This is a genomic window from Streptomyces sp. NPDC111520 (assembly GCF_055635295.1).
The window spans coordinates 1-56,771 of record NZ_JBVKBW010000033.1; the positions used below are offsets into that span (position 1 = coordinate 1).

Sequence of the window (56,771 nt, forward strand, 5' to 3'; positions counted from 1 at the left end):
CCTTGAGGCTTCGTAGCATGAGCGCCGCGGCACGCACGCTGCTGCGGACGAACTTGTAAAGCGAAGGTCGTCGGTTCGAACCCGACAGGCGGCTCCAGTTGGGAGCAGCGACAACGCCCCGGACCATGATCGGTCCGGGGCGTTCGGCGTCCACGGGTGACATCGAGCGGGGCGGTCACGGGCGGTCGAGGCGGCACCGGAACAGGCGGTCCATGGCCCGGTGGACTCACGCTGTGTGTCCGATGTCACGTGCCCGTGGGCGTCCATCGTGATGCTGATCTGGTTGTGACCCAGGATCTCCATCACCGCACGGGGAGCCACGCCGGCCGCCGTCAGCAGCGTCGTGCGGCCGTGCCGGGCGTCGTGCAGACGGACCCCGCCGTCCAGGGAGAGCTCCGGCCGACGAGCTCGGGCGGCTCCACGAGGGAAGCCACGTTCCGGGTGACCGGTTCCTCCCGGCAGGTATGGCGGGACCCCTCGGTGACAGCACGAGGCCGCCACGCTGGCCTCCGATATCGTGCGGCCACGGGCGTCCGGCGGACTGAGCCGTCTGAGGCTCCGGCCGGCGACGCCGGATGACTCGGCTGAACCTGGGCAAGAGAGCCACTTGGAGCCTTCGGTGACCGACTTTTTGGAACGATTGGCCCAGTTGCTGCCTCCGCCCGAGGCTTCGGTCGCCCAGCCTCCCTGGGAGCGGTCGCGTGCAGAGGTGGGGTTCGCCTTTCCCTCGGACTATCAGGCCTTCGTGGATCGTTATGGCGGTGGGTACTTCAGCACCCCGTACTCGTTGAACTTCGAGGTCCACGCGCCGTCCTCGGTAGCGCTCACACCTGGCAGTCCCGCCGGATTCGAGGGTCTGGTGGACCTCCACGTCTCAGGAATCGCCGCAACCTTCGACAGGGCGGGCGGCAACGACTGGGGCGGCGCCGACTACTCCGTGTATCCCGAGCCGGGCGGCCTACTGACGTGGGGTGAAAACGCACACGGGGACCTCTTTTGTTGGCTGACCGAGGGCGACGACCCTGACGCATGGCCGGTGGTCATGTGGGCACGGGGTCCTGCGACGACCTACCGATTCGACGCCGGCATGGTTGAGTTCCTCCACTCCATGGTCAACGGTGACGTCCCCGGCCCCAGCTGGATGCGATCCGCCCGGAACCGCTGGACCATGACGCATGACTGGCTGCACCGCACGGGTGACAGGGTGGTGCTCTCACCCGTCCCGGTTGTAGAGATTCACGTTCCCTTGTCGCCGGTGCCCCACCTGCCGACCGGCGCCTCTCCGTATCCCTGGATCGAAGAGGTCGAGGACTTCTTGACCGGTCTCGAAGAGCAAGGCGACGTAGAGGTCTTCATGGATGGTGAGGAAGGGGCGGAGACGTACGTCTTCTCCATCACCGGAGCAGGTGAAGAGGAACTCCTGGCCGTCGCCTCCCGCGTCGCAACGCTGCCCGGTGTCCCCACGGGGAGCCTTGCCGTCGTCGGTGACGATGCGACCGAGGACTTCGGGCAGGGGCGACGGGTTTCGCTTCCGGTGCCGACGACCTGAGGCGCCGACGACCTGAGGCGAGAGCAGCCCTTCTGCCGAGCACCTTTGCCTGCCTGTCGCGGAGGGTGTGGGATCCGAACCCACCCGCGGCGGCGGCCGTGCTGCTCGCCGCGCTCCTGGCCGTCTGAGGCCGGGCCCCGCGCCTATCCGGCCAGCAGCCGGTCGAGTTCGTGCCCAGCCTCCTCGTATCCCGCGTCGGCGATGCGCTGCAGCTCGCGCAGGTCGCCCGCGGCGCAGGCGCGGCGGGTCAGCAGGAGGCCCGCGCGCGTGGAGCCCTCGTCGAGGAGCTCGCTCAGCTCCTCGGTGTCCCCGGCGGCGTCGGCGAGCTCGGCCAGCCGGTCGAGGGCGGTCTCGTTCCCGGCGTCGGCCAGTTCGCGCAGGGTCCCGCGGTCGAAGTTCGTGTTCACCATGGCGCCATGGTGCGGCCCTGCCCCAGGGGCAGGGTCAAGTGCCACGATGGCCGGGTGATCACCATCGGACAGCTCGCCGGGTACGTGGGGGTGTCGGTCAAGACCGTCCGCGTCTACCACGCCAAGGGGCTGCTCCCCGAGCCCGGCCGCGATGCCTCCGGCTACCGGCGCTACGGCGCGGACGACGTCGTCGCCCTCATCGGGATCCGTACGCTCGCCGAAGCCGGCGTCCCCCTGGCCCGCGTCCGGGAACTGAGGGCGGCCGGCGAGGAGGAGTTCCGCAGGGCCCTGGACGACATCGACGGACGGCTGACCGAGCGGATCCGCGGACTGCAGGCCACGCAGTCACGGCTGCGCGCGCTCGCCTCCGGGGAGCCGGCACTGCTGCCCGCCGGGGTCCACGGGCGTCTGGAGGCCCTGAAGCGGTGGGGTTTCACGGCCCGGTGGGTCGAGCTCCAGAGGGACCTGTGGATCCTGGTCTTCGCCACCCACCCGGACGGGGCGGCCGAACTCTTCCGGGACCAGGGCGAGATGCTGTCCGATCCCGCGCTGCGGCGGCTCTTCCTCCGCTACGACCAGGCGTACGGCCTCGACCCGGAGGATCCGCGCGTCGAGGACCTCGCCCGGCGGATCGTCGAGGAGACCCTGCGCCGCTACGGCTCGGGCCCGCCGCCCCAGGGGGACGCGGCCTCCGGGATCCCCGCCCTGGTCCAGGACAGGGTCAACGCCGCCTCCCCGGCCTGGCGGCGGCTGGACTCGCTGATCCGCGCGGGACTGGGGGTGGGGCGGTGAGCGGTTCTGAGGGCCCCGACGGCGTGCCGCCGTTCACGCGCGGGCCCGCGCAGGAGTGGCCGGAGGGCCGGGCCGCGGATCCGGAGGCGGCGCGGGAGCGGTACGCGGCCGATCTGCGCGGTGACCGGGGCGCGGTACGCGAGGTGCTGCGCGCGGATCGCGGGGACGCCCACGTGGGGCTGGGTGCGGTTGCGGTCACCAGTGGCGTCGTGGGGGCGTGCGCCGGTCCGGCCGTCGGCGCGCTGATCGCGGGTGCCTTCGCCGGGCTGTTCCTGCTGGCCCTGGGGATCCTGCTACTGGGGGGATGCCGGGGAACGGAGGCGGCGGACGGCGCCTACCGTTTCGCGTTCGGATGGGGGCAGTGGCTGTAGGCCCGCGACAGGGGTGCCCGCGCGGGCGGGCACCCCTGCGGGGTCAGCGGACGGTGACCTGGGCCGTGCCCGTCACGCCGCCGCTGGTCACCGTGATGGTCGCGATGCCGGAGCGGTGGGCGGTCAGGGCGCCGGTGGACGGGTCCACCGAGGCGACCTTGGTGTCGCTCGAGGTCCAGACGTGGGACGCGGGGTCCGCGATCGGGATGGTGAGCGGTGCGATGTTGTCACCGGCGATCTGGTCGCCGGTCGCGGTCAGGGTGACGCGGTCGCCGCGGGCGATCGGGTCCTTGGGTCCCGTGACGTCGATCGAGGCCAGCGCGGGCTCGACGGTGTACTGCAGGTCGCCGTCGTCGCCGATCCGGACGAGACCGAAGTGGTAGATGCCACCCTGGTCCGCCGGGGCGTAGGCCGGCATGCCGAGGTCGGCGAAGGTGAACTGCGGGATGCCGCCGTCCTCGGTGCTGACGCTCCGGCCCTCGGGGTCGAGGATCTGCTCGGCGAAGCCGCGCGCGTGGCCGTACATCATGACCACGTGCTGCTTCGGGTGCGTCTCCTGGTAGCGCTGCACCAGCCGCAGGTACATCCGCGCCTCCCAGCGGTCCGTGAACTGGCTGTTCGCGGCCGGGTGCGGGTCGTAGGCCGGCATGTGGGTGATGACCAGCACGTCCTTGGCGGTGGCCTCGGTCAGCTGCTGGACCAGCCACGGGTACTGCACGCCCTCGGGGTTCTGGAACGGGTCCGAGGACTGCAGGCTGCCGTGCGAGTTGTCGGTGACGATCAGCCGCGCCGCGCCCTGGCCGTACGCGTAGTGCGTCTCGCCGAACGTGTCGTTGTAGTTGCCGTTCTCCGCGTCGGCGCCCTGGGTGATCTCGTGGTTGCCGACGATGTCGCGGCCGGGGATGCCGAGGGCGTCGATCTTGGACTTGGCGTACTGCAGGTCCGCCGGCTTGCCGTCGTCGGGCATGTCGCCGAGGAACTGCGCGGAGTCCGGGCGTGCCTGCGGGGTCAGGGTGGGCAGCCGCCGGGCGATGGAGTCCATCACGTTGCTGCTGACCGAACCCGGGTCGCTCGCGAGCAGGTGCGCGTCGTCACCGGTGAGGATCGTGGTGCCGCGCTTGGCGAAGTCGGCGGAGTCCTCCTCGAAGGACAGCCACTTCGGGTTGTCGGGGATCGCGTGGTACTCGGGCACCGTGACCGGACGCGGCGAGTACAGGGCCTGCAGGCCCGCGACGTTCAGCGAACCGCTGTAGGCGGTGCTGGGGCTGATCGCCAGGAAGTCGATGAAGCTGATGGTCAGCGGGAACTGCATGCCCGCCGGCAGCTGCGCGACCGCCAGGTGCCAGTCCTTCCACGTCACGAACGTCGGGTACAGCGTGGTCGACGAGCCGTTGACGCCGATGTACTTCTCGGCGAGCTCGATGCCGTTGCCGTCACCCTTGATCCAGACCCCGATGCCGGTGGGGACCTGGCCGCCCACGGTGTCGGTCTTCAGCGTCGTGCGCGGCGAGAGCACCAGCTGCTTGACGCCGGAGCCGGCCGGCATCGAGTAGTCCAGGCGCAGCGAGCCGGACTCGGTGGAGCCGGGCGGGAGGACGCCGGGGTCGGCGGCGAGGGTGGCCGGCAGGCCGGTGGTGTTGTTGCTGAGCCGCCAGACGTCGAGGCTGGTCATCGGGTCGATGACCTTGCTGACGCTGCCGACGGCGACCGAGGTGGTCGTGGTGGTGCCGGCGACCTCGGCGCTGACCTCGGCCAGACCGCCGACGTCTGCGCTCGCGGTGAACAGGCCGTGCGCGTCGACGGTGCCCAGGTTCTCCGGGGTGACCTTCCACGTCGCGGCCTCGGCGGGGATCTGCACCGCGCCGCCGTCCTTGACGGTGCCGGAGAGGGTCAGCTGCTGGGTGGCGCCGTTGCCGAGGTCGGCCTTGTCGGGCGAGACCGTGAGGGTCTTCAGCTTGCTGACGACCTCGAGCTTCTCCGAGGTGGAGACGCGGCCGTTCGACGCGATGATCCGGCCCGAGCCCGTACGGTGCGGCGTGAGCCTGCCGTTCTCGTACGAGGCCAGCGACGAGGGCTCGACGCGGACGTGGACCTGGCCGGCCGCCGGGTTCGCGAGCCGGTCGACGGAGTGCACCGCGAGCGGGACGGTGCCGCCCGCGACGGTGGTGACCTGCTCGCCGCCGTTCACCACGACCTCGGCGGCCGGGCCGGCCTCCTTGGCGGTGGAGTAGAAGAAGATGCCGTTGGCGACCGGACGCTCGGTGTTGCCGGGCTGGTCGGAGGGCGTGTTGACGATCTCGGCCCGGTCGGCGCCGGGGGCGCGGCTGACCATGCCGGTGGAGCCGCCGCCGTCGAAGAGCATGGCGTCGTACGCGCCGTGGGCGACCATGTAGCCCGCGACCTGGTCACGGGTCACGCCGAAGGCCCTGGTGGCGCCGCCCTGGCCGTCGACGGCCACGACGATGGCGTGCTTGCCGTCCTTGGTGACGCCGACCGCGGTCTCCGGGTTGGCGCCGCTCGGCGGGGTGCCGGTCGGGTCCTTGTAGACCGCGCCGTCCTTCACCAGCGTGTCGACGCCGCTGATCAGCTGCGTGACATCGTTGTCGGGCGAGAGCGCGGTGGCGATGCCCACCGTGTCGCCGCCGTGCAGGGTGTCGGTCAGCCACTGTCCGCCGTCGCCGGCGCCGAGCAGACCCAGCTGGTCCGTGGAGAGCCGCGGCACGGTGGTGACGCCGGTCCGCACCTCGTCGACGACGAACCCGCCGTCGGTGACGTGGCCGAGCACCAGCGTGGAGGGCTTGGGCAGGCCGGGGGTCTCGCCGAGGTCGGGGGTGACCTCGGTGATGCCGCCCGCCGTCAGGTCGTTCACCGTGTTCACGGAGGTGAGCGCGCGGGTCGCGGAGCCGGCGGTGATCGTCCCGGAGAAGGTCTGCGGGCCCATGACCATCGTGCCGTCGGGCTTGACGCCCAGCTGGGAGGCGAAGCCCGGCTTGGGGCTCTTCAGCAGCCGGCCGTCGGTCATGATGCCGCCGAGCGGGCGTCCGCTGGCGTGGATCTCGAAGTAGTCGCCGTTCACGCCGGCCACGGCGCCGGTGCGGTGGGCCATCGAGGACGGCGTCTCGTCCGCCGGGTCGGTGATCGTGTCGCCGGCCTCGACCATGCCGACCCGGAGGTTCGGGTCGCCGAGGTCGGCGCTGAGCACCTGGACGCGCTGGCGGCCGCCGACGGTGTCGTACGTCTCGCTGAAGTGCTGCAGACCGCGCGTGACCGTCTCGGCGGGGGTGCGGGTGTAGTCCACCACGAGCGGCCAGTTCTGCGGCGTCTGCGGCAGCCAGTCACGGTCGGGCGTGTGGCCCTGGACGGCCTCGTCGCCCGCCGGCGCCGAGGCGGTGGCCACGGCCCCGCCCACGGCGCCGGTCAGCGCCAGCGCCAGCGCGGTGACCACGGCGGTCCGGCGTGCGCCGGTCCCCGCGGTTCTGTTCCCGCGAAGTGTCATTGCGTGTTCCTTACCAGTGATGGGCCGGCTGGGCGCCGGCCCGTGTCCACCCGACACCCGTTCGGCGAAGCGCGGGTTTCCGGTGGTGGATGTGCAGGTGACCCGGAGGGGGTGCGACGTTATGGATTCGGTCAAGTCGCCCCCGCGGCGCCGCCGTACCCGGTCGGACGTACGGAACGCCCCGGCCGTCGAACGGCCGGGGCGTTGCGCGGCGGGACCCGCGGGTCAGGCGCGGACGCCGGTCACCAGGGGGCGGGTCCCGGAGGCGCCACGACCGGGGGACGGTCGTCGCAGGTGATGGTGTTGGGCAGCTCCCACGCGCCCAGCCAGGGGCCCGTCGTGCCGCCGCCGTCGTTGCCGCCGAGGTCGGTCAGGGAGAACTCGGAGCCGGTGGCGGGGAAGTTGAAGGAGCCGCAGTTGTTGACGCCGACCGCGCCGACGTTGCGGGCGTCGACGTTCTCGAAGGTGGCGGAGCCGGCGACCCGGGCGCTGACGACCGAGGTGCCGGTGCCGTCCACCCGGATGTCCTTGAAGTGCACGTTCGTGATCGAGTAGGTGTCCTTCACCGGCCAGTCGGCGACCAGCATGACCGCGTTGTAGGTGCTGTCGAGGAAGTGGTCGCCGGTCACGCGGATGTCGGCGTCGATGTTCCGTTCCAGGGCGTAGAACCAGATCGCGCCGAGGCCGATGTTCCAGTTCAGCTCGTAGGTGCCGGCCCGCACCGTCGTGTTGCCGGTGATCCACAGGTGCCCGGTGAACGGCTCGGCGCCGAAGCGGGAGCCGACCTGGAGGGCGCTGCCCTCGCGGATCGGGTCGGCGATCAGGTTGCCGGAGACGGTGTTGTCGGTGCCGCCGTAGATCGCGATGCCGTTGGCGAGCACCGGCGTCTGCACGGTGTTGCGGTCGAAGGTGTTGCGGGCGTTGCCGGTCTTCTCCGACCACATCGCCAGCCCGTCGTCGCCCGAGTTGCGGACGAAGTTGTGGCGGACGACGGAATCGGTCACGCCGGTGTGGAAGTTGAGGCCGTCGGCGATCTGGTCGGTGATGACGTTGCCCGTGATCCGCAGGTTCGACATCGGGCCGTCGAACCACATGCCCACCTTGGTGTGGTGGATGTACAGGCCCTGGATCGTCGAGTCGCTCATGGCACCGCCGATCCCGTTCACCTGGTCGGTGTCGATGCGTTCGCGGACGTCGCCCTCGATCGCGAAGCCCGACAGGTGGACGTCCCGGCTGCCGCCGGCCGACGCGTCCTTGCCGTAGAAGCCGACGCCGGTGTGGACGGAGTTGTCGGGGGCGGGGGAGTCGAGCGCTACCTCCTTGCCCTTGAAGACCGTGTACCAGCTGCCTGCGCCCTCGATCGTCACGTCGTCCACGATGACGTGCCGGTTGACCTGGTAGGTGCCCGGCGGCACGTAGACCTTCAGGTGCGCGCGGCGGGCGAAGGCGATCGCCTGGTCCAGGGCCTTGGCGGAGTCGCGGCGCCCGGTCGGGTCGGCGCCGAAGGCGAGGACGTTCGCGGCGAGCAGGGACACGCGGGGCGGCGCGACGAGTTGTGAGTCGAGGAGGTCCACGGTCGTCGGCACGGCCCCCGCCCGCTCGGGCACCGTCAGCCGGACGCGGTCGCCCGCCTTGTACGTCCGCCCGAGCAGCAGGCGCTGCTCGTCGTAGAAGTGGTTCGGGCGGAAGGGCTTGGCGATGACCGGTGCCGGGGTGGTCGCGTTGGGGACGCAGCCGCACTCGGTGATCCACCAGTCGTCGTGGAGCAGCCCGGCACGGGGGTCGTTGGAGAACGGGTACTGGTTGTAGAGCCAGGCGTACTGCGAGGTCAGCGTCATCGTCCTGCGGGCGCGGCCGTCCACCGTCACGTCGAGCGGCGCGGTGATGCCGCCCCCGGCGGGCGCGTCCGGGATGCTGTAGCGGACGGTGATCGCGTTGGCGGCGCTCGGCAGCGTGAACTCCACGTACTGGCCCGGCCGCAGGGTCACCGCCTTGCGGCCCGACGCCTCCGCGGGGAGGGTGTAGGCGGTCCGGTCGGGGCCGATGACCTCGCCGTTCGTGGCGGCGTTCTCGGCCTCCTGCTCCACGAACCCGAGGTCCGCGCCGCGGCCCTCCACCAGCGCGGGGTCCAGTGCCGCCCGCGTCACGACCGGCCCGGCCGCACCCTTCGCCGACGCGGTGACGGCCTGGGCCGTCGCGCCGGCCGGGCCGATGCCGGCACCGAGGCCGGCCGCCACCGCGACCACCGCCACGGCTCTTCGCCACGCACTCCTGCTGCTCCGTGTCATCCCAGCTCTTCTCTCGTAAGGCGCGACCGCCCGGGACGTTCGAGGCGGAGCGGACGTCGTGAGGTGAGGTGACAGTAAGGACCCGTCAGGCCGGTCCACAAGGCTCCTGCGCGAGGTTTTCGGCAGGATGATGAACAAGTGCGGCTGCCTGTTTATTTTTTGCGCGGCTTACGTGACTCGTTGCACAGGCGGCTCACCAGCTCCGCCACGGCTGGGGCCGGGGAGCCCACTCGGGTCCGCGATGGCGCAGCCACCACTCGCCGATCGCGGCGAGTTTCTCCTCGAAGGCGGCGTCCTGGCTCAGGAAACCGGTGACGGGCGCCCGCAGGCGGGTGAGACGCCCGTCCGCCTCGCGGATCACCACCCGCCGCACCCCCAAGCTCGACTCCACCCAGATGCCCTGGACGTCCGCCCAGCGGATCGTCCTGCGCCGGAGGTTGTGCACCACCGCCTCCGAGGGGGTGAGCGTGACGCCGAAGCGCGCGGAGGAGAACAGCACCACCGGCAGCGCCAGCCACACGCCCACCGGGAAGGTGAGTCCGGGGCCGGACGAGGCGGGGGAGAGCAGTGGGAGCACGCCCGTCATCAGGGTGACGGCGACTGCTGCGGGCAGCAGCGGCATCATCCGCTGGTACCAGGTCAGCCGGAATCGGACGTGTTCCATCGAACTCCCCACCCCTCGGTCGCACATGATCGCCGACGCAGCCTGGCCGACCCCGGCGCCGCTGTCCATTCCGGCGGCAGGGCGGTCGAGCAGTCGCACCAAGGCGCCGAGGAGAGCGGCCGGCCGGAGGCGCCCGGCGCCTGGAGATGGTGGCCGCGCATGGAAAGTTGCTTACTAAAAATAAGTTACTTACCCTTGTCTTTGCCGAGCGCGCCGGGCCCTCGACGCTGAAGCCATGGACACCACCGACCGTGCACAGCGGCTCCGCTTCGGGCTGAGCCTCGACCCCGACGCCGCCCGGCTGCCGGAGACGCTGGAGCTGGCCGCCGCCGCGGACGCCGCGGGGCTGGACCTGCTCGCCGTGCAGGACCACCCGTACCAGCCCGGGCACCTCGACGCCCTGACGTTGTCCACCCTCGTCACGGCCCGCACCTCGCGCGTCTCCGTCTTCACCGACGTCGCCGACCTCCGGCTGCGGCCGCCCGTCATGCTGGCCAAGACCGCCGCCAGTCTGGCCGCGGCCTCCGGCGGCCGGTTCCGGCTCGGCGTAGGCGGCGGCGGGATACCGGAGGCGATCGGCTCGATGGGGGCGCAGCCGATGCCGCCCCGCGAGGTCGTGACCTACACCGAGGAGTCGCTGCGGATCATGCGGACCGCCCTGGACGGCGGGCCCGTGCGGCACCACGGCGAGGTCCTCACCGTGCCCGGCTACCAGGCCGGGCCGGTGCCACCGCGCCGGGTCGAGCTGTGGCTCGGCGGCCAGCGGCCGCGGATGCTGGCGGTCGCGGGCCGGGCCGCGGACGGCTGGATCTCCCCGCTGAACATCTACGTGCCGCCCCGGGAGGTGCCCGAGCGCCAGCGGATCGTCGACGAGGCCGCCCGCGCCGCCGGGCGCGATCCGGCGCGCGTCCGCCGCATCTACAACGTCATCGGCGTGATCGGCGGCTCCGGCGCCCCCGGTCTGAACGGCGACGTCGGCCACTGGGCCGACACGCTCGCCGAGTGGGCGACGGGGCTGCGCTTCGACACCTTCGTGTTCTGGCCCGTCACCGCCCACCGGCGGCAGTTGGAGGTCTTCGCCGGCGAGGTCGTGCCCGCCGTCCGCGAGCGGGTGGCCCGATGACGGCCGGTCACGGCGCCGCCCCGGCCGCGGCCTTCGCCGTGCCCGCCGCCCTGGCCGGGCGGACCGTGCTCCCCGGCGACTCCCGCTACCCGCTGCTGCGTTCCACTTACACCACCGTCGCCAGTCCCGCCGCCGTGGTCCTCGTCCGCGGGCCCGGCGACATCGCGGCCGCCCTCGCGGCGGCCCGGGCGCAGGGACTGCCGGTGTCCGTGCGTTCCGGCGGCCACGGGCTGTCCGGCCGGTCGTCCAACGACGGCGGTGTCGTCGTCGACCTCTCCGGGCTCGACGAGGTACGGGTCCTGGACCGGGCGACCCGGCTGGTGCGGATCGGGGCGGGCGCCCGCTGGGGCCGGGCGGCCGCCACGCTCGCGGCCCACCGGCTGGCCGTCAGCTCCGGCGACCACGGCAACGTCGCGGCCGGCGGCCTGGCCACCGCGGGCGGCATCGGCTGGCTCGCCCGCACGTACGGCCTCACCGTCGACCGGGTCCGCGCCGTCGAACTCGTCCTGGCCGACGGGACCGCGCTGCGCGCCGACGCCACGCACCACCCGGACCTGTTCTGGGCGGTACGCGGGGCGGGCGCGGGCGTGGGGATCGTGACCGCGTTCGAGGTCGAGGCGATGGAGCTCGGGGACATCGCGGTGGCCCAGCTGGTCTTCGAGGCCGACCCGGCGGGCGGCGCCCTCGCCCAGTGGGCGTCCGCGATGGCCGCGGCGCCCCGCGTGCTCACCTCCGCCGCCCACATCCTGTCCGACGGTGCCGGGCTGGCGCTCTCCGTCACCGTCGCCGCGGCCGACGACGACCCGGGCCGCGTCCGCGAGGCGCTCGGCCCGCTGCTCGCCGGGCGGCACCGCCCGCTGCAGGCGACCGCCCAGCCGGCCCCGTACACCGCGCTCGTCTCCACCGCCCACCAGCACGCGAACACCGGACAGCAGCCGGTGGTGAGCACCAACTCGCTGCTGCCCGCGATGACCCGGGACGCCGCCCGCGCCGTCATGGCGACCGCCGGCGACCGGCGCCGGCCGGCCTTCGTCCAGCTGCGCTCGCTCGGCGGCGCGATCGACGACGTCCCGGCCGGCGCCACCGCCTACGCCCACCGCGGCGCGCGGGTCCTGGCGCAGGGCAACCTCTTCCCGCCGCACGGGCAGGACGATCTGCACCGGCTGTGGAAGCCGGTCCGGGAGCACGGCGGCGGCAGTTACGTGAACTTCGAGAGCGGCACCGGCCCCGAGGTCTTCGACCGCGCCTACCCGGGAGCGACCGGCACCCGGGTGCGTGAGCTGTGGCGGCGCCACGACCCGGACGGCGTCCTGCGGCCCCTCGCCCTCGACTGACCCTGTCAGGCCCGGGCCCCGGGGGCCAAGGTCACTGTCCCGGGCCGGGCCGCCGGGGGTCCGCGAACGGCCCGCCCGGCCCGAAGGCCAGCGCCGCGAAGCGCCGGCCCATCCGCCGGTAGCCCGCGGCGTTGGGGTGCAGGTCGTCCGGCAGGTCGGCGACGTCGCCGGGGCCGAAGAGCCGGCGGCCGTCCAGGTAGTGCAGGTTCCGGTCGCCCGCGGCGGCCCGGGCGGCGACGATCCGGGCCAGCTCGGCCCGGATGACGGTGAGCGTCAGCGCGCCGCCGGGCACGTCCGCGGGGGAGCCCATGGCCACCACCCGGGGGACGGCCGCCGACAGGTCGGGCGCGGTCGGGCCGGGGGTGGTCTCCACGACCGGGCAGCTGATGGGCGAGACGACCAGCAGCGGGACGTCCGGGTGCCCGTCGCGGACGGTGTCGAGGAAGCCGTGCACGGCGGGGCCGAAGGAGCGCAGCCGGAAGGCGTCCCGGTTCACGATGTTGATGCCGAGCTTGAGGCTGATCAGTTCGGCCGGCAGGTTCCGGATGGTCCGGGCGACGTACGGGTCGAGCATCGCGTTGCCGCCGAGCCCCAGGTTGAGCAGCTCGGCCCCGGCCAGCGCCGCGGCGAGGGCGGGCCAGGTCGCGGTCGGGGAATCCGCCGCCGCGCAGTGGCTGATGGAGCTGCCGTGGTGGATCCAGCGCCGCCGGCCGCTCGGGCGAGGCGGCAGCACCTCGGCGTCCGCCCACAGCCCGACCAGCTCGGTGCGGGTCTGCTGGGGCAGCCACAGCTCGACGTCCTTCTCGCCGCCCGCCAGGCCGTGGAACCGGACCCGGCCCGGCGCCCCCGGCACACGCCGGGAGGGCTCGGCGAAGAGGTCCGGCTTGTGGAGCACGTTCCCGGGCGGCGCGGGGGCGCTGCCGGCGGGCCTGCCGTCGACGACCAGGTCGACGACGCCTGCGGGCAGCGGCTCCGAGGTCCCCGCCAGCTGCCAGACCGAGGTCAGCAGCTCCAGCTCGACCACCCGGGCCGCGGTGCGGAACGCCAGCCGTACGCCGGAGGGCAGGGCGGCCGTCTCGTCCATGAAGACGTCCGGGTACTGCGACCGCGTCCACGCCGGGAGACGGCGCGGCAGCAGCCCGGCCCTCGTCCGCTCCAGGTCGAGCGCGCCGCGGATCTCCACCGGGCCCCCGGTCAGCGGGACCGCGCGCAGGGCGTGCGTCGCTGTTGTCACGTTTTCTCCCTGCCCGGGACCGGCACCGGGCACACGGCCGCGCCATCGGATCCGGCGACGGACGCCGTGTCCGCGCCGATGGGCGCGGGGAGCGGGCGCCCGCTACGGGACCAGGACGACCTTGCCCATCGTGCCGCGGCCCTCCAGGGCCGCGTGCGCGGCGGCGGCCTCGGCGAGCGGGAAACGCTGTACGGCGGGCGTCAGCCGCCCGGTCGTCCACGCGGCCAGGGCCTCCTCCTCCAGCGTCCGCAGCCCGATCCGCAGCATGGCAGGACCGAGCACGACCTCGGAGGTGATGCCGCGCGCGGACAGCTCCCCGGGCGGGAACTCCAGCGGCCCGCCGGACGCCCAGCCGTAGACGACGTGCCGCCCGCCGGGGCCCAGCAGGCCGACCGCCCCGCGGCCGGCGCCGCCGCCGACCGCGTCCAGGACGACCGTGCCCGGCCGTCCGGCCAGGGCATCGCGGGCCGCGTCCGTCCAGCCCTCGGCGCGGTAGTCGACGGCGGCGTCCGCGCCCAGTTCCAGGACGCGGGCGGTCTTGGCGGGCCCGCCCGCCAGCCCGAGGACGACCGCGCCCGCGGCGCGCGCCGCCTGGACGAGCAGGCTGCCCAGCCCGCCGGCCGCCGCGGTGACCACGACCGTGTCGGCGGGGCCGAGCGGTGCCTGGCGCAGGATGCCCATCGCCGTGCGGCCGGTGCCGATCATGGCGACGGCCTCGGCGGGGTCACGGCCGTCCGGAAGCACGTGGAGCTTCTCGACGGCGGTGACGGCGAGTTCGGCGTAACCGCCGGGCACCATGCCCAGGTGGGCGACGACCGGCCGGCCGAGCCACTCAGGGCCGACGCCCTCCCCGGTGGCCTCCACGGTGCCGGCCACCTCGCGGCCCGGGACCGTGGGCAGTTCCGGCAGCGGGTAGGGGCCGTGGTCGCCGGACCGGATGGCGGTGTCGAGCACGTGGACACCGGCGGCGGCGACGGCGACGCGCACCTGCCCGGGGCCGGGTTCCGGGTCACCGGTCCTCTCGTAGCTGAGGTTGCCGGCCGGGCCGAACGCGTGGAGACGGATGGCGTGCACGGTACTTCCCCCTGGACACGACGACAGTGGGCGGTCGGATGATCCGCACCGCCCACTGTCCGACCTCAAGCGTGGTTGAGGTCAAGCGCCGGTCAGGCGAGGAGCTTCGTCTTCGCCTTGGTGTACTCGTCCTCGGTGATGTGGCCCTGGCTCTTGAGCTCGGCGAGCTTGGACAGCCGTTCGACGTTGTTGCCCGCCGTTCCCCCGTCGCCAGCGGCGGCCTCCCGCACGTACTGCTTGAACGCCGCGTCCATGTCCCTGGCCTGCTTCTGGTCGCGTTCCGCCATCCCCTTGCCCCGGGCCACGACGTAGATCAGCACGCCGAGGAAGGGCAGGAAGATCAGCACGATGATCCAGCCGGCCTTGGCCCAACCGCCGACCGTGTGGTCGCGGAAGAGGTCCCCGATGATCCTGAAGAGCAGGAAGAACCACAGCACCCAGCAGAAGATCAGGAGCATCGTCCAGAAGAGGTTCAGCAGAGGGTAGTCGTCCATGCCCCAAGTGGACGGCGGCCGAACGGGTCCCGCACCCGGGGCTGCGCCGTTCGGGCTACAGACGGGGGAAACGCGCCGTCAGGTCCCAGATCGCGGGGTTGGCGTCCAGGCCGTCGTGCATGTCGGTGAGGTCGGCGAGCAGGTCGTGCAGGAAGTCGCGGGCCTCGCGGCGCAGTTCGGCGTGGGCGAAGGAGAGCGGCCGTTCCTCCGGCGCCCAGTCGGCGCTGACGTCGACGAAGCCGAAGCGGCGCTGGAAGCGGAGCCGGTCGGTGGACTCGGTGAAGTCCAGCTCCGCGTACTGGGGGCGGGCGGCGCGGCTGCCGAGCGGGTCGCGGTCCAGCTCCTCGACGATGTCGCACAGCGCCCACGCGAAGTCGAGGACGGGCACCCATCCCCAGGCTGTGGACAGTTCACGGTCGGCCTTCACGTCCGCCAGGTAGACGTCCCCGCAGAACAGGTCGTGGCGCAGCGCCCGTACGTCGGCGGTGCGGTAGTCGGTCTGCGGGGGGTCGGGGAAGCGGCGGGAGAGCGAGTAGCCGAGGTCGATCACCCGCCGATGGTACGCGGCGGCCCCGGCGGCAGGTCCGTGCCGGCGGCACCTCGGCGGCGGGCCGGGCCGGAGGCGTACGGCTCCGTCATTCCGGCGAGGACGCCGGGGCCGTCCACCGGTGCGGGGGCCGGGCACCGGCGTGCCCCGCACGCTACCGGCGTGCGGGGCACGGGGTGCCTCATCGGGTGAGGCCCGTCGGGCCCGGGGGCCCGACGGGTGTCAGAGGCCGACGCCGAAGTCGGTGGCGATGCCGGCGAGGCCGGAGGCGTAGCCCTGGCCGACCGCGCGGAACTTCCACTCGGCGCCGTTGCGGTAGAGCTCGCCGAAGACCATGGCGGTCTCGGTTGCGGCGTCCTCGCTGAGGTCGTAGCGGGCGATCTCGGCGCCGCCGGCCTGGTTGACGATGCGGATGTAGGCGTTGCGGACCTGGCCGAAGTTCTGGCTGCGGGCCTCGGCCTCGTAGATGGAGACGGGGAAGACGATGCGCTCGATGTCGGCGGGCAGCCCCGCCAGGTTGACGTTGATCGCCTCGTCGTCGCCCGCGCCCTCGCCGGTGCGGTTGTCGCCGGTGTGGACGATGCTCTGGTCCGGCGTCTGCTTGTTGTTGAAGAAGACGAAGTAGGCGTCCGCGTAGACCTTGCCGCTCGGGTTGAGCGCGATGGCGCTCGCGTCGAGGTCGAAGTCGGTGCCGGTGGTGGTGCGCACGTCCCAGCCCAGGCCCACCGTGATGGCCGCCAGGCCCGGTGCTTCCTTGGTGAGCGAGACGTTGCCGCCCTTCGACAGGCTTACAGCCATGGGAGTCCCCTCCGTGATGTCGGTCGTTCGTGCCGACCTCGACGCTACCTTCACAGGGGAGAACGTCGTGAGAGGCCGGCATGGTTCCTTTACGGCGAAAACCGCCTCCGGTGCCATGTCCCGGAAAATCCTGTGACTCCGGCGCCCGTCGGCGGGATCATGGGAGGCATGTCAGGGCCGCCCCCACTCGTCGTCCGCGGCTCGGTCTCCATACCGGAGGCCGAGCTGATGTGGCGTTTCTCCCGTTCGTCCGGACCCGGCGGCCAGCACGTCAACACCTCCGACAGCCAGGTCGAACTGCGATTCGATCTCGCCAATTCCGAGTCGCTGCCCCCGGTGTGGAAGCAGCGCGCCCTGGAGCGGCTCGCTTCGCGCCTGGTGGGCGGCGTCCTGACCGTACGGGCCTCCGAGCACCGCTCGCAGTGGCGCAACCGGGAGACGGCGATGACCCGTCTGGCGGCCCTGCTCGCCGAGGCCACCGCGCCGCCGCCCAAGGTGCGCAGGCCCACGAGGATCCCGCGCGGCATCAACGAGCGGCGGCTGCGGGAGAAGAAGCGCCGCGGCGACACCAAGCGCGGCCGCGACGGGCGCGACTGGTCCTGAGCCCCCGCGGTGTCCTTCCCGCGGGGCCCGGCCGGGTGTCCGGGGCGCCTCAGCCGAGGTGCCGGTAGCGGCCGCGGAAGTACATCAGGGGCGCGCCGTCCGCGCTGGGGGTGCGCGCGGTCAGCACCCGGGCGATCACCAGGGTGTGGTCCCCCGCCGGGACACGCTGCTCGGTCTCGCACTCCAGCACGGCCAGGCCGCCGCCGAGGACCGGGGCGCCCGAGACCTCGCCGCGGTAGTAGGCCACGTCCTCGAAGAGCAGCCGGTCGCTGATGCGCCCGCGCATGGCGAAGCGCCCGGCGATGTGCCGCTGGCTCTCGCTCAGCACGGACACCGCCCAGCGCCGCCTGCGCTCCAGCAGTTCGTCCATGCGGGACCCCGTGCGCAGGCTCACCATCACCAGGGGCGGCTCCAGGGAGACCGAGACGAAGGCGGTCGCGGTCATGCCGACGTCCTCGCCCCGCAGGCCGTCCTCGGGGTCGTGGGCGGTCACCAGGACCACCCCCGCGGCGAGGCGGGTCATGGTGGCGCGGAAGGCGTCGCTGTCCACGCCGGACACGGGTGGCTCGGAACCGTCGGGCACGGTCCCAGGATGCGGGATGCGGGGCGTGGAGGTGATTGACTGTGACACGCCCCGACGCTAGCCGGACTGCCGCACCACCCGCATCGGACTTCGGATCGAGCCAGGTCCTAGGACCTCCCGGCCGTCACCGCTTCCGGTCGTACAACCCCCGCTCACCTGCTCGATTGTGTTCAATGGGTGAAGGGGGACACCCGGTCTGCTCTACGCTGCGTGATCGGAACACGACAATCAGATGTGACTTGAGTCACAAGGGGCATGAATTGTTGACCCTGTGTACCGGTCGAACTGCTCGCTGTGATTCAGTTGCGGTGGGAATTGGACCACAACGGACCACAAGCAGTCTCAGGAGTTGTCGTCGAGGGCCCGGGGAGAGCGCATGGACACCGAGTCGGAGCCGTATGTCCGCCTCGCGACCCTGCGCCAGGTGCACCAGGTCGTCGCGGACCTCAACTGCGCACGTAGCCTCGCCGACACCCTGCAGGCCGTGGCCGACGGCGTCGTCAAGGGCCTCGGCTTCGAACTCGCCGTGGTCAACCTCGTCCGCCCCGACGGTGACCTGGTCGTCGCCGCCGTCGCCGGGAGCGCCGCCGCCGAGGCCCTGATGGCCGGCCGGGTCGGCTCGCGCGCCTCCTGGGAGCGCCGGCTCACCATGGGGGAGCGCTGGGGCAACCTGCGCTTCATACCCCACCACGAGGGCTGGGTCCTGGACGGCGACGACGTCCCCAGCTGGCCCGGCGACGGCCCGCCGCCCCGCTTCCCCGACGAGTGGCACCCCGAGGACCGCCTCCTCGCCCCCATGTACGCCAACCCCAACGGCGGCGGCGAGCTGATCGGCGTCATCTCCGTCGACCGCCCGGTGGGCGGCCGGCGGCCCGGCCCGTGGGGCCGCGAGGCCCTGCAGATGTACGGCTTCCAGTCCGCCATAGCCATCAGCAACGCGCGTCTACGTGCGAACATGCAACGCGCGCTGGTCCGCCTGGAGCGGGAGCAGCAGGCCCTGCGGGCCAGCGAGGAGAGCTTCCGTCAGGCCTTCGAGTACGCCCCCAGCGGCATGGCCATCGCCGAGATGGGCGGCGACCAGCACGGCAAGCTGGTCCGCACCAACGACGCGCTGTGCCGGCTGCTCGGCCGCCCCGCCGCGGTGCTGCGCCGGCACTCCTTCTCCGACCTCGTCCACCCCGAGGACGTCGGCGTCCTGCTGCGCACCAGCGCCGAGGGCGGCCGCGCCGAACTGCGCCTGCAGCGCCGCGACGGCAGCTACGTCTGGGTCAGCCTGCGCAACTCCGTCGTCGCCGACACCGCCGACGGCCCGCGCTTCCTGCTCACCCACGTCGAGGACATCGAGGAACGCAAGGGCCGCGAACTGGCCCTCGCCCACCGCGCCAGCCACGACTCCCTCACCGGCCTGCCCAACAGCGCCGAACTGCGTGCCCGGCTGTCCGGCAAGATCTGCGCGCGCCCGCAGGCCCCGGACGCCGACGGCCACACCGCCGCCTTCGCGGGCGCCGACGAGTTCGCCTACACCTACGACTACGACCCGGTCGACCGCACCGCCCCGCTCCCCGGGTTCGACCACCACACCCACACCGCGGCGCCGTCCGACGACGCCGACGGCGGCAAGGGCCTGGCCGTGCTCTTCTGCGACCTGGACGGCTTCAAGTCGATCAACGACCGCTTCGGCCACCACACCGGCGACGCCGTGCTCATCGAGGTGGCCCGCCGCCTCACCAGCGCGGTGCGCGACGGCGACACGGTGGCCCGGCTCGGCGGCGACGAGTTCGTCGTCCTCGCCGACGGCCTCGGCCGGGAGGACGCCGAGGACCTCGCCGTCCGCCTGCGCAACGCGATCATCCCCCCGATCCGCTTCGAGGGCCGGGCGGTCCGGGTCGGCGCCAGCTTCGGCATCGGGTGGGCCGGCTGCGGGATGACCGCGGACGAGGTGCTGCAGTCCGCGGACCAGCGCATGTACATCGAGAAGCGCTCCCGCAACGGCACCCGCGGCCACCGCCGCGCCGCGGGCTGACCGGGCGAGGCGCACCCCGGACGGCCCGCCGCCTCCTCCTCGGCGGAGGGCGCGCGTCCACCCTGGGGAGTACCCCGGATCGCTCCTCCGGTTGACTCCCGCACGCATCCGGGATGCCTACGCTGGGTTACGTGCAGCGTCTCTACGATTTCCTCCGCAGGCACCCGACCTGGGTCGACAGCTTCTGGGCCCTCGTCCTGCTCGGGTTCTCCGCCCTGTGGATCGCCAACGACGACCTGCACGCGAACACCCGGGCCGCCGCCGTGCCGCTCGCGCTCGCGCTGTCCCTCGTGGTCGCGCTGCGCCGCCGCATGCCGGAGAAGATGCTGCTGCTCGCCGTCCTCGTCGGGGTGGTCCAGCTGGTGCTGGACGTCCAGTCCAACCCTGGCGACTTCGCCATGCTGGTGATCATCTACACCGTGGCGGCCAACGGCGCCCGCTGGGCGTCCCGGCTGGCCCTCCTCGGCGGTCTGTCCGCCTCCACCATCTCCACCCTGCGCTGGCCCAACGAGAGCGAGGGCTACTGGGCCGACGCCGTCGCGACCGTCTTCCTCGCCGTCCCCTTCCTGCTGGCCTGGGTGATCGGCGACAGCCTCCGCACCCGCCGCGCCTACTACGCCGAGCTGGAGGAACGCGCCGCCCGCCTGCAGCGTGAACGCGAGGCCCAGTCCAAGGCCGCGGTCGCCGCCGAACGCGCCCGGATCGCCCGCGAACTCCACGACGTCGTCGCCCACAACGTCTCCGTCATGGTCGTCCAGGCCGACGGCGCCGCCTATGTGCTGGACGCCTCCCCCGAGCAGGCCAAGCAGGCACTGGAGACCATCTCCACCACCGGCCGCCAGGCCCTTACCGAGATGCGCCGGCTGCTCGGGGTGCTGCGCGCGGGCGACGACGGTGGCGGCGAGTACGTGCCGCAGCCGGGCGTCGACCAGCTGACCGACCTCATAGAGCAGGTCCGGGGCGCGGGACTGCCGGTCGCCTTCGAGGTCGAGGGGGAGTCCCGGCCGCTCGCCAGCGGCGTCGAACTCACCGCCTACCGCATCGTGCAGGAGGCGCTCACCAACACCCGCAAGCACGGCGGGCCCGAGGCGCGCGCCAAGGTCCGGCTCACCTTCGGCGACAGCGACCTCAGCCTCCTCATCGAGGACGACGGACGCGGCGCCCAGCAGGAGCTCTACGAAGGCGGCGGCGAGGACGGCCAGGGCCAGGGCCTCATCGGCATGCGCGAACGCGTCGGCATGGTCAGCGGCACCCTGGACGCCGGACCGCGCCCCGGCGGAGGCTTCCGCATCAGCGCGGTGCTCCCGGTGAAGGCCGCGCGCTAGCGGGACGCGCTGCGCGGCAGTGGGAAACAGAGACGACAGGCAAAGGGAAAGAGGGACCGGACCGATGGCGATCCGCGTGATGCTCGTCGACGACCAGGTGCTGCTCCGCACCGGCTTCCGCATGGTGCTGCAGGCCCAGCCCGACATGGAGGTCGTCGCCGAGGCGGGGGACGGCGCGGACGCCGTCGAGACCCTGCGCACCACCTCGGTGGACGTGGTCCTCATGGACGTCCGCATGCCCCGCCTGGACGGCGTCGAGGCCACCCGCCAGATCTGCGGCGCCCCCGACCGCACCCCCGACGACGGCGGACCCCGCGTACTCATCCTGACCACCTTCGACCTCGACGAGTACGCCTTCTCCGCCCTCAAGGCCGGCGCGAGCGGCTTCATGCTCAAGGACGTCCCCCCGGACGAGCTCCTCGCGGCCATCCGCGCCGTCCACAGCGGCGACGCGGTCGTCGCCCCCAGCACCACCCGGCGCCTGCTCGACCGCTTCACCCCGCTGCTGCCGAGTGCTAGCCAGCCGACGCACAAGGAACTGGAGCGGCTGACCGACCGCGAGCGCGAGGTGCTGCTGCTGGTCGCCCAGGGGCTGTCCAACGGGGAGATCGCCGGGAAGCTGGTGCTCAGCGAGGCGACGGTGAAGACGCATGTCGGGCGGATCCTCACGAAGTTGGAACTCCGGGACCGCGTGCAGGCGGTGGTCCTCGCGTACGAGACGGGGCTGGTCCGTGCGGGCGGTGGCGCCGGCGGCGCCTGACCCGTGTCGCCGTGTGCGGGTTGTTCGCGCGTGCGGCGGGCGTCCACCCGCCCGCCCTCCCGATTGCCCGGCGCGGTCGGTGCGGGTCCCGCACCGTGTGCCTGGGTCGGTGCCGCGCCGGCGCACGTCCTCAACGCTCGCGGTTTACCCCAACATCATTCGGCGCCCGGGTCCGCCGCTCGTCGTTTCCGGGCGCACCCCGCCACACCCCCTCCCGTTTGTTGGGACGCATGACGGCCGGAGGGTGTGGAGGGCGGTCCGGGGTTGCCGCACGTGCCTGACTGAACCCCCCTCCTGCCGTCAGCCGCCCATGCGACAGAAGGGGGTGTGGCGGGGTGCCCCCACAGGCGACGAGCGGTTGAGTGCGGTACCGAACGATGTGGGGCAGCGCCGCGAGCGCCGAGGAGGTACCCCGGCGCGGCACCGACCCCACAACGACCGCGCGAGGCGGTCACTGACCGCGCCGGGCAATCGGGAGGGAGGGCGGGGAATGCCCGAGGCAGGCGCAAACGACCCGCACACGACAGCCGGGCAGCCCGGGGCACCGGGACCGCAGGCGCAACGGACCCGCACACAGCGTCACGCGTCACGCCCCGGCGCGAGCCTCCGCGAGGAACACCGTGAAGTCCGCCACCGCGTCAGCGACCCCCGCCGGGTCCCACTCGAGCGCGGACGCCCCCACCGTGACCTCCGTCATCGCGACCCCCGGCACCTCCGCCGGGGCCCAGCGCCCGAAGAGCGCCGTCTTGGTCTCCTCCGCCTGTCGCACCGCGGCCTCGTTGAGGACGTCCGGGGACTCCGCGAGCCACACCTGGAACTGGTGCGTGTGCGGCACCTCCGGGTGCACCCGGACCCAGCCCGTGCCCGCGGCGAGCGCGTCCCGCAGGGCCGCCGCGACGACCTTCGCGTGGGCCACGTACTCCGGCAGGCGCGGCAGTTCGTGGTCGAGCCCGTCGAGCGCGGACAGCACCGCGGGCCACTGCTGGAAGACGAGGCCGCCGTAGCGGTGCCGCCAGGTGCGGGCCTCGGCGGCGAGGTCGGCGGGGCCGGCGAGGGCCGCGCCGGAGACGCCGCCCAGGGACTTGTAGAAGGAGACGTACACGCTGTCGGCGAGGCCGGCGATCTCGTCGAGGGGGTGCCCGAAGTGCGGCGGGCACTCCCACAGGCGGGCGCCGTCGAAGTGGACGACGGCGTCGCGCTCGCGGGCCGCGGCCACGGTGGCGGTGAGTTCGTCCCAGGTGGGGAGGACGAAGCCGGCGTCCCGGAGCGGCAGTTCGAGCATGAGCGTGCCGAAGGGCTCGTCCATGCCGCGGACCTCGTCCGCGTCGGGTATCCGGCGGGCCGTGGTCGGGTGGACGGTCCGCAGCCCGCTCAGCGCGGACAGCGCGCCGCGCTCGTGCACCTCGGGGTGGGCCAGCGGGTGCAGCGCGACGACGGGGTTGCCGGTGCGTCCTGCCCAGCAGCGCAGGGCGACCTGCTGGGCCATCGTCCCGGTGGGGAACCAGACGGCCTCCTCCGTGCCGAGCAGCCCGGCCACCCGGTGCTCCAGTTCCGCGACGATCCCGTCGCCGTACATGTCGGCGGGGCCGTCCAGGCCGTCCCGCCGGGCCAGTCCGGCCAGCCGTTCGCCCATCGTCGGCGGTTTCCCGTGGGACAGCACGCGGTCGCAGGAGCGTACGGCGGCGATGCGCCGCGCCTTCTCGTCATCGGCAGAGGTCATGGACCGATCCTGCCGTGCGCGAGGGCGCCGGGAAACATTCGCGTAGCATTGACGAGAACGTCCGGTACCCCCGTGAGGACTGGAACGGAAGGCCAGCGCAGCGTGAACGCATCGCACAACCAGGGGCCCCTGCCCCCCGACGTGGAGGCCCGCCCCGCGCGGCTCACGGTCGGCGTCGTCGGCGCGGGGCGGGTCGGTCCCGCGCTCGCCGCCGCGCTGAAACTGGCCGGTCACCACCCGGTCGCGGCGTCGGGTGTGTCCGACGCCTCACGCCGTCGCGCGGCCGCGCTGCTGCCCGACGTGCCGCTCGTGGAGCCGGCCGAGGTGCTGGCCCGCTCCGAGCTCGTCCTGCTGACCGTGCCGGACGACGCGCTGCCCGGGCTGGTGGCCGGTCTCGCCGAGACCGGGGCCGTACGGCCCGGCCAGCTGCTGGTGCACACCTCGGGCCGGTACGGCACCGCCGTGCTGGGGCCGGCCCTGCGCGCGGGCGGGCTGCCGCTGGCCCTGCACCCCGCGATGACCTTCACCGGCACCTCCGTCGACGTGCAGCGGCTGGCCGGCTGCTCCTTCGGCGTCACGGCCCCCGTGGAGCTGCGGATGGCGGCCGAGGCGCTGGTGATCGAGATGGGCGGCGAGCCCGAGTGGATCGAGGAGTCGGCCCGCCCGCTCTACCACGCGGGCCTGGCGATCGGCGCGAACCACCTGGTCACCCTGGTCGCGCAGTCCATGGAGCTGCTGCGTGCCTCCGGCGTCACCGAGCCCGGCCGGATGCTGGGCCCGCTGCTCGGCGCGGCCCTGGACAACGCCCTGCGCTCCGGTGACGCCGCACTGACCGGTCCGGTCGCCCGCGGCGACGCGGGCACGGTGGCGGCGCATCTGGCGGAGCTGCGCGTGCACGCCCCGGAGATGGTGGCCCCGTACGTCGCGATGGCCCGCGCCACCGCGGACCGCGCGCTGGCGGGCGGAATGCTGAAGGCGGAGTTCGCGGAGGCGCTGCTGGGCGTCCTGGCGGACGGCGCCGAAGGGGGAGGGCGATGACGAGGCTGGTGCACACCGCGCGCGAGCTGCGGGAGGCCGTCGGCGGCCGGTCCGGTGAGGCCGGCGTCGTGATGACCATGGGCGCGCTGCACGAGGGGCACGCGACCCTCGTGCGGACCGCCCGCGAGCGGGTGGGGGACGGCACCGTCGTCGTCACCGTCTTCGTCAACCCGCTGCAGTTCGGACCGGGCGAGGACTTCGACCGCTACCCGCGCACCCTCGACGCGGACGTCCGGACCGCCGGGCGGGCCGGCGCCGACGTGGTCTTCGCGCCCTCCGTCGAGGAGGTGTACCCCGGCGGGCAGCCGCGGGTGCGGATCAGCGCGGGGCCGATGGGCCAGGGCTACGAGGGCGCCTCGCGCCCCGGCCACTTCGACGGCATGCTGACCGTCGTCGCCAAGCTCCTCCACCTGACCCGGCCGGACGTCGCCTTCTACGGCCAGAAGGACGCCCAGCAACTGGCCCTCATCCGCCGCATGGTGACGGACCTGAACTTCCCGGCCGAGATCGTCGGCGTGCCCACCGTCCGCGAGCCGGACGGCCTGGCCCTGTCCAGCCGCAACCGCTACCTCTCCGACGGCGACCGCGAGAGCGCCCTGGCCCTCTCCCGCGCCCTGTTCGCCGGACGCGACGCGCTGGACGACGGCCCGGACGCCGTACGGGACGCGGCGCGGACGGTGCTGGAGAAGGGCGACGGCCTGGCGGTGGACTACCTCGCCCTGATCGATCCGGACGACTTCACCGAGGCCGCCCCCGGCCACACCGGCCCGGCGGTGCTCGCCGTCGCCGCCAAGGTGGGCACGACCCGGCTGATCGACAACATCCCCCTGGAGTTCGGAGTCCGCCGATGAGCGGCACAGGTACAGGCATACGGCTGCACGCCCCCGCGCCCGGCTGGGAGCACGAGGCGGACGTGGTGGTCGTCGGGTCCGGCGTGGCCGGGCTGACCGTCGCGCTGCGCTGCGCAGCACAGGGCGCCAAGGTCACCGTCGTCACCAAGGCCCGCCTCGACGACGGCTCCACGCGCTGGGCGCAGGGCGGCATCGCCGCCGCCCTCGGCGAGGGCGACACCCCGGAGCAGCACCTGGCCGACACCCTTGTGGCGGGCGCCGGGCTCTGCGACGAGGAGGCCGTGCGCACCCTGGTCACCGAGGGCCCCGACGCCGTACGCCGGCTGATCGCGACGGGCGCGCACTTCGACACCAGCGAGGCGACGGGCGAGATCCTGTTGACCCGCGAGGGCGGCCACCACCGCCGCCGGATCGCCCACGCGGGCGGTGACGCGACGGGCCTGGAGATCTCCCGGGCGCTGATCGAGGCCGTGCGCGAGGCCAGGATCGAGTTCATCGAGAACGCGCTCGTGCTGGACCTGCTGACCGACGCCGAGGGCCGCGCCGCGGGCGTCACCCTGCACGTCATGGGCGAGGGGCAGCGCGACGGCGTCGGCGCGGTACGGGCCCGCGCCGTGGTGCTGGCCACCGGCGGCATGGGGCAGGTCTTCTCGGCCACGACCAACCCGGCGGTGTCCACGGGCGACGGGGTGGCCCTCGCGCTGCGCGCCGGCGCGGAGGTCTCGGACCTGGAGTTCGTCCAGTTCCACCCGACGGTGCTCTTCCTCGGCCGGGACGCGGAGGGCCAGCAGCCGCTGGTCTCCGAGGCCGTGCGCGGGGAGGGCGCCCACCTCGTCGACGCCGACGGGGTGCGCTTCATGCAGGGGCAGCACGAGCTGGCCGAGCTGGCGCCCCGCGACATCGTCGCCAAGGGCATCACGCGCCGCATGCAGGAGACCGGCGCCGACCACATGTACCTCGACGGCCGGCACTTCGGGGCGCGGATGTGGGAGCGGCGCTTCCCGACGATCCTCGCCGCCTGCCGCGCCAACGGCATCGACCCGGTCACGCAGCCGGTCCCGGTGGCCCCCGCGGCGCACTACGCCTCCGGCGGCGTCCGCACCGACCTGCACGGCCGCACCACGGTCCCGGGCCTGTACGCGTGCGGCGAGGTCGCCTGCACGGGCGTGCACGGCGCCAACCGGCTGGCGTCCAACTCCCTCCTGGAGGGGCTGGTCTTCGCCGAGCGCATCGCCGCCGACATCGCCGAGCACCCCGCGGCCCCCGGCGCCCCGGTGGCCCCGGAGCCGGGCCGCTCCCCGCTGCTGCCCTCCGAGGCCCGCTTCGCGATCCAGCGGATCATGACCCGCGGCGCGGGCGTGCTGCGCAGCGCGGAGAGCCTGGAGGGCGCGGCGGCGGCGCTGAGCCGGATGTACGCCGACGCCGAGGAGCTGCTGGAGCGCGACGGCAAGACGGCCGAGCCCTGCGTGGAGACCTGGGAGGCGACCAACCTCTGCCTGGTCGCCCGGGTGCTGGTCGAGGCGGCCCGCCGCCGCGAGGAGACCCGCGGCTGCCACTGGCGCGAGGACCGGCCGGAGCGCGACGACGAGAGCTGGCGCCGGCACATCGTCGTCCGGCTCCCCTCCAGTGGTGCGGGGCTGCCCGCCGCACCCACTAGTCTCACCATCCGCACCACCCCCACCGCGGACCTTCCCGCAACCCGTCCTGGAACGGAGCCCCAGCGATGAGCACGCCCGACCTCCCCCTCCTGCAGATCGGCGGCGCCGGCGGCGGTGGCTGCGGCGACGGCTGCGGCTGCGGTTCCGGCGACGCGTACGCGCACGACCCCAGCGAGTGCGGTCTCGACCCCGACCTGGCGCAGCTGCTCGCCGACGCCGGGCTGGACCCGGTGCTGGTCGAGGACGTCGCGCACCTGGCCATCGAGGAGGACCTGGACGGCGGGGTGGACGTCACCACCGTGGCCACCATCCCCGAGGACGCCATGGCCACCGGCGACTTCACCGCCCGCGAGGCCGGCGTGGTCGCCGGGCTGCGGGTCGCGGAGGCGGTGCTGTCCATCGTCTGCACCGACGAGTTCGAGGTCGAGCGGCACGTCGAGGACGGCGACCGGGTCGAGGCCGGTCAAACGCTGCTGTCGGTGCGCACCCGTACGAGGGACCTGCTGACCGCGGAGCGCAGCGCGCTCAACCTGCTGTGCCGGCTGTCCGGGATCGCCACCACCACGCGCCGCTGGGCCGACGCGCTGGAGGGCACCAAGGCGAAGGTCCGCGACACCCGGAAGACGACCCCGGGCCTGCGCGCGCTGGAGAAGTACGCGGTCCGCTGCGGCGGCGGCGTCAACCACCGCATGTCGCTGTCGGACGCGGCCCTGGTCAAGGACAACCACGTGGTCGCCGCGGGCGGCGTGGCAGCCGCCTTCAAGGCCGTCCGCGAGGAGTTCCCCGAGCTGGCGATCGAGGTCGAGGTCGACACCCTGCACCAGGTCCGCGAGGCCCTGGACGCGGGCGCGGACCTGATCCTGCTGGACAACTTCACGCCCTCCGACACGGAGGAGGCGGTCGCCGTCGTCGCGGGCCGTGCCCTGCTGGAGTCCTCCGGCCGGCTCACCCTCGACAACGCCCGCGCCTACGCCGCGACCGGCGTCGACTACCTGGCCGTGGGCGCCCTGACCCACTCCTCGCCGATCCTCGACATCGGACTGGACCTGCGGTCCGAGGGGTCGGGACAGGACTGATGCTGCTCACCATCGACGTCGGCAACACCCACACCGTCCTCGGGCTGTTCGACGGGGAAGAGATCGTCGAGCACTGGCGGGTCTCCACCGACCCGCGCCGCACGGCGGACGAGATGGCCGTGCTCATGCAGGGCCTGATGGGCATGCACCCGCTGCTCGGCGAGGAGCTCGGCGACAACATCCACGGGATCGCCATCTGCTCCACCGTCCCCTCCGTGTTGCACGAGCTGCGCGAGGTGACGCGCCGCTACTACGGCGACGTGCCCGCGGTGCTCGTGGAGCCCGGCGTCAAGACCGGTGTCCCGGTGCTCACCGACAACCCCAAGGAAGTCGGCTCCGACCGGATCATCAACTCCCTGGCGGCCGTGCACCTCTACGGCGGTCCGTGCATCGTGGTGGACTTCGGCACGGCCACCACCTTCGACGCGGTCACGTCGCGGGGCGAGTACGCGGGCGGCGCCATCGCCCCCGGCATCGAGATCTCGGTGGACGCCCTGGGCGCCCGCGGGGCCCAGCTGCGCAAGGTGGAGCTGACCCGTCCGCGCAGCGTCATCGGCAAGAACACCATCGAGGCCATGCAGTCCGGCATCCTGTACGGCTTCGCCGGCCAGGTGGACGGCGTGGCCGAGCGGATGGCGCGGGAGCTCGCCGACGACCCGGACGACGTCACGGTCATCGCCACCGGCGGGCTGGCGCCGCTGGTGCTGGGCGAGTCGGCGGTCATCGACGTGCACGAGCCCTGGCTGACCCTGATAGGCCTGCGGCTCGTCTACGAGCGGAACGTGTCGACGACCTGACGACCTGACGACCTGACGACCCGACGAGCGGACGACCTGACGAGCCGACGGCCCGGCGGGTCCGCGGGGGGACGTGCGCGGCGCGCCCGGCCATATCTGGTTACGCGTATTTTGTCCGCTTAGTACGTAAAGTCAGACCATGCCCACGCCACACGGGTCCCGAGGCGGAATGGCGTTCAGCGCGGATGAACTGCGCGTGCTCCGGCGCGCCCTCTCAGCGGCCCTCCAGTCCAGCACCATGATCCCCACCCCCGACGAGGTCAAGGACTACCTGCGCCTCGTCGAGGACGTCGACGAGGCGGCCCGCGAGGGCGGACGGCTGCGGACCTTCCAGCTCGCGGAGCTCGCCAGGTACCGGGACGCGCTGCCGGGCAGCGCCGCCGGCTACCTCGAGCGGCTGACGGGAGCGCTCGACATGGGGTACGTGCCCCTGCCGGACGACCTCGCCGCGCTGCGCCGGCTGCACGACGCGCCGTGCACGGACGCCGAGGCGCACCGCAGGAGGGCCGTGCTGCGCCGCTGCGAGCACCTGGCGGAGCTCGACGTGCGCGCCCGCCTGGAGGCGCGCATCCCCGCGCCCTCGCAGCCCTGCGGCACGCCGTACACGGGCAGGGCGAGGCTGCGCGCGCTGCCCGGCGGCAGGGCCGCCTCCGACGACCCCAAGCCGGGCCCCAAGCCCGACCCGAAGACGCCTCCCACCGAGCCGGCCGCGCCGGAACCCGGTGAGGAGAAGCGCAAGGTGCCCACGCCGGCCGAGATCTTCCCCCCGCGCCGGCGCACCCCGCCGCCCCCCGAGGAGCGCGCCACGGGCTGACGCACAGTCACCGCACAACCTTCCGGAGACGTCACGGGTCCTTCCCGTGACGTCTCCCGTGCGTTCACGGGTGCGCCACCCGGCTGTCGACTTCCTCAGGGGGGAACCCGGCATGAGACCCATCCGGTCCGCGGTGCGCGCCGCGGCCGTCCTCGTCACCCTGGCGGCTGGATCCGCCGCCACTGCGGCCCCGGCAGCGGCCCTCAGGGCCGAACTGCACCTGACCGCACCCGGCGACGTCGGGGTGGCGGCGACGAGCACCACGTACAAGACCTTCGAGATCACCGCCCTGGTCCAGCGCTTCGACGACGGGAAGGTGCCGGAGCCCGCCCACGAGGTCGTCGTCACCATGGAGCTCGCCGCCCTGACCGGGGTCGTGGACGTGGTCCTCCCCGCGGACCTGTGCGCCACCTCGGGCAGCACGGCCACCTGCTCCCTGGGCACGGTCGACCACGCCGGCACCGCGATACCCGTGAAGATACGGGCCGCCTCCGGCTCCAGGACCGACGACGCCGCGACGCTGCGCTACTCGGTCGGCGCGAAGGACGCCGGGCCGGATCCCGACAGCATGACCGCCACCCGGATCACGGTCGGCACCGGCCCGGACCTCGTCGTGCCGAAGCTGTCCACCGTCTCCGACGTACGGCCCGGGGACACCCTCGACCTGCCGGTCGTCATCGCCAACGTCGGCGACCGGCCGACCCGCGGCGGTGTCTCCGTGATGGTGGGGACCAACCTCACCGGCTCCGGCGGCGCGGGCCTGGCGGTGGCGGGCGACTTCGGCAACTGCCGCTACGACCCGCTCGACCAGGCCCAGCGGGGCGCCTTCGTCTGCCACTTCGACACCGACATCGCTCCCGGCGAGGTGTGGGAACTCGCGCGGCCACTGAGGATCGACGTCGAGCCCGGCGCCACCGACGGCAGGGTGGGTTACCAGGCCGACGTGATCGGCGGAAGGCTCGACGACGTCGTACCCGGCGGCACCCCCGGCACCGGGGCCCCGCTCACCCTCGTCCGCACGGCCCGGGCCCCCGCGGCGAAGGACACGGGCGGCCCGGGGGCGGCGGCCCGGTCGCTCGCCGCGCAGGAGGGCTGGGACGTCGACTACAGCGACAACCTCGGCGGCCTGGAGATCAGGCTGTACGACCCCGAGGGCCCGGCCCCCGGCCACCGCGGGGCGGACCTGGTCGCGATCGGGGACACGGTCCGGGCGACGGCCGGAGACCGGACCGAGGCCGTCGTGGGCCTGCGCAACGAGGGCGACGAGGCCGCGCGGGCACGCGGCACCAGCGGGACCGGGCCGGCCACCTGGGTAGCGGTGGAGATCCCCCACGGGGTGCGGGTGACGGCGCGTGACGGCGCCTGCAGGCTGACCACGAACGCGGACTGGGACGACTACCCGGGCGGCGCCACCTTCGGCGACGACCCGGAGGACGTCGCGCCGGTGCCGACCGGGACGATCTACTACTGCTCCACCCGGCACTCGATCGAACCCGGCACCTCCCAGACCTTCTCCTTCACCCTCGTCGCGGCCCGGGCACTGGACGAGGCCACCGGCCTCGTCTTCGCGGCCTCGGACTACGGCGTGGACCGGGAGGGCCAGAAGAACAACGCGGGCGTTCTGACGGTCACGGCCGAGGCGCCGCCCGGTTCCGGCGGGAGCACCCCGGGCGGTTCGGGCGTGGACCCGGCCGGCGGCACGGGCGGATCCCTTGCCGCCACCGGCGCGGGCCCCGTGCGCCCCCTGGTGGCCGGCTCGGCGGTCTGCGCGGCCCTGGGGGTGCTCCTGGTGGCGGCGGTCCGCCGCAGGGCGCGTACGGGCGGGTAGCCGCCCGGAGCGACGCACTCGTGGCCCCGGCCCGCACCGCAGCGGGCCGGGGCCACGTCACGACCGCCCGGGGACCAGGCCCCCGGGCCCCGGGCCCCGGAGGAGGTCCGCCGAGGGGGCCGCGCGGGGGCGTGGCTACCCTGGTGCCATGGACTACGTCTCCGCGCTCGTGCCCCCCACCGTGATGGCCATCGCGTTCACCTTCCTCATCCGGACGCTGATCAGGAGCCAGGGCGGGGTCAACAAGGCCAAGGAGGACGCGGTGGTCGACGCCGCGCTGTCCGGCGCGCAGCCCCCGGCCCAGCGGTCGGGCGGCACCGAGCACCGGGTGTGACCTCGACATTCCCGGCATTCCGGGCATTGTGCCCGTGAGCAACTAGTATTCGGGTGTGCCCCGTCCTTTGGGAGACCTCGAAGACGCCGTGATGACCCGGGTGTGGCGCTGGAACCGCCCGGCGACGGTGCGCGAGGTGCTGGAGGATCTCCGGCGGGAGCGTTCGATCGCCTACACGACGGTCATGACCGTAATGGACAACCTTCATCAGAAGGGCTGGCTCCGGCGGGAAGCCGAAGGGCGCGCCTATCGCTATGAGGCGGTATCCACTCGCGCCGCTTACTCGGCGGCACTCATGCACGAGGCGTGGGCCGCGAGCGACAACCCCGCCGCCGCCCTTGTCGCCTTCTTCGGCATGATGTCGGCGGAACAGCGAGAAGCGCTCCGTGACGCAATGCGGGTGGTGCAATCAGCTGATCCGGGTGACCCCGGCGAGACGGACGGATCGGCCGGGCGATAGCGTCCGCACATGCCCGCCGCATCAAATGACGTCACCATCCGCAGGGCGCGGACGGCCGACGTGCCGGCTGTCCGGCGACTGCTCGACGCGTATGTCCGCGACCGCATCCTGCTCGACAAGCCGACGGTGACGCTTTACGAGGACATCCAGGAGTTCTGGGTGGCCGAACACGACCACGACGCCGAGGTGGTGGGCTGCGGCGCACTGCACGTGATGTGGGAGGACCTCGCCGAGGTGCGCACCCTCGCGGTCGACCCCGCGCGGCACGGCACGGGCGTCGGGCATCTCGTGCTGGAGAAGCTGCTGCAGACGGCGCGCCGGCTGGGAGTGCGGCGCATTTTCTGCCTCACCTTCGAAGTGGACTTCTTCGCGAAGCACGGCTTCGTCGAGATCGGCGAGACGCCGGTCGACGGCGATGTCTTCGGTGAGCTGCTGAGGTCAAAGGACGAGGGCGTGGCCGAGTTCCTGGACCTCGAACGAGTGAAACCCAACACCTTGGGCAACAGCCGGATGCTGTTGCATCTGTGAGACCGCCCACGGTGGCCGCCCGGCACAACAGTATGTCCGAAACGTTCCGCGGAAGACCGCCGGGATGCGTACCGGGCCGGGAGCAGTTCGGGCAAGGGGTTTGAGTTTTCCGGGAAAAGGCGGTTTGCTTTTACCGGTAATCCGTATTCGATGAAAGGGAAGCCGGTGGCACAGAAGGTTCAGGTCCTTCTTGTTGACGACCTCGACGGCGGCGAGGCGGATGAGACCGTGACGTTCGCACTCGACGGAGTGACGTACGAGATCGACCTCACCACCGACAACGCCGACAAGCTGCGCGGTCTCCTCGGCCCGTACGTGGACGGCGGCCGCCGCACCGGTGGCCGCGCGGGCCGCGGGCGCGCCGCGAAGGGTGCCCCCCGCGGGGGCGCCGCGAGCCAGGACACCGCGAAGATCCGCGCGTGGGCGAAGGAAGAGGGCTACGAGGTCAACGACCGCGGCCGCGTCCCCGCGCAGATCCGCGAGGCGTACGAGAAGGCGCACGGCTGATCGGTCCGGGCGACCCGCAGCCGGACCCGGTGGCAGGCGGTCGCGAGCGCGGAGACCAGGGGCGTGAGGCCCACGGTCCCCCCGGAGCGTCCGTCCGCCGCGGGGCCGGGCTGCGTGCCGAGCGTCATGGCGGGCAGGTGGAGCGGCGCGCCCGCGTGGCGCCCGCCGTCCGGGACGGGCGGCCGGAGCCAGGCGGGCGCGCCGTCGTCGTAGGCGGCCCCGGCGCCGCGCAGCGGCACGAGGTCGAGCGGGATGCCGCTCCACTCCAGCCAGTCCAGCAGGCCGGGCAGTTCCTCGGCGCTGCCGGGGGCGACGAAGAACCGCATCCGCTGCCCCGCCAGGGCGACCGGCCCCGTCCGGGGCGCCGGGAAGCGGCCGAGCACCTCGTGCCCCGCCTCCGCGGGGACGTCGAGCGCGTCCGCGTGTTCCAGGGTCGCCGGGACCCGTGAGGCCTGCATGCCCTGCGCAACGCCCCCCGGGCGTCCGGGGTTACGAGGCGGGTCACCGGGAGTGCCCGGCGGCCGGTGTGCCGTCACCCTCCGTGAATCCACCCGACGCAAGTCTGTTCGCCTATAGCAGACAGCGGGCGTGCTCCCGGCATGGACTGTCCGTGCGGGCGGGTAAGAAATACCTAGTGGGAACGGACGACGGCCATGTCGGACAGGTGGGACGTTCGCCCTCGGCGTACTGGATAAAGGGCTATCCGCCTGGCCTGCGGGAACATCGTCTCGCACCATCGGGTTGAGGCTGTTGTCGACGGCGCGGGGGTTAACGACCTCGCCAGGTGTCGACGGTTGAAGTGAGCTGCCCCGCTGTGCGGGACTAGCATGCGGAAGGACAGGGAGGGGACACGCCCCTAACTGCCCGACCGCTCTGAGGAGCGATTAACGATGTTCGAGAGGTTCACCGACCGCGCGCGGCGGGTTGTCGTCCTGGCTCAGGAAGAAGCCCGGATGCTCAACCACAACTACATCGGCACCGAGCACATCCTCCTGGGCCTTATCCACGAGGGTGAGGGTGTCGCCGCTAAGGCCCTGGAGAGCCTCGGGATTTCGCTCGAGGCGGTCCGCCAGCAGGTGGAGGAGATCATCGGCCAGGGCCAGCAGGCCCCGTCCGGGCACATCCCCTTCACCCCCCGGGCCAAGAAGGTCCTGGAGCTGTCGCTCCGCGAGGCCCTCCAGCTCGGCCACAACTACATCGGCACCGAGCACATCCTGCTCGGCCTGATCCGCGAGGGCGAGGGCGTCGCCGCCCAGGTCCTCGTGAAGCTGGGCGCCGATCTCAACCGGGTGCGGCAGCAGGTCATCCAGCTGCTCTCCGGCTACCAGGGCAAGGAGGCCGCCACCGCCGGCGGCCCGGCCGAGGGCACCCCCTCGACCTCGCTCGTCCTGGACCAGTTCGGCCGCAACCTCACGCAGGCCGCTCGTGAGACCAAGCTCGACCCGGTGATCGGGCGCGAGAAGGAGATCGAGCGCGTGATGCAGGTGCTGTCGCGCCGCACCAAGAACAACCCCGTCCTCATCGGCGAGCCCGGCGTCGGCAAGACCGCCGTCGTCGAGGGCCTGGCCCAGGCCATCGTCAAGGGCGAGGTCCCCGAGACGCTGAAGGACAAGCAGCTCTACACCCTGGACCTCGGGGCCCTGGTGGCCGGCTCCCGCTACCGCGGTGACTTCGAGGAGCGCCTGAAGAAGGTGCTCAAGGAGATCCGCACCCGCGGCGACATCATCCTGTTCATCGACGAGCTCCACACCCTGGTGGGTGCGGGTGCCGCCGAGGGCGCGATCGACGCCGCCTCGATCCTCAAGCCGATGCTCGCGCGCGGTGAGCTGCAGACCATCGGCGCCACCACGCTCGACGAGTACCGCAAGCACCTGGAGAAGGACGCGGCCCTGGAGCGCCGCTTCCAGCCCATCCAGGTCGCGGAGCCGTCGCTGCCGCACACCATCGAGATCCTCAAGGGTCTGCGGGACCGCTACGAGGCTCACCACCGGGTGTCCATCACGGACGCCGCCCTGGTGGCCGCGGCGACCCTCGCCGACCGCTACATCTCGGACCGCTTCCTGCCGGACAAGGCGATCGACCTGATCGACGAGGCCGGCTCCCGGATGCGCATCCGCCGGATGACCGCTCCGCCGGACCTGCGCGAGTTCGACGAGAAGATCGCCGACGTGCGCCGGGAGAAGGAGTCCGCGATCGACTCGCAGGACTTCGAGAAGGCCGCTTCCCTCCGCGACAAGGAGAAGCAGCTGCTCTCCGCGAAGACCAAGCGGGAGAAGGAGTGGAAGGCCGGCGACATGGACGTCGTCGCCGAGGTGGACGAGGAGCTGATCGCCGAGGTCCTGGCCACCGCCACGGGCATCCCGGTCTTCAAGCTCACCGAGGAGGAGTCCTCGCGTCTGCTGCGCATGGAGGACGAGCTGCACAAGCGCGTCATCGGCCAGAAGGACGCGATCAAGGCCCTCTCGCAGGCCATCCGCCGCACGCGGGCCGGTCTGAAGGACCCCAAGCGCCCCGGTGGCTCGTTCATCTTCGCCGGCCCGTCCGGCGTCGGTAAGACCGAGCTCTCCAAGACGCTCGCCGAGTTCCTCTTCGGCGACGAGGACGCGCTGATCCAGCTCGACATGTCCGAGTTCAGCGAGAAGCACACCGTCTCGCGGCTGTTCGGCTCCCCGCCCGGATACGTCGGCTACGAGGAGGGCGGCCAGCTCACCGAGAAGGTGCGCCGCAAGCCGTTCTCCGTCGTCCTCTTCGACGAGGTCGAGAAGGCCCACCCGGACATCTTCAACAGCCTGCTGCAGATCCTGGAGGACGGTCGGCTGACCGACTCCCAGGGCCGGGTCGTGGACTTCAAGAACACGGTGATCATCATGACCACCAACCTCGGCACCCGGGACATCTCCAAGGGCTTCAACCTCGGCTTCGCGGCCGCGGGCGACGTCAAGACCGGGTACGAGCGGATGAAGGCCAAGGTCGGCGAGGAGCTCAAGCAGCACTTCCGCCCCGAGTTCCTGAACCGTGTCGACGACATCGTGGTCTTCCACCAGCTCAGCGAGGAAGACATCATCCAGATCGTCGACCTGATGATCGCCCGGGTGGACGAGCGCCTCAGGGACAAGGACATGGGCATCGAGCTCAGCCCGGAGGCCAAGTCGCTGCTCGCCAAGAAGGGCTACGACCCCGTGCTGGGAGCCCGGCCGCTGCGCCGGACGATCCAGCGGGAGATCGAGGACGTGCTCTCCGAGAAGATCCTCTTCGGTGAGCTGCGCACCGGTCACATCGTGGTCGTGGGCACCGAGGGCGAGGGCGAGAACGTCAAGTTCACCTTCCGCGGTGAGGAGAAGGTGGCCGTCGCCGACGCTCCTCCGGTCGAGGCGGCCGGCGGGCCGAACCTCAGCAAGGAAGCATAACCGCAGGTAATCGCAGAGCGATCCGGCCCCGTCCGCACAATAGTGCGGGCGGGGTCGTCGTGTTTTGTGTTCCCCATGAACCCACCCTTGTTGCGCCGGTTGCATTTGTGGAAAGGTGAGCGATGTTCAGCACGGACCCTTCCTTCTCCGTGCTCCGGCCGGTGTCGTGCCGTCATTCCGGCAGGCATTCGAAAGGATCAGCCGAGAGTGAGGAGCGGCCGCCTTGCCCCTTCACCGGCGCCCCGGCCTCACCTCCCCCCACGTAGCTGCGTGCCGCGCCGGCGCATTGGTTCGTACTTTTCCCGGCGGGGTGAACGCGGAAGGAAACTCTCGTTGAAGGAATCCCCGCATCCGAATTCCGCGCACCCCGGCCGGCTGTTCGGCGTACCGGACGAGTCCCTGTCCGGCGAGATCGGAAAGGCCCTGGGAAAGGAGGGTGCACACCAGCCGTTCGAGGAGTTGCTGGCCCGCCATTGGCGGCCGGTCTCCGAGTACGCGGAGTTGTGCACGGTCTCCGGACACGCCGCCGGGATACTCGCGGCGGCCGCGTTCACCCGGGTCTTCGTCGACACCCTGCGACTGACCGGGCCCTCGGCCGCCTGGCGCCCCGAACTGCTGATCACCGTCCACAAGATCTCCGAGGAGTGGGCCGTCGACCGCCGGCGGGCCTGGCTCCACCGGCGGCTGCGGCCCCGGCCCGACCAGACCGACGCCCGCCTGGCCGTACCGGAGAACCGCCGGCTGGCGAACCGGGCCTTCATGCGGCTCCCCGAACCCGCCCGCTGCCTGCTCTGGCACGCCGAGGTCGACGCCGAGCCGCTGGACGTGCCCGCCGGGCTCCTCGGCATCGACCCGGAACGGGCCGCGGGCCAGCTGCAGCTCGCCCGCACCCGCTTCCGCGAGGCCTGCGTCCAGGCGCACCGGGACCTCGCGCCCTACGAGGCGTGCCTGCAGTTCAGCCGCCTGCTGGACATCTCCGTCCACCGCGGCGGCGCCGGGCTCGTACCCGACCTGCAGCGTCACATCGCCCGGTGCGACCACTGCCGCTACGCGGCCGAGCAGCTCGACCACTCCGGGGACCGGCTGGGCGTGCTGATCGCCGAGGCGGTGCTGGTCTGGGAGGCGCGGGGCTACTACGACTCGCGGCCCACCCGCCGGGCGGCGCGTGACAACGATGCCGGGAACGGCTCCGGCGCCGCTCCGGGACGCCGCCAGGGCGGCCGCAGGCGCAGGGCCGCGAAGAACGGGCCCCGGCGGCTCGTCGCGACCCTGCTGGGGCTCGGCGGCTTCGCCCTCGCGACCGCCCTGGTCGTCGGTCTCACGAGCGGTGGCGGCGACGGCGACGACCGCGCCGCCGCGACGGCGCCCACCGCGGTCACCGCCTCCCCCACCGTCCCGTCCCCGGCCGGCGGCTCGGACACCGCGCCCGCCTCCGGCACGACCACCACCGGCCCCCTGCCCGAGGACGGGCTGCGCGGCCGGCTCCGGAACGACGACAACGACCTGTGCGTCGACCTGACCGGCCGCCGGACCGTCATCGGCACCGGGACGATCACCGCGCGCTGCGACTCCGGCGCCACGCAGTTCTGGTCGTACGAGCCGGACGGCCTGATGCGCAGCGTCGCCCAGCCGGCCTACTGCCTCAACTCGCACCGCGGCCCCGCGCTGGAACTGGGCCTGTGCACGGCGTCCTTCGTCACCGGCGCCCAGGACGTGCGGTACGACCTCACCCTCACGGGGGACCTGATCCCCCGCTGGAACCAGCAGCTGGCGGTCGCCCCCGAGGGCGGCGCGCCCGGCGCGGAGGTCGTCCTCAGGCCCCGGGACGGCCGGCCCGTCCAGCGCTGGGCCTTCGACACCTCGATCGCCCCGCCCCGCTTCCAGTCGGTGGCGTACACCACCGGCTCCCGGCTGCGCGCCGATTCCACCCGGGTGGCCGTGCCGCCCTCGGCGCCGCCGAGCCCGACGCCCTCGGCCACCGCCTCCGCGACGGCCGGCGGGGACGGCCCCGGCCGGGAGCGCGGCGGGCGGGGCCGCGGCCACGGCGGCTGGGACGGCTGGAGGGACCGGGACGAGGACTAGCCTCCACGTGGTCCGGGGACGACGGTGACGCCCGCCGGCAGCCGCTCGGCCCCGGCGATTCGGTCGGCGGGCAGCGCGACCCGCACGGTCAGCGGTCCGGGGTGGGCCGCGAGCGGCGACAGGTCGAGCCGGCCGTCGGCCGGGGCGGCCAGCTCCAGTTCCCGCAGTGCGGCCGGCACGCCGGACGACGCCCAGTCGGCGGGCAGCCCCGGGCCGAGCAGCGCGAGCCTGCGCAGACCCCGCTGGCCCGCCAGGAAGCGCAGGTCGGGCAGGGCGCAGTCCTGCATCCGGACCTCGGTGAGGTCGAGCCCGGCCACGTATGCGGCCAGCTCGTCCGCGGGCAGGTCGCCCCGCAGGTCCAGGCGGGCGGGCCGCAGGCCGAGCCGGCGCAGCTCGCGCAGCTGCCCGGCGGAGCGGACGGTGAAGTCCAGCCCCTCCGGGTCGAGACGGGCGATGACCTCCTCCGCGTACACGGCGGCGTCGAAGCGGTGCCAGGACCACATCAGCTGGGCGCGGACCCGCAGGAACGGGTGCCCGGCGAAGCCGCCCAGGTAGCGGGCCGCCCGGTCCGAGGGCAGGTGGCAGGCGGCGACCACCACGTGGAGGGCGTCCTCGTCGGAGAGCCCGTCGGGGCCGGGGAGCAGGTCCAGGACGAGCGGCCCGGCCTCGGCCAGGGCGCGGGCCTCCGCCGCGTCGGCGGGCGGCACCAGCGCCGCGGCCCGTGCCTCGACGGCTTCCCGCACGTCCGGGTCGAGGGCGGTCGCGTGCTCCAGGCAGGCCGCGGCGAGCAGGTGCAGCCGTGCCCGGGTGCGGCGGTCGCCGGCGCCGTCCCCGCGGTCGAGGAGGTCCCGCAGGACCGCGGCCCGCTCGTGCGGACGGGCGAGGGCGACCGCCATGCGCAGGACGTCCTCCCACCGGTCGTCCGCGGCGTGCGCGGCGAGGAGCCCGAAGTCGCCCTCCTCCACGGCGGCGCGGGCGCCCAGGTAGTCCTGAAAGGTGCGGTGCACGAAGTCGACCGTGCCGGGCGCGGGCCGGCGCAGCACGCTGCCGCGGTCGAGGAGGTGGGCCAGCACGGTGGCGGCGTCACCGAGCGCCGCGGCCTCGGGGACGGCGGGCAGCGCCCGCGCCACGACGGCCTCGGCCCGGTCGAGGTCCATCTCGGTGCGGCCGTTGCGGACCAGCCAGTGCGCCAGCCGCTGCAGCAGCTCCGTCTGCGCCTCCTCGCGCAGCGGCACGACCGCGGTCTGCCGTTCGCGGTCCCGGCGGACCAGCAGCATCGACAGCGCGGCGGCGTAAAGGTCCTTCCTGGCCCGGGGCAGGTAGCCGCGGCCGTCGTGGTGCAGGGCGCAGATCAGGCCGCACATCAGGGGGTTGCCGGCGAGCCGGGCGAGGTCCGGCTCGGTCCGTACGGCGGCGAGCAGCCCTTCGGCGTACCCGGCCGCCTCCGGCCCGGCGGCGGCGTGCCAGCGGCGGACGAAGGCGGCGACGCCGGCGGGACCCATGGGCGTCAGGGCCAGTTCGGTGAAGCCCTCCGGGGCCAGCCAGTCCTCCCGTACGGCGGAGGGGCGGGAGGTGACCAGCCAGCGGTTGCCGGGATGGGCGTCGAGCAGGTCGCCGAGCCACTCTCTGGCGCGGCGGCGCCCGGCCCCGGGGATCTCGTCGATGCCGTCCACCAGCAGCAGCCCGCGGCCCTCGGTGAGGACGCGGGCCTCCCAGCCGGCCGGCTGGGTACCGGCGAGCGGGCAGCCGGCGGCGGCGAGGAAGTCGCGGGGGACGGGGAGCGGCCCGCCGTGGCCGGCGAGGGTGCGCAGCGGGAGGACGAACGGGATCCGGTCCTCCAGGTACGCCATCGGCCCGTCCGGGTCCTGACGCGCGCAGGCGATCGCCAGCCACTGCACGAGCGTGGTCTTGCCCGACCCGGCCTCGCCGCGCAGCAGGACCCGTTCGTGCGCGGCGAGCGCCCGGTCGGCGGGGCGCGGGTCGGCGGCCCCCTGCGGCACGCCGTCCGCGGGCCCGGCGGACGGTGCCGCCTGCAGGCTGAGGTAGGCGCTGTCGAGCGGCCAGCGGTCCGGGGTGTCCGCCAGGTCGAGGCCGTGGATCGTGAGCCGCCCGTACTTCATCTCGACGTACCGCAGGTAGCGCCGCTCGAAGGCGGCGTCCTCGCCGCCCGGCAGCGGACTGCGGGAGAGCAGTTCGTCGACGCGGGCGGTCAGCTCGCCCAGCGCCCGGCTCTGCTCGACCAGGGTGGCGGCGACGAAGGTCGAGCGCTGGGTGAAGAAGTGCAGGATGTGCAGGCAGGCCGTGTCGAGCAGCCGTTCGTGGAAGTACGCGCCGTCGGTGCTGAGTTCCCGCTCCGGCGAGCCGGCCGCCCGGTGCAGGGCGCGGGCGAAGGCGGTGTGGCCGAGGTCCACGGCCTGCAGGTCCGTGAGGTCGAGGTCGCCCAGGGCACGCAGCGAGGCCGCGAGGGCGTCCGCGACGGCGGTCTCCTCGTCGGCGCCGACGGGGCGCTCCCCGGCGCGCAGGGCCCGGCGCACCAGCGCGGCGGCCAGGGCGCGCAGGTCCCCCTCGGTCAGGGTGCGTTTCTCGCCCCTGAAGGAGACCCGGGAGGAGATGCGGACCGGCCGGTCCACGAGCCCGGCGCCCGGTCCTTCGGCCACGAAGAGCCGCTTCACCAGAGGTCCCGCCACGGCCGACGCCAGCCGTACGCCCACGGCCGAAGGATCCACGTTCCCGCCCCCCGTCGTACGGAGCGCGCTTTTCGCATTCCCCGCGCCTCGCGAGCTCCCGGATTTCTTCTTCCCGTGTGACCCGGGCCACGGGCCCTAGGTCCCGAAGGGCAATTCCCTTTGGTCCCGGGGCCGGTGACGTGACCCACGTGACCTGGGCCACGTACGAATCACCTTAGGGGACGGAGCCCCTGCCGCAGGCGGCCGAGCGGGGTCTGCCGGGCGCCGGCTACGAAAGAAGGCAGTAGACGGGGGGGTTTGTACTGGGCCGGAATGCCGGGTTAACAAGGGATCGCGGCGAACACGTCGCAAAAGTCTTGTCCGGCTATTTCCGCGAGGTAATTCCGAATGCGCATGCCCAAGATCTCGAACTCCGTCTTCCGCGGCCGTCGTACCGTCGTCACCGCCGGTGTGTGCGCCTCGCTGGCACTCGGTGCGGCAGGCACGGCCATGGCGGAGACGCAGAGCGGGAGCCTGCTGGGCCTCGGCGCTGCCGGGAAGCTGGCGGACGCCACCCGGGCGCAGGCCGACGTGCAGCAGCGCGCCGCCCAGGCCGTGAAGGCCGACCGCCACGCGCACGCCGAGCTGCACTGGAAGCACCAGAACCACCTGTCGCGGTCCGCGAAGAGCGCCCCGCAGCAGCAGCAGCAGAGCAGCAACAGCGGCTGGTCGGTGCCGGTCAAGAAGTACGCGCTGTCCGCCGGTTACATGCAGGACGGCGCCCGCTGGGCGCACAAGCACTCCGGCCAGGACTTCGCCGTGCCGATCGGCACCAACGTCCACGCCGTGAGCTCCGGCACCGTCGTCGAGGCCGGCTGGGGCGGCGCCTACGGCAACAACATCGTGATCCGCCACGCCAACGGCATGTACTCGCAGTACGGCCACCTGTCCGCGATGCAGGTGCGCGTCGGCCAGCACGTCGGCGAGGGCCAGCAGATCGCGCTGTCCGGCAACACCGGCAACAGCACCGGCCCCCACCTGCACTTCGAGATCCGCACGACCCCGTACTACGGCTCGTCCGTCAACCCGCTGCCCTACCTCCGGGCTCACGGCGTGTCGGTCTGACCCCCGTAGGTCCTGGCGATCAACTCCTGGGCGACCTCGAGGACGGCGGCACGCTTGTCCTCGGGGTCGCCCTCGAGGTTCTGCATGGCGAACATCCCGGCGTGCATCGCGAAGACCGCGGTGATCGAGCGCACCTGGTCGGTCAGCGGCGCGTCCGGGTCCTTGAGCAGGGAGTGGACGGCGAGCAGCTTCGTCTTGAAGGTCTCGCCGATGCTGAGGTCGCGGACGCTGGCCTGGTTCTCCTGCACGAAGCGGAACAGCGGGCCCGCGCTCCACAGCGCGTCCGCGTAGCGCCGCAGCACCTCGCACTTGGTCTCCAGGGTGCGGGGCTGCTCGTTGGCCCAGGCGATCAGCTCGTCGACCGGTGAGGCCAGGTCCTCGACGATGCTGTTGAGGATGTCCTCCTTGGTCTTGAAGTGGTAGTACAACGCCGCCTTGGTCACGTCCAGGTGCTCGGCGATCTCGCGCAGGGACGTCTTCTCGTATCCCTGCTCGGCGAAGAGCTCCAGCGCGACGTCCTGGATGCGGCGTCGCGTATCACCTCTGCGTGCGTGGGGCGTTGCCATGGGCGCACTTTAACTTACTTGACGCCCGGCTAGTAAGCCGCATACTGTCAGGGTGCCCCAGGCAACTAGCCGGGCGGCAGGTAAGCAACCTCAAGTCAAGACAGAGAAACAAGTAGGGGAGCTTGTGATGGCGGACACCGCCGAGACCCCGCAGCGCAGTGTGCGCGTGGTGTTGTTCGGGCTCATGATCGCGATGCTGCTCGCGATGCTGGACAACATGATCATCGGCACCGCGATGCCCACCATCGTGGGCGAACTGGGCGGCCTGGAGCACCTGTCGTGGGTGGTCACCGCCTACACGCTCGCCACCGCCGCATCGACGCCCGTCTGGGGCAAGCTCGGCGACCTGTACGGCCGCAAGGGCATCTTCATGTCGTCGATCGTGATCTTCCTGATCGGATCGGCGCTGTCCGGCATGGCGCAGGACATGGGCCAGCTGATCGCCTTCCGCGCCGTCCAGGGCCTGGGCGCCGGCGGTCTGATAGTCGGCGTGATGGCGATCATCGGTGACCTGATCCCGCCGCGGGAGCGCGGCAAGTACCAGGGCATGATGGCCGGCGTCATGGCGGTCGCCATGATCGGCGGCCCGCTCGTCGGCGGCTACATCACCGACAACTGGGGCTGGCGCTGGAGCTTCTACATCAACCTCCCGCTCGGTGTCGTCGCCCTCTTCATGATCTCGGCGGTGCTGCACCTGCCGAAGAAGACCATCAAGACCAGCATCGACTACGTCGGCACGGTGCTGCTGACCGTCGGCATCACCTCGCTCGTCCTGCTCACCACCTGGGGCGGCAACCAGTACGAGTGGGGCTCGCCCCAGATCCTGGGCCTGCTGGTGCTGGGCGTGGCCGCGCTGGCCGCGTTCCTCTACGTGGAGACCCGCGTCGCCGAGCCGGTCATCCCGCTGCACATCTTCCACAGCCGCAACTTCTCGCTGATCTCGGTGATCGGCTTCCTGGTCGGCTTCGTGATGTTCGGCGCGATGACCTTCCTGCCGCTGTTCCAGCAGACCGTCCAGGGCGCCTCGGCGACCAACTCCGGTCTCCTGCTGCTGCCGCTGCTGCTGTCGATGATGGTGGTCTCGCTCATAGCCGGCCGGGTCACCACCCAGACCGGCAAGTACAAGATCTTCCCGATCGTCGGCGGCGGCCTGATGACCGTCGGCCTCTACCTGCTGTCGACGATGGACACCGGCACCACCCGCTTCGTCTCCGGCCTGTGGATGGCCGTGCTCGGCGCGGGCATGGGCTTCCTGATGCAGATCACCATGCTCATCGCCCAGAACAGCGTCGAGATGAAGGACATGGGCGTCGGCTCCTCGTCCTCCACCCTCTTCCGGACGATCGGCGGCTCCTTCGGCGTCGCCCTCTTCGGCGCGATCTTCACCCACCAGGTGCAGAACACGATGACGGACCGCCTCGGCGACGCCGCCGCGGGTGCCGCCTCCGGCGCCGCCCAGCTGGACCCGGCGGGCCTGGCCAGGCTGGCTCCGCCGGTCAAGGACGCCTACCTGCACGCCGTCGCGGGCGGCACGCACCACGTCTTCCTGTGGGGCGCCGCCGTCAGCGTCATCGGCTTCCTGCTCGCCTTCTTCGTCAAGGAGATCCCGCTGCGCTCGGCGCCCACCGTGCCCAGCACGGAGGAGGCGGTCGCCGCGGTCGAGGTGGTCTGAGCCGCCGGCCCACCCCGCCCCATCCGCTGCCGATGCCCGCCCGCAGGTCTTCCGACCCGCGTGCGGGCATCGTCCGTACGCGGGGTCGCGCGCCTGCCCGGGCGCGTCGCGCGGCTACTCCCTCGGCAGCAGCAGCCGGGCGACCGCGCCGCCGCCGTCCGCCACGGGCACGTTGCGGAAGGTGAGGCGGGCGCCCAGGACGCGGGTCTGGCCGGTGGCGATGGTCAGGCCCAGTCCGTGGCCGCTGCCGGCCCGGTCGCTGCTGCCCGTGCGGAAGCGGCTCGGGCCGTCGCGGAGCAGGTCGTCGGGGAAGCCCGGGCCGTGGTCGCGGACCTCCACGTACGGGCCGTCGACGGTGACCTCGATCGGCGGCCGGCCGTGCCGCGCGGCGTTCGCCAGCAGGTTGCCGAGGACCCGCTCCAGCCGGCGCGGATCGGTGCGGACGACGGCGTCCCCGCGTACGGTCACGGTCGCCTCGGGCGCCGCCGCCGCGACCCTGCGCCGCACAAAGTCGCCCAGCGCCACGTCCTGCAGGTCGGCCTGCTCGGCGGCGCCGTCCAGCCGGGCGACCTCCAGCACGTCCTCCACGAGCGTGCGCAGCGCCTGCGCGCGGTCCCTGACCAGTTCCGAGGGGCGCCCCGGCGGCAGCAGCTCGGCCGCCGTGACCAGCCCCGTCACCGGGGTCCGCAGCTCATGGGCGATGTCGGCGGTGACCCGGCGCTCGGCCTCCAGCCGGCCGGCCAGGGCGTCCGCCATGGCGTCCACGGCCCGCGCCAGCTCGTCCGTCTCGTCCCGGACCCGGCCGCCGATCGCGTCGCGCACCCGTACGTTCGTCTCCCCGTCGGCCACCCGGCCCGCCGCCTCGGCGGCCTTGCGCAGCCGCCGCGACAGCTGCCCGCCGATGAGCACGCCCAGCGCCGTACCGCCCACCACGACCGCCGAGGAGCCGATGACCAGCGCCTGGTCCAGGTCCTCCAGGACCGCGAAGCCGTCGGTGAAGGTCGTCTTCAGCGACAGGATCTTGCCGTCCTTGACCGGCGTCGCCGCCCACACCACCGGCGCGCCACCGGAGTTGTCGACGTAGGTGGCCCGCTTGCCCTCGCGGGCCAGCCGCTTCAGCGAGGCCGGCAGGTCCGGGTCGTTGAGCCGGGCGCCGAAGAGGCTCCCCAGCCGCCCGGTGGACTCGTAGATCCGCTGGACGAACCGCACCCGCTCGTCCTGCACGTCCCGGGAGCTGTCGATCATGCTGGCCCGGGCCGCGTTGTGCACCACCAGGCTCAGCACCAGCGCGACCAGCGCCGACACCACGGCGATCGCCACGCAGACCTTCCAGCGCAACCCGATCTTCGGCAGCGGGCGGCCCTTGTTCGCGGCGGGCCTGCCGGGACGTGCGGTCACCGCGTCAGCCCCTGAGCTTGTAGCCGAAGCCGCGCACCGTCTCGATGCGCTCCTGCCCGACCTTCGCCCGCAGCCGCTGCACGTGGACGTCCACGACCCGGGTGTCGCCGCCCCAGTCGTAGTCCCAGACCCGCTCCAGCAGCCGGTCCCTCGACAGCACCGTTCCGGGCGCCGCCGAGAACTCCAGCAGCAGCCGCATCTCCGTGGGGGTCAGCGCGATCCGCTCGCCGGCCCGCCGCACCTCCATCCCCTCCGGGTCCACCTCCAGGTCCCCGAAGGTCAGCACCCCCGCCCCGGCCGCGGGACCGTCCACCGCTGCCACCCGGAAGCGCCGCAGCACCGCCCGCATGCGGGCGGTCAGCACGGCCCCGTCGAACGGCTTGGTCACGTAGTCGTCGGCGCCGGCCTCCAGGCCCAGGACGACGTCGATGGCGTCCGCCCGCGCCGAGAGCATGATCACCGGCACCGTGGACTCGTCCCGGATGCGCCGGCACAGGCTCACCCCGTCCAGGCCCGGCACCATCACGTCCAGCAGCGCCAGGTCCGGCCGCCGCGCGCGGAACGCCGCCAGCCCGGCCAGGCCGTCCTGCACGGCCGTCACCTCGAAGCCGTCCCGCTCCAGCGCCAGCGTGGTCGCCTCGCGGATGACGTCGTCGTCCTCGACGAACAGGACGTGCGTCTCAGCCATGCGGAGCGCTCCCGGTGCTGCCGTCGTCCGTCCCGTAGTCGCGGTGGGAGAAGGAGACCTCCTCGAAGCGGGCGCCGTTCCACCGGTACGTGGTCACGTCCTCGCCCGAGGGGTTGGAGACCGCGTCCTGCGGCGCGTACACCTGGTGGGTCACCTTCAGGACGCCGCCGCTGACCTCGGCGGAGACGGGGGGCTGCTCGTCGGTGAAGACGTTGACGTACGCGCCGCCCACCCGCCGGTAGACGTAGCTGCCGATGCCCACGCTGTCCGCGCAGGTCGAGACGTTCACCACCAGGTCCGCGCCCTGCCCGCCGGTCAGCCGCGCGGTGCGGCGGTCGACCGGGTAGGGCTCCGCGGCGGCCGTCGGACGGGCCCCGGTGACCGCGGACTGCGCGGGGCAGGCCGCCAGGCCGTCCCGGATGTCCCGGGCCACCTTCGGGTCCTGCCGCACCATGTGCACCACGTCCGCGGCGGCCTTCGCGTCCACCGCCCGCGGGTCCGCGGACCGCCCGGCGTCCAGCGGGTGGGCGTCCGCGGCGGGCGGCGGCGCGGAGGGGGAAGGCGGGGCGGCGGAGGCGACCGAGGCGGTGCCCTCCTCGCGCACACCCCCGGCGTCGCGGCAGCTGGTCACGGCGACGAGCGCCCCGCACACCGCGACAGCGGCGGCGGCGGCACCCACCGGGACTACGCTGCGGCGCACACGCCCTCCGTCCTGCCCGTGGCGGGCTCCACGGGCCTCCCGTATCCGTTGCTCTGCCGCTCCAGCTCGGCGCGCAGCCGCGCCAGCGCCCGGTGCAGCGTGCTCTTCACGGTACCCACCGACATGCCCAGCGCGTGCGCCGTCTCCTCCGTGCTGAGCTGCCGGTAGTGGCGCAGCAGCACCACCTGGCGCTGCTTGGGGGCCAGCATGCCGAGGGCGTCCAGCAGCATCGCCCGGTCCGCCCGCTGCTCGGCGCCGTCGTCGACGGAGCCCTCCGGCAGCTCGGGGGTGGGCACCTCCTCCAGCCGGCGGGCGCGCCACCACTCCGTGCGGGTGTTGATCATCACCCGGCGCATGTAGGCGTCGGCCAGGTTCTTGTCGGCGATGTCGCCCCAGCGCGGGTAGGTGCGCGCCAGCGCCGTCTGGACGAGGTCCTGGGCGTCGATCGGGTCCGGCACGAGCCGGCGCGCGCTGCGCAGCAGCGCCTCCTGCCGGTTCCGCACGTACTCCTCGAAGTCCATGACCGGGGCTGTCCCCTGGGCGTTCGCCGCCATGGCGTCCCTCCGTCCGGCGCGCTCGATTACGACCCGGCCGACGCTACGGAGCGGATGTCCGGCTTTGGCGACCGCCGCCGCACAGCGGACCCACAGCCACCCATCGGTTGTGTAACGACGCGGCCGCCGCGGAGGCGCGGCCCTCAGCCGGGCAGCCGGTACAGACCGTCCCGCAGGGGTTCCACCAGGCCGTCGGCGACCAGGCCGTCCAGGGCCCGGGCACGCTGGACGGGCTCGTGCCACACGGCGTCCAGCGCGGCCTGCGGCACCGGCTCCGTGGCCTCCCGCAGCACGGCCAGCAGCCTGCCCCGGACCTGGCGGTCGGTGCCGGCGTACGTCTGGCCGCGGCGCGGCGGGCCGTCGTGCGCGGGGGAGCCGGCCAGCCGCCAGGCGCACTGCCCGGCGATCGGGCAGCGCACGCACTCGGGGCCGCGGGCGGTGCAGATCAGCGCCCCCAGTTCCATCGTGGCCGCGGCCCAGCGGGCGGCGGTGGCCTCGTCGGCGGGGAGCATCCGGTGGGCGACCCGGCGCTCGGCGGCGGTCGTGGCGTTCGGCGGGTACTCGACACCGGTCACGGCACGCGCGAACACCCGGCGCACATTGGTGTCCAGCACCGCGTGCCGCTGACCGTACGCGAAGGAGGCCACCGCGGCGGCCGTGTACTCCCCGACCCCCGGGAGGGCCAGCAACTCGGCGTGCTCCGTGGGCACTTCGCCGCCGTGCAGCTGGGCGATCGCGGTCGCCGCGGCGTGCAGCCGCAGCGCCCGGCGCGGGTAGCCCAGCCGGCCCCAGGCGCGCACCGCCTCGCCGGCGGCCTCCGCGGCGAGGTCGCCCGGGGTGGGCCAGCGCTCCAGCCACTGTCCGTACACCGGCAGGACCCGGCTGACCGGGGTCTGCTGCAGCATGAACTCGCTGACCATGACGCCCCACGCGCCCGCCTCGGGGCGCCGCCACGGCAGGTCCCGGGCGTGGTCGTCGAACCAGTCGATCACGGGCGAGTGCAGCGGGTGGTGGTCGAGGTCGTCGTTCATAGCGCCTTCGATCCTACGTCCCCGGGGGCGCCGCGGCGGGCTGCGCGAACGGGTGAGGGAGTTCCCCGGAACGGAGGGGAGATCTGCTGATCAATCACACAAGTTGCCAGCGTGCCGCGCGTGCCTTGGTCCGATTCATGGGAAACCGCATAAGGTTTGCGCGTGGGCTCTATGCGCAATCCCGTAGGACCTCTCCCGTCCTCCATCTACTGGCGGCGACGGGCGGTTGTGCTGCTCCTGCTGGCGCTGCTCACCGTCCTGGCCGTATGGGCCGTCAATTCCCGTGACGGCGGGGGGAACAGCGCCAACGGGCCGGACGGCCGCACGCCGGCGCCGTCCATCACCCCCGGTCCGTCCGCGAGCGGTCCGCTCAACAGCTCCCGCCCGGGCGGTTCGGTCGGCGGCGGGGGAGGCGACGACGGCGGTGACGCCTCGGACGGCGGCGCGGACGGCGGTACCGGCGACTCCGGTGCCACGGACGGCGGTTCGCAGGGCGCCGACGCGGGCGCCGGCGACGGCGGCGCGGACTCCGGTGCCTCGGGTGCCGCGGGGACGGGCGGCTCCGGCGGCAGCGGCGACGGTAGCGGGAACGGCGGCGGCGGTGGGCAGTTGCCCGCGGGCTCCTCGCTGCCGGACTGCGGTCCGGGTGTCTCGGTGAGCGTGCGCAGCACCGACAACGCCTACGAGCCCGGTGAGCGGCCCCGGTTCACGCTGACCGCGACCAACCCCACCGCAACCGCATGCAAGCTGGACTTCGGCCCGGAGTCCGCGGTGCTGTCCATCACCGACGTGGGCGACCACCACGTGTGGGCCAGCGACGACTGCCCCAGGAGCCGGGCGTCGTACCTGCTGCAGGTCCCGGCGGGCGGTTCGACCTCGTACGACGTCGAGTGGGACCGCCGGACGAGCTCCCCGCAGTGCGCCACGCCCAAGACCCGCACCGCCCCCTACGGCACCTACCTGCTCGAGGTGAAGCTGCCGGGCCGCTCCGCCAAGCAGACGTCCTTCGTCCTGAAGAACGTCTAGGGAGCCCCGGCCGGGCCGGGACGCTCCGGACACCCTGGACGCCGCGGCCTCCGGGGCCCGGGGTCCCTCGGGGTCTCAGACGTAGCGCTCCAGGATCGAGGACTCCGCGAGGCGCGACAGGCCCTCGCGCACGGAGCGGGCCCGGGCCTCGCCGACACCGTCGACGGTCTGCAGGTCGTCCACGCTCGCGGCGAGCAGCTTCTGCAGCCCGCCGAAGTGCTCGACCAGCCGCTCCACGATCGTGTTGGGCAGCCGGGGCACCTTCGCCAGCAGCCGGTACCCGCGCGGCGACACCGCGGAGTCCAGCGCCTCCGGGGAGCCCGCGTAGCCCAGCGCCCTCGCCACGGTGGGGAGTTCGAGCAGCTCGCCCTGGGGCAGCGAGTCCAGCTCGGCGAGCGCCTCGGCGACCGTGCGGCTGCGCTTGGCGGTCGGCTCCGGCACGTAGTCGCGGACGACCAGCTCGCGCTCGGGCTCGACGCCCGCGATCAGCTCGTCCAGCTGCAGGGAGAGCAGCCGGCCGTCGGTGCCCAGCTCGACCACGTACTCCGCGATCTCCGTGGCGATCCGGCGCACCATCTCCAGGCGCTGCGCGACCGCCGTGACGTCCCGGACGGTGACCAGGTCCTCGATCTCCAGGGCGGAGAGCGTGCCGGCGACCTCGTCCAGGCGCAGCTTGTAGCGCTCCAGCGTGGCCAGCGCCTGGTTGGCGCGGGAGAGGATGGCCGCCGAGTCCTCCAGGACGCGGCGCTGCCCGCCCACGTACAGGGCGATCAGCCGCATCGACTGGCTGACGGACACCACGGGGAAGCCGGTCTGGATGGAGACCCGCTGCGCGGTGCGGTGGCGGGTGCCGGTCTCCTCGGTGGGGATGGCCGCGTCCGGCACCAGCTGGACCCCGGCCCGCACGATCTTGGTGATGTCCCGGTCGAGGATGAGGGCGCCGTCGAGCTTGCACAGCTCGCGCAGCCTGGTGGCGCTGAACTCGACGTCCAGCACGAAACCGCCGGTGCACAGCGATTCGACGGTCTTGTCCATGCCCAGCACGATGAGGCCGCCGGTGTTGCCGCGCAGAACCCGCTCGAGGCCGTCCCGAAGGCCCGTGCCGGGGGCGACGGCGCTCAGGGAGGCGCGCATCAGGCCCTCACCGCCGGAGCCCTCGCGACCCCAGGCCTTGCCGGGAGCTGCCGCCCGGTCGTTGGCTGCCACTGCTCTCCTCCGGTCGTACGGATGCCCGGATGGGCGAGACCAGGGCAAAGTTTACCGTCGGAAGGGTCAGGGACGTGGGGCCCTCTTGGGCAGGACGCGCAGGGCGTCCCCTATGTCCGTCACCTCCGTCACCTTCATCCCCGCCGGGATCTTCCCCGGGTCCGGTGGCACGAGGGCGTGGGTGAAGCCCAGCCGGGCCGCCTCCGCGAGCCTGCGCTGTACCCCGGTGACCCTCCTGACCTCGCCCGCCAGGCCCACCTCACCCACCGCGACCAGGTTCTTCGGCAGCGGCGTGTCGATCGCCGCGCTGGCCAGGGCGAGCGCCACCGCCAGGTCGGCGGCCGGCTCCCCGAGCTTCACGCCGCCGACGGTGGCCGTGTAGATGTCCTGCTTGCCGATCGACTTGATCCGGCCCCGCTGCTCCAGCACCGCCAGCATCATCGACACCCGGGAGTTCTCCAGGCCGGAGGTCGTACGGCGCGGGGAGGGGATCTGGGTGTCGACGGTCAGCGCCTGCACCTCGGCGACCAGCGGGCGCTTGCCCTCCAGGGTCACCGTCAGGCACGTGCCGGGGACGGGCTCGTCGCGCCGGGTCAGGAAGAGACCGGACGGGTCGGCCAGGCCCGTGATGCCCTCGTCGTGCAGCTCGAAGCAGCCGACCTCGTCGGTGGCGCCGTAGCGGTTCTTGATGCCCCGGATCAGGCGGAGGCGGGCGTGCCGGTCGCCCTCGAAGGACAGCACCACGTCCACCAGGTGCTCCAGGAGGCGGGGACCCGCGATCGCGCCGTCCTTGGTGACGTGGCCGACGAGCAGCGTCGACATGCCCCGCTCCTTCGACGCGCGGATCAGGGCACCCGCGACCTCGCGCACCTGGGCCATGCCGCCGGGGGCGCCGTCGATCTCCGGCGAGGCGACGGTCTGCACCGAGTCCAGGATCAGCAGGGACGGCTTCACGTCGTCGAGGTGGCCGAGCACGGCCGACAGGTCCGTCTCGGCGGCCAGGAAGAGGTGGTCGGAGAGCGCCCCGATGCGGTCGGCGCGGAGCCGGACCTGCGAGGCGGACTCCTCGCCCGTCACGTACAGCGTCCGGGCCTGCGGGCCGGCGGCCTTCGCCGCCACGTCCAGCAGGAGGGTCGACTTGCCCACGCCGGGCTCGCCGGCGAGCAGCACCACGGCCCCGGGCACCAGCCCGCCGCCCAGGACCCGGTCCAGCTCCGGCACGCCCGTGCCGCGCGCGGTGGCCTGGCGCCCGTCCACCTGGCCGATCGGCTTGGCGGGCGTGGTCACCCGGCCCGCCGCGGTCGTCCGCACCGGCGACGCGCCGCCGTACTCCTCGACCGTCCCCCACGCCTGGCACTCGCCGCAGCGGCCGAGCCACTTGGCCGTCGTCCAGCCGCACTCCGTGCAGCGGTACGACGGACGGTCCTTGGAAGCGGGGCGGGTACGGGCAGCCATGTGCCGCACGCTATCGGGTGCCACCGACAACGCGGCGCCGCCCCGGGCGCGGACGTCTGCCGTCCGCTCCGGAAAAGGCTCGCGCACCTGGCCGGAGGGGTCACCCGGGGGAGTGAGCGGCGTGTGCTCTTTCGGGCGGGATCACCACCCATTTGGATTAAAGCCCGCCGTGATGCCTGAGGGCGTACGGGTCGTGGTCCTACCGTCACGGAGTGATGAGCAGCAGGTCTGACACACCCTCCCAGACAACCGGCGCGCACCGCCGACACCGCGCGCCGGTCCAGCGTGGCCGCTCCGCGCCGGGGGCCACCGGGTCCCCGGCGCGGCGGCGGCCGCGCCCGCAGGGGACCCTGCCCGCGCAGCCGCCGGCCCACTACGAGCCGTACCTGGACGGGCTGTTCACCTACTGCCTCTCGGTGCTGTGCGAGCACGACTCCGCCGCCGCCGCCCTCGGCGACGTGCTGGCCGTGGCCGAGCGCCAGCGCGCCCGGCTGCGCGACCCGGAGCTGCGCAGGCCCTGGCTGTACGCGCTGGCCCGCTGGGCCTGCCTGCGCACCCTGGCCGAGGGCCGCCCGGTGTCGGTGCAGGCCACCGCGGACGTCGCCGCCCGCAGGCGCGGCGAACTGGCGGCACTGGCCTGGCCCGAGGCGGCCGGCACCACCCCCGAGCAGCGCGAGGCGCTGGAACTCGCCGTCCGGCACCAGCTGGCCCCGCACGAGGTGGCCCTGGTCGTCGGACGGGAGCCGGACGCCACGCGGGCGCTGCTCGCCCAGGCGGCCTGCGAGGTGGAGCGCACCCGGGCGGCCCTCGCCGTGGTCGAGCTCGGCAGCTGCGCGGCCGTCGCCCGGCTCGCCGGTGACGCCCGGGTGCTGCTGGGCTCGGCGCTCCGCCGCGAGCTGGTGACCCACGTCGACGTCTGCCCGCACTGCCGGGTCACGGCCGAGCGCGCCGTGGCGACGGGCCCCTGGCCGGGCCTGGCCACCACCGCCGCCACGGCCGTGCTGTCGACGGTCGAGGCCCCCCGCTCCGCCGCGTACGCCGCCCTGCTGCACGCCATGCGGGGCGGCGTCGGCCGCGCCCGCCAGGGCACCCCGCGCTTCGACCGGCACGGCTTCCCGATGGACCTCAAGGAACGGATGGCGCGGCGGGCCCGGATGCGGCACCGCGCGGTGACCTCCACGGTCGTCGCGGCCGTCGTCGCGGCGCCGGTGCTGGCGCTGTGGGCGGCGTACCACGGCGCGCCGCTGGCCCCCGAGCACAAGGGGGAAGGTTCCTTCAGCGCCGGCGAGGGCCTCGACGGCGTGCAGTACGAGAAGGCGGGCGTCGCGGGCGCGGCCGACGCGCGCGGGCGGTCCAACCGCGGCCAGGGCCGCCTGTCGGTCTCCGTCGTCTCCGCCGCCCCCTCGGCGTCCGCCGCCGCCTCCGCCCCGGCGGGGGCCCGCGGCTCCGCCTCGCCGTCCGGCGACCTCGCGGACGGCGAGGACCGTTCGGCGCCCCGCCCGGGCCGGCTGCTGGTGGAGGCCCGCTCGCGCGGTCACGTCACCGTCGTCACCCTCACCGCCGAGGGCGCGGCACCGGTGCGCTGGCGGGCGGCCACCTCCGAGCCGTGGGTGCGGCTCCGCCGCAGCCACGGCAGGCTCCGCCCCGGCGAGAGCATGACGCTGACGGTCTCCGTGGACCGCTCGCGCGAGCCCGAGGGGCCCTGGGCGGCACGCATCTGGTTCGACCCGTCGGGTGCCGTCGTCACGATCGAGGGGCGGGGGAGGCCGCAGTCGTCGCCCTCCCCGGACCCCTCGCCGAGCCCGTCCGACCCCGGCCCGTCACCGAGCGACCCGCACCCGCCGAGCCAGAGCCCCTCGGGTTCCCCGTCCTCCGCCGCCGACGAGGGCCAGGGCCAGGGCCACGCCGGCGAGTAGGCGGCCGGGTGACGGCACGGCCTACCCGGCGTCCTCGCTCCGGCCGCGCGGGTCCGGCGTCGACGGGTCCGCGGGATGCGGCGCCATCGGCAGCAGCGAGGCGAGCCGCTGCTCGCACAGCTCGACGAGCCGTTCGTAGGCCGGCCGTCCCATCAGCTCCGTGAGCTCCGCCCGGTACGAGACGTACACCGGATCGCCCGCGCCGTGCGCGGACCGCGCGCCCGTGCACCACCAGTGCAGGTCGTGGCCGCCCGGGCCCCAGCCGCGCCGGTCGTACTCGCCGATCGAGATCATCAGCACCCGGGTGTCGTCGGGGCGGTCCACCCAGTCGTACGTCCGCCGGATCGGCAGCTGCCAGCACACGTCCGGCTTGGTCTCCAACGGCTCGCGGCCCTCCTTGAGCGCGAGCGTGTGCAGCGCGCAGCCGGCGCCCGCCGGGAAGCCCGGGCGGTTGAGGAAGATGCAGGCGCCCTGGTGCCGCCGGGTCTGCCGGTCGCCGTCCTCGTTGACCTCGGCCCAGCCGTCCTCCTCGCCGACCCCGTGGAACTGCCACAGTTCCGGGGTGAGCCGCTCCACGTGCCGTGCGACGCGCTTCTCGTCGTCGTCGTCCGAGAAGTGCGCGCCGAGGGTGCAGCAGCCGTCGCTCGCCCGGCCCGCCTGGATGCCCTCGCAGCCCCGGCCGAAGACGCAGTTCCACCGTGAGGTGAGCCACGTCAGGTCGCACCGGAAGACCTGTTCCTCGTCCGCCGGATCGGGGAACTCGACCCACGCGCGCGGGAAATCGAGCCCGACCTCGTCCGACACGTCCGGGTGATGCTGCCGCTTCGTCGCCTTTTTCACCTTCGCCACGATGTCAGGGTAAGCATGTGAAGCTTCTCGAGTGGTCACCCGCGCACGTGCCCATACCCCGCATGTCCCCGGTCCGGGTCCGGCGCAGTAGCGTGCCGGGCATGAGACTCGGTGTCCTCGACGTGGGTTCGAATACCGTCCACCTTCTGGTCATGGACGCGCACCCCGGCGCGCGTCCGCTCCCGGCGTACTCCCACAAGGCGGAGCTGCGGCTGGCGGAGCTGCTGGACGAGGACGGCGCGATCCGCGAGGACGGCGTGCGGCGGCTGGTCGCCCAGGTCGCCGAGGCCCTGGTCGTCGCCGAGGACAAGGGCGTCGAGGACGTCCTGCCGTTCGCCACCAGCGCGGTGCGCGAGGCCGCCAACGGCGAGCAGGTGCTCGCCCGGGTCGCCGCCGAGACCGGGGTCAACCTGACCGTGCTGTCCGGGGAGGACGAGGCACGGCTCACCTTCCTCGCCGCCCGCCGCTGGTTCGGCTGGTCCTCCGGCCGGCTGCTCATGCTGGACATCGGCGGCGGCTCCCTGGAGATCGCGTACGGCATGGACGAGGACCCGGACGCCGCCGTCTCCCTGCCGCTCGGCGCCGGCCGGCTCACCAGCGGCTGGCTGCCCGGCGACCCGCCCGCCGCCGACGACGTGCGCGGCCTGCGCAAGCACGTGCGCGCCGAGATCGCCCGCACCGTCGCGGAGTTCAGCCGGCTCGGCGCGCCCGACCACGTGGTGGGCACCTCCAAGACCTTCAAGCAGCTGGCCCGGATCGCCGGCGCGGCGCGCTCCGCCGAGGGCCTGTACGTACAGCGCACCCTCAGCCGCAAGGCGCTGGCGGAGTGGGTGCCGCGGCTGGCCGCCATGACCGAGGGCGCCCGCCGGGAACTCCCGGGCGTGTCGGAGGGCCGGGCCCGGCAGTTGCTGGCCGGGGCGCTGGTCGCGGACGCGGCGATGGACCTGTACGGGGTCACGGAGCTGGAGGTCTGCCCGTGGGCGCTGCGCGAGGGCGTCATCCTGCGCCGCCTCGACCTGATGACGAGCGACCGGGGCTGAGACGGCGCACGCGGTGCGGCCGCCCCGCGGCCCCCACGCCCCGCGCGTGTCGATCGCGTCACGTCGGCCGGGTGCGATGTGCCGTTCGGCCGACCGGCCGCCGTACGCTGTTCCCCGTGGCAGCCCCTGACCCTGTGGACCCGAACGGACACACCGTGCGCGTACCGGACGCGAAGGTCGCGCTGTCCACGGCCTCGGTCTACCCCGAGTCCACGGCGACGGCCTTCGAGATCGCGGCCCGGCTGGGCTACGACGGCGTCGAGGTGATGGTGTGGACCGACCCGGTCAGCCAGGACATCGAGGCGCTGCGC

Annotated in this window: 50 protein-coding genes and 1 pseudogene (1 of these 51 running past the window's edge); 28 read left to right on the plus strand and 23 right to left on the minus strand. The window is 73.4% G+C overall.

What is annotated here, in order from left to right; genetic code table 11:
* Positions 1–175: 175 nt before the first annotated feature.
* A pseudogene (locus ACZ7MY_RS40505) lies at positions 176–375 on the minus strand (hypothetical protein); the annotation flags it as partial.
* Positions 376–619: 244 nt separating this feature from the next.
* On the opposite strand from ACZ7MY_RS40505, the gene ACZ7MY_RS40510 reads away from it, so the two are divergent.
* Positions 620–1,549, plus strand: coding sequence for an SMI1/KNR4 family protein (locus tag ACZ7MY_RS40510; protein WP_499610743.1), 930 nt, complete (start codon positions 620–622; stop codon positions 1,547–1,549).
* Positions 1,550–1,692: 143 nt separating this feature from the next.
* Here the strand turns inward: ACZ7MY_RS40510 and ACZ7MY_RS40515 are convergent, their stop codons facing one another.
* Positions 1,693–1,959 (minus strand): hypothetical protein, encoded by a 267-nt coding sequence (locus tag ACZ7MY_RS40515; RefSeq protein ID WP_499610746.1) that lies wholly within the window; start codon positions 1,957–1,959, stop codon positions 1,693–1,695.
* Positions 1,960–2,013: 54 nt separating this feature from the next.
* On the opposite strand from ACZ7MY_RS40515, the gene ACZ7MY_RS40520 reads away from it, so the two are divergent.
* Both ACZ7MY_RS40520 and ACZ7MY_RS40525 read left to right on the plus strand, forming a co-directional pair.
* A complete protein-coding gene (locus ACZ7MY_RS40520; RefSeq protein WP_499610749.1) occupies positions 2,014–2,751 on the plus strand; it encodes a MerR family transcriptional regulator in 738 nt (245 codons plus the stop codon).
* Complete coding sequence (locus tag ACZ7MY_RS40525; protein ID WP_499610752.1) at positions 2,748–3,122, plus strand: hypothetical protein; 375 nt, start codon at positions 2,748–2,750, stop codon at positions 3,120–3,122. The genes ACZ7MY_RS40520 and ACZ7MY_RS40525 overlap by 4 nt, the downstream gene beginning before the upstream one ends.
* Positions 3,123–3,165: 43 nt before the next feature.
* On the opposite strand, the gene ACZ7MY_RS40530 is transcribed toward ACZ7MY_RS40525, so the two are convergent.
* From ACZ7MY_RS40530 to ACZ7MY_RS40540, 3 genes are all read right to left on the minus strand, one after another.
* Positions 3,166–6,618, minus strand: coding sequence for a phosphodiester glycosidase family protein (locus ACZ7MY_RS40530; protein ID WP_499610755.1), 3,453 nt, complete (start codon positions 6,616–6,618; stop codon positions 3,166–3,168).
* Positions 6,619–6,860: 242 nt separating this feature from the next.
* A complete protein-coding gene (locus ACZ7MY_RS40535) occupies positions 6,861–8,906 on the minus strand; it encodes a glycosyl hydrolase family 28-related protein (protein ID WP_499610758.1) in 2,046 nt (681 codons plus the stop codon).
* A 193-nt stretch (positions 8,907–9,099) separates the two neighbouring features.
* A complete protein-coding gene (locus tag ACZ7MY_RS40540; protein ID WP_499610760.1) occupies positions 9,100–9,570 on the minus strand; it encodes a hypothetical protein in 471 nt (156 codons plus the stop codon).
* Positions 9,571–9,805: 235 nt separating this feature from the next.
* On the opposite strand from ACZ7MY_RS40540, the gene ACZ7MY_RS40545 reads away from it, so the two are divergent.
* Both ACZ7MY_RS40545 and ACZ7MY_RS40550 read left to right on the plus strand, forming a co-directional pair.
* A complete protein-coding gene (locus tag ACZ7MY_RS40545) occupies positions 9,806–10,693 on the plus strand; it encodes an LLM class flavin-dependent oxidoreductase (protein WP_499610763.1) in 888 nt (295 codons plus the stop codon).
* Positions 10,690–12,027 (plus strand): FAD-binding oxidoreductase, encoded by a 1,338-nt coding sequence (locus tag ACZ7MY_RS40550; protein WP_499610766.1) that lies wholly within the window; start codon positions 10,690–10,692, stop codon positions 12,025–12,027. Before ACZ7MY_RS40545 ends, ACZ7MY_RS40550 begins: the two co-directional genes overlap by 4 nt.
* 31 nt (positions 12,028–12,058) lie before the next feature.
* On the opposite strand, the gene ACZ7MY_RS40555 is transcribed toward ACZ7MY_RS40550, so the two are convergent.
* The 5 genes from ACZ7MY_RS40555 to ACZ7MY_RS40575 form a co-directional block, all read right to left on the minus strand.
* Entirely contained in the window at positions 12,059–13,261 is a 1,203-nt protein-coding gene (locus ACZ7MY_RS40555) for a GDSL-type esterase/lipase family protein (protein WP_499610769.1), read from the minus strand.
* 102 nt (positions 13,262–13,363) lie between these two features.
* Positions 13,364–14,335 (minus strand): zinc-binding dehydrogenase, encoded by a 972-nt coding sequence (locus tag ACZ7MY_RS40560; RefSeq protein WP_499610771.1) that lies wholly within the window; start codon positions 14,333–14,335, stop codon positions 13,364–13,366.
* 92 nt (positions 14,336–14,427) lie between these two features.
* The gene (locus ACZ7MY_RS40565; protein ID WP_499610774.1) at positions 14,428–14,829 is read right to left on the minus strand and encodes an SHOCT domain-containing protein; all 402 of its coding nucleotides are present in this window, start codon (positions 14,827–14,829) and stop codon (positions 14,428–14,430) included.
* 55 nt (positions 14,830–14,884) lie between these two features.
* Entirely contained in the window at positions 14,885–15,379 is a 495-nt protein-coding gene (locus ACZ7MY_RS40570; RefSeq protein WP_499610776.1) for a hypothetical protein, read from the minus strand.
* 219 nt (positions 15,380–15,598) lie between these two features.
* Positions 15,599–16,174: a TerD family protein gene (locus tag ACZ7MY_RS40575; protein WP_499610778.1), complete on the minus strand. Its 576-nt coding sequence runs from the start codon at positions 16,172–16,174 to the stop codon at positions 15,599–15,601.
* A 159-nt stretch (positions 16,175–16,333) separates the two neighbouring features.
* Here ACZ7MY_RS40575 and arfB point away from each other — a divergent pair, with 159 nt between their 5' ends.
* Positions 16,334–16,777, plus strand: a complete 444-nt coding sequence (arfB, locus tag ACZ7MY_RS40580) for an alternative ribosome rescue aminoacyl-tRNA hydrolase ArfB (protein ID WP_499610781.1) — start codon at positions 16,334–16,336, stop codon at positions 16,775–16,777.
* Positions 16,778–16,826: 49 nt separating this feature from the next.
* On the opposite strand, the gene ACZ7MY_RS40585 is transcribed toward arfB, so the two are convergent.
* Entirely contained in the window at positions 16,827–17,327 is a 501-nt protein-coding gene (locus ACZ7MY_RS40585) for a flavin reductase family protein (RefSeq protein ID WP_499610903.1), read from the minus strand.
* Between the two features lie 409 nt (positions 17,328–17,736).
* Between ACZ7MY_RS40585 and cdgB the strand changes: the two genes are divergently transcribed.
* The 3 genes from cdgB to ACZ7MY_RS40600 all read left to right on the plus strand — a co-directional run bounded on the left by cdgB (position 17,737) and on the right by ACZ7MY_RS40600 (position 21,468).
* Complete coding sequence (gene cdgB, locus ACZ7MY_RS40590; protein WP_499610784.1) at positions 17,737–19,383, plus strand: diguanylate cyclase CdgB; 1,647 nt, start codon at positions 17,737–17,739, stop codon at positions 19,381–19,383.
* A gap of 131 nt (positions 19,384–19,514) precedes the next feature.
* Positions 19,515–20,708 (plus strand): sensor histidine kinase, encoded by a 1,194-nt coding sequence (locus ACZ7MY_RS40595; RefSeq protein WP_499610787.1) that lies wholly within the window; start codon positions 19,515–19,517, stop codon positions 20,706–20,708.
* A 64-nt stretch (positions 20,709–20,772) separates the two neighbouring features.
* Positions 20,773–21,468 (plus strand): response regulator, encoded by a 696-nt coding sequence (locus ACZ7MY_RS40600; RefSeq protein WP_499610790.1) that lies wholly within the window; start codon positions 20,773–20,775, stop codon positions 21,466–21,468.
* A gap of 586 nt (positions 21,469–22,054) precedes the next feature.
* Here the strand turns inward: ACZ7MY_RS40600 and ACZ7MY_RS40605 are convergent.
* Complete coding sequence (locus ACZ7MY_RS40605; RefSeq protein ID WP_499610793.1) at positions 22,055–23,188, minus strand: threonine aldolase family protein; 1,134 nt, start codon at positions 23,186–23,188, stop codon at positions 22,055–22,057.
* A 102-nt stretch (positions 23,189–23,290) separates the two neighbouring features.
* On the opposite strand from ACZ7MY_RS40605, the gene ACZ7MY_RS40610 reads away from it, so the two are divergent.
* From ACZ7MY_RS40610 to ACZ7MY_RS40660, 11 genes are all read left to right on the plus strand, one after another.
* The gene (locus tag ACZ7MY_RS40610) at positions 23,291–24,226 is read left to right on the plus strand and encodes a Rossmann-like and DUF2520 domain-containing protein (RefSeq protein ID WP_499610796.1); all 936 of its coding nucleotides are present in this window, start codon (positions 23,291–23,293) and stop codon (positions 24,224–24,226) included.
* Positions 24,223–25,077 carry a pantoate--beta-alanine ligase gene (panC, locus tag ACZ7MY_RS40615; RefSeq protein ID WP_499610799.1) on the plus strand — a complete coding sequence of 285 codons (855 nt, stop codon included), beginning with the start codon at positions 24,223–24,225 and terminating at the stop codon, positions 25,075–25,077. Before ACZ7MY_RS40610 ends, panC begins: the two co-directional genes overlap by 4 nt.
* Positions 25,074–26,804 carry an L-aspartate oxidase gene (locus ACZ7MY_RS40620; protein WP_499610802.1) on the plus strand — a complete coding sequence of 577 codons (1,731 nt, stop codon included), beginning with the start codon at positions 25,074–25,076 and terminating at the stop codon, positions 26,802–26,804. Before panC ends, ACZ7MY_RS40620 begins: the two co-directional genes overlap by 4 nt.
* Positions 26,801–27,811 carry a carboxylating nicotinate-nucleotide diphosphorylase gene (nadC, locus tag ACZ7MY_RS40625; RefSeq protein WP_499610805.1) on the plus strand — a complete coding sequence of 337 codons (1,011 nt, stop codon included), beginning with the start codon at positions 26,801–26,803 and terminating at the stop codon, positions 27,809–27,811. The genes ACZ7MY_RS40620 and nadC overlap by 4 nt, the downstream gene beginning before the upstream one ends.
* Positions 27,811–28,608 (plus strand): type III pantothenate kinase, encoded by a 798-nt coding sequence (locus ACZ7MY_RS40630; protein WP_499610808.1) that lies wholly within the window; start codon positions 27,811–27,813, stop codon positions 28,606–28,608. Before nadC ends, ACZ7MY_RS40630 begins: the two co-directional genes overlap by 1 nt.
* A gap of 139 nt (positions 28,609–28,747) precedes the next feature.
* Positions 28,748–29,422, plus strand: coding sequence for a hypothetical protein (locus tag ACZ7MY_RS40635; RefSeq protein WP_499610810.1), 675 nt, complete (start codon positions 28,748–28,750; stop codon positions 29,420–29,422).
* A 112-nt stretch (positions 29,423–29,534) separates the two neighbouring features.
* Positions 29,535–31,250, plus strand: coding sequence for a hypothetical protein (locus ACZ7MY_RS40640; protein ID WP_499610813.1), 1,716 nt, complete (start codon positions 29,535–29,537; stop codon positions 31,248–31,250).
* Between the two features lie 148 nt (positions 31,251–31,398).
* On the plus strand, positions 31,399–31,584 hold the full coding sequence (locus tag ACZ7MY_RS40645) for a hypothetical protein (protein ID WP_499610816.1): 186 nt from the start codon (positions 31,399–31,401) through the stop codon (positions 31,582–31,584).
* A 55-nt stretch (positions 31,585–31,639) separates the two neighbouring features.
* Positions 31,640–32,044, plus strand: coding sequence for a BlaI/MecI/CopY family transcriptional regulator (locus ACZ7MY_RS40650; protein ID WP_499610819.1), 405 nt, complete (start codon positions 31,640–31,642; stop codon positions 32,042–32,044).
* A 9-nt stretch (positions 32,045–32,053) separates the two neighbouring features.
* On the plus strand, positions 32,054–32,572 hold the full coding sequence (locus tag ACZ7MY_RS40655) for an amino-acid N-acetyltransferase (protein ID WP_499610821.1): 519 nt from the start codon (positions 32,054–32,056) through the stop codon (positions 32,570–32,572).
* A gap of 165 nt (positions 32,573–32,737) precedes the next feature.
* A complete protein-coding gene (locus tag ACZ7MY_RS40660) occupies positions 32,738–33,079 on the plus strand; it encodes a histone-like nucleoid-structuring protein Lsr2 (RefSeq protein WP_499610823.1) in 342 nt (113 codons plus the stop codon).
* Here ACZ7MY_RS40660 and ACZ7MY_RS40665 read toward each other — a convergent pair.
* Entirely contained in the window at positions 33,010–33,537 is a 528-nt protein-coding gene (locus tag ACZ7MY_RS40665) for an SCO3374 family protein (RefSeq protein WP_499610826.1), read from the minus strand. The genes ACZ7MY_RS40660 and ACZ7MY_RS40665 overlap by 70 nt on opposite strands.
* A gap of 432 nt (positions 33,538–33,969) precedes the next feature.
* Between ACZ7MY_RS40665 and ACZ7MY_RS40670 the strand changes: the two genes are divergently transcribed.
* Both ACZ7MY_RS40670 and ACZ7MY_RS40675 read left to right on the plus strand, forming a co-directional pair.
* On the plus strand, positions 33,970–36,486 hold the full coding sequence (locus ACZ7MY_RS40670) for an ATP-dependent Clp protease ATP-binding subunit (RefSeq protein ID WP_018559555.1): 2,517 nt from the start codon (positions 33,970–33,972) through the stop codon (positions 36,484–36,486).
* A gap of 333 nt (positions 36,487–36,819) precedes the next feature.
* The gene (locus ACZ7MY_RS40675; protein ID WP_499610828.1) at positions 36,820–38,568 is read left to right on the plus strand and encodes an RICIN domain-containing protein; all 1,749 of its coding nucleotides are present in this window, start codon (positions 36,820–36,822) and stop codon (positions 38,566–38,568) included.
* On the opposite strand, the gene ACZ7MY_RS40680 is transcribed toward ACZ7MY_RS40675, so the two are convergent.
* Complete coding sequence (locus tag ACZ7MY_RS40680) at positions 38,565–41,294, minus strand: NACHT domain-containing protein (protein ID WP_499610831.1); 2,730 nt, start codon at positions 41,292–41,294, stop codon at positions 38,565–38,567. The two genes, ACZ7MY_RS40675 and ACZ7MY_RS40680, sit on opposite strands and share 4 nt — an antisense overlap.
* Positions 41,295–41,642: 348 nt before the next feature.
* Between ACZ7MY_RS40680 and ACZ7MY_RS40685 the strand changes: the two genes are divergently transcribed.
* On the plus strand, positions 41,643–42,359 hold the full coding sequence (locus ACZ7MY_RS40685) for a M23 family metallopeptidase (protein ID WP_499610834.1): 717 nt from the start codon (positions 41,643–41,645) through the stop codon (positions 42,357–42,359).
* On the opposite strand, the gene ACZ7MY_RS40690 is transcribed toward ACZ7MY_RS40685, so the two are convergent.
* Complete coding sequence (locus ACZ7MY_RS40690) at positions 42,341–42,925, minus strand: TetR/AcrR family transcriptional regulator (RefSeq protein WP_499610837.1); 585 nt, start codon at positions 42,923–42,925, stop codon at positions 42,341–42,343. The genes ACZ7MY_RS40685 and ACZ7MY_RS40690 overlap by 19 nt on opposite strands.
* A 127-nt stretch (positions 42,926–43,052) precedes the next feature.
* On the opposite strand from ACZ7MY_RS40690, the gene ACZ7MY_RS40695 reads away from it, so the two are divergent.
* A complete protein-coding gene (locus tag ACZ7MY_RS40695; protein ID WP_499610840.1) occupies positions 43,053–44,597 on the plus strand; it encodes an MDR family MFS transporter in 1,545 nt (514 codons plus the stop codon).
* A 114-nt stretch (positions 44,598–44,711) separates the two neighbouring features.
* Here the strand turns inward: ACZ7MY_RS40695 and ACZ7MY_RS40700 are convergent, their stop codons facing one another.
* From ACZ7MY_RS40700 to ACZ7MY_RS40720, 5 genes are all read right to left on the minus strand, one after another.
* Positions 44,712–45,995, minus strand: a complete 1,284-nt coding sequence (locus ACZ7MY_RS40700; RefSeq protein ID WP_499610845.1) for a sensor histidine kinase — start codon at positions 45,993–45,995, stop codon at positions 44,712–44,714.
* A gap of 4 nt (positions 45,996–45,999) precedes the next feature.
* On the minus strand, positions 46,000–46,683 hold the full coding sequence (gene cseB / locus ACZ7MY_RS40705) for a two-component system response regulator CseB (protein WP_499610848.1): 684 nt from the start codon (positions 46,681–46,683) through the stop codon (positions 46,000–46,002).
* The gene (locus ACZ7MY_RS40710) at positions 46,676–47,383 is read right to left on the minus strand and encodes a hypothetical protein (RefSeq protein ID WP_499610851.1); all 708 of its coding nucleotides are present in this window, start codon (positions 47,381–47,383) and stop codon (positions 46,676–46,678) included. Before ACZ7MY_RS40710 ends, cseB begins: the two co-directional genes overlap by 8 nt.
* Positions 47,368–47,937 carry a SigE family RNA polymerase sigma factor gene (locus tag ACZ7MY_RS40715; RefSeq protein ID WP_499610854.1) on the minus strand — a complete coding sequence of 190 codons (570 nt, stop codon included), beginning with the start codon at positions 47,935–47,937 and terminating at the stop codon, positions 47,368–47,370. The genes ACZ7MY_RS40710 and ACZ7MY_RS40715 overlap by 16 nt, the downstream gene beginning before the upstream one ends.
* Positions 47,938–48,080: 143 nt before the next feature.
* Positions 48,081–48,968 carry an HhH-GPD family protein gene (locus ACZ7MY_RS40720; protein ID WP_499610857.1) on the minus strand — a complete coding sequence of 296 codons (888 nt, stop codon included), beginning with the start codon at positions 48,966–48,968 and terminating at the stop codon, positions 48,081–48,083.
* Positions 48,969–49,139: 171 nt separating this feature from the next.
* Between ACZ7MY_RS40720 and ACZ7MY_RS40725 the strand changes: the two genes are divergently transcribed.
* The gene (locus tag ACZ7MY_RS40725; RefSeq protein ID WP_499610860.1) at positions 49,140–49,994 is read left to right on the plus strand and encodes a hypothetical protein; all 855 of its coding nucleotides are present in this window, start codon (positions 49,140–49,142) and stop codon (positions 49,992–49,994) included.
* 75 nt (positions 49,995–50,069) lie between these two features.
* Here the strand turns inward: ACZ7MY_RS40725 and disA are convergent, their stop codons facing one another.
* Positions 50,070–51,200 carry a DNA integrity scanning diadenylate cyclase DisA gene (gene disA, locus ACZ7MY_RS40730; RefSeq protein WP_499610862.1) on the minus strand — a complete coding sequence of 377 codons (1,131 nt, stop codon included), beginning with the start codon at positions 51,198–51,200 and terminating at the stop codon, positions 50,070–50,072.
* A gap of 66 nt (positions 51,201–51,266) precedes the next feature.
* Entirely contained in the window at positions 51,267–52,655 is a 1,389-nt protein-coding gene (radA, locus tag ACZ7MY_RS40735) for a DNA repair protein RadA (RefSeq protein WP_499610865.1), read from the minus strand.
* Positions 52,656–52,870: 215 nt separating this feature from the next.
* Here radA and ACZ7MY_RS40740 point away from each other — a divergent pair, with 215 nt between their 5' ends.
* Positions 52,871–54,571 (plus strand): RNA polymerase sigma factor, encoded by a 1,701-nt coding sequence (locus tag ACZ7MY_RS40740; RefSeq protein ID WP_499610868.1) that lies wholly within the window; start codon positions 52,871–52,873, stop codon positions 54,569–54,571.
* A 21-nt stretch (positions 54,572–54,592) separates the two neighbouring features.
* Here ACZ7MY_RS40740 and ACZ7MY_RS40745 read toward each other — a convergent pair whose 3' ends face one another.
* On the minus strand, positions 54,593–55,420 hold the full coding sequence (locus ACZ7MY_RS40745) for a DUF3109 family protein (RefSeq protein ID WP_499610871.1): 828 nt from the start codon (positions 55,418–55,420) through the stop codon (positions 54,593–54,595).
* A 101-nt stretch (positions 55,421–55,521) separates the two neighbouring features.
* Between ACZ7MY_RS40745 and ACZ7MY_RS40750 the strand changes: the two genes are divergently transcribed.
* Both ACZ7MY_RS40750 and ACZ7MY_RS40755 read left to right on the plus strand, forming a co-directional pair.
* Positions 55,522–56,460, plus strand: coding sequence for a Ppx/GppA family phosphatase (locus ACZ7MY_RS40750; RefSeq protein ID WP_499610873.1), 939 nt, complete (start codon positions 55,522–55,524; stop codon positions 56,458–56,460).
* 155 nt (positions 56,461–56,615) lie between these two features.
* Positions 56,616–56,771: the start of a sugar phosphate isomerase/epimerase family protein gene (locus tag ACZ7MY_RS40755; protein WP_499610906.1), read on the plus strand. 648 nt of this gene lie beyond the right edge of the window; the window shows 156 of its 804 coding nt (coding positions 1–156); its start codon is at positions 56,616–56,618; the stop codon falls past the right edge of the window.

Coding starts and splice junctions, on each gene's coding strand:
- ACZ7MY_RS40545 (WP_499610763.1), top strand. CDS start 9,806: ATGGACACCACCGACCGTGCACAGCGGCTCCGCTTCGGGCTGAGCCTC.
- ACZ7MY_RS40725 (WP_499610860.1), top strand. CDS start 49,140: ATGCGCAATCCCGTAGGACCTCTCCCGTCCTCCATCTACTGGCGGCGA.
- ACZ7MY_RS40600 (WP_499610790.1), top strand. CDS start 20,773: ATGGCGATCCGCGTGATGCTCGTCGACGACCAGGTGCTGCTCCGCACC.
- ACZ7MY_RS40750 (WP_499610873.1), top strand. CDS start 55,522: ATGAGACTCGGTGTCCTCGACGTGGGTTCGAATACCGTCCACCTTCTG.
- ACZ7MY_RS40695 (WP_499610840.1), top strand. CDS start 43,053: ATGGCGGACACCGCCGAGACCCCGCAGCGCAGTGTGCGCGTGGTGTTG.
- ACZ7MY_RS40720 (WP_499610857.1), bottom strand. CDS start 48,968: ATGAACGACGACCTCGACCACCACCCGCTGCACTCGCCCGTGATCGAC.
- ACZ7MY_RS40690 (WP_499610837.1), bottom strand. CDS start 42,925: ATGGCAACGCCCCACGCACGCAGAGGTGATACGCGACGCCGCATCCAG.
- radA (WP_499610865.1), bottom strand. CDS start 52,655: ATGGCTGCCCGTACCCGCCCCGCTTCCAAGGACCGTCCGTCGTACCGC.
- ACZ7MY_RS40605 (WP_499610793.1), bottom strand. CDS start 23,188: ATGACCTCTGCCGATGACGAGAAGGCGCGGCGCATCGCCGCCGTACGC.
- ACZ7MY_RS40620 (WP_499610802.1), top strand. CDS start 25,074: ATGAGCGGCACAGGTACAGGCATACGGCTGCACGCCCCCGCGCCCGGC.
- ACZ7MY_RS40665 (WP_499610826.1), bottom strand. CDS start 33,537: ATGCAGGCCTCACGGGTCCCGGCGACCCTGGAACACGCGGACGCGCTC.
- ACZ7MY_RS40655 (WP_499610821.1), top strand. CDS start 32,054: ATGCCCGCCGCATCAAATGACGTCACCATCCGCAGGGCGCGGACGGCC.
- ACZ7MY_RS40630 (WP_499610808.1), top strand. CDS start 27,811: ATGCTGCTCACCATCGACGTCGGCAACACCCACACCGTCCTCGGGCTG.
- ACZ7MY_RS40540 (WP_499610760.1), bottom strand. CDS start 9,570: ATGGAACACGTCCGATTCCGGCTGACCTGGTACCAGCGGATGATGCCG.
- ACZ7MY_RS40670 (WP_018559555.1), top strand. CDS start 33,970: ATGTTCGAGAGGTTCACCGACCGCGCGCGGCGGGTTGTCGTCCTGGCT.
- ACZ7MY_RS40640 (WP_499610813.1), top strand. CDS start 29,535: ATGAGACCCATCCGGTCCGCGGTGCGCGCCGCGGCCGTCCTCGTCACC.
- ACZ7MY_RS40635 (WP_499610810.1), top strand. CDS start 28,748: ATGCCCACGCCACACGGGTCCCGAGGCGGAATGGCGTTCAGCGCGGAT.
- ACZ7MY_RS40530 (WP_499610755.1), bottom strand. CDS start 6,618: ATGACACTTCGCGGGAACAGAACCGCGGGGACCGGCGCACGCCGGACC.
- ACZ7MY_RS40575 (WP_499610778.1), bottom strand. CDS start 16,174: ATGGCTGTAAGCCTGTCGAAGGGCGGCAACGTCTCGCTCACCAAGGAA.
- cdgB (WP_499610784.1), top strand. CDS start 17,737: ATGGACACCGAGTCGGAGCCGTATGTCCGCCTCGCGACCCTGCGCCAG.
- nadC (WP_499610805.1), top strand. CDS start 26,801: ATGAGCACGCCCGACCTCCCCCTCCTGCAGATCGGCGGCGCCGGCGGC.
- ACZ7MY_RS40550 (WP_499610766.1), top strand. CDS start 10,690: ATGACGGCCGGTCACGGCGCCGCCCCGGCCGCGGCCTTCGCCGTGCCC.
- ACZ7MY_RS40535 (WP_499610758.1), bottom strand. CDS start 8,906: ATGACACGGAGCAGCAGGAGTGCGTGGCGAAGAGCCGTGGCGGTGGTC.
- cseB (WP_499610848.1), bottom strand. CDS start 46,683: ATGGCTGAGACGCACGTCCTGTTCGTCGAGGACGACGACGTCATCCGC.
- ACZ7MY_RS40715 (WP_499610854.1), bottom strand. CDS start 47,937: ATGGCGGCGAACGCCCAGGGGACAGCCCCGGTCATGGACTTCGAGGAG.
- panC (WP_499610799.1), top strand. CDS start 24,223: ATGACGAGGCTGGTGCACACCGCGCGCGAGCTGCGGGAGGCCGTCGGC.
- ACZ7MY_RS40515 (WP_499610746.1), bottom strand. CDS start 1,959: ATGGTGAACACGAACTTCGACCGCGGGACCCTGCGCGAACTGGCCGAC.
- ACZ7MY_RS40645 (WP_499610816.1), top strand. CDS start 31,399: ATGGACTACGTCTCCGCGCTCGTGCCCCCCACCGTGATGGCCATCGCG.
- ACZ7MY_RS40740 (WP_499610868.1), top strand. CDS start 52,871: ATGAGCAGCAGGTCTGACACACCCTCCCAGACAACCGGCGCGCACCGC.
- arfB (WP_499610781.1), top strand. CDS start 16,334: ATGGGAGGCATGTCAGGGCCGCCCCCACTCGTCGTCCGCGGCTCGGTC.
- ACZ7MY_RS40565 (WP_499610774.1), bottom strand. CDS start 14,829: ATGGACGACTACCCTCTGCTGAACCTCTTCTGGACGATGCTCCTGATC.
- ACZ7MY_RS40685 (WP_499610834.1), top strand. CDS start 41,643: ATGCGCATGCCCAAGATCTCGAACTCCGTCTTCCGCGGCCGTCGTACC.